41 protein-coding genes, 1 tRNA gene and 1 pseudogene (2 of these 43 running past the window's edge) are annotated in these 57671 nt (G+C 59.1%); 23 read left to right on the plus strand and 20 right to left on the minus strand.

Going from position 1 to position 57671, the window contains the following annotated elements:
• The 4 genes from QEH54_RS10305 to QEH54_RS10320 all read left to right on the plus strand — a co-directional run.
• A protein-coding gene (locus tag QEH54_RS10305) for an ABC transporter permease (RefSeq protein ID WP_309018589.1) crosses the window boundary here: on the plus strand, positions 1-969 show its end. It extends 1434 nt beyond the left edge of the window; 969 of the gene's 2403 nt are visible here — the last part of the coding sequence; the start codon falls outside the window, past its left edge; its stop codon occupies positions 967-969.
• 87 nt (positions 970-1056) lie between these two features.
• The gene (locus tag QEH54_RS10310) at positions 1057-1629 is read left to right on the plus strand and encodes an RNA polymerase sigma factor (protein WP_309018590.1); all 573 of its coding nucleotides are present in this window, start codon (positions 1057-1059) and stop codon (positions 1627-1629) included.
• Positions 1626-2402: a hypothetical protein gene (locus QEH54_RS10315; protein WP_309018591.1), complete on the plus strand. Its 777-nt coding sequence runs from the start codon at positions 1626-1628 to the stop codon at positions 2400-2402. Before QEH54_RS10310 ends, QEH54_RS10315 begins: the two co-directional genes overlap by 4 nt.
• Positions 2403-2415: 13 nt before the next feature.
• Positions 2416-3177 carry a DUF4097 family beta strand repeat-containing protein gene (locus QEH54_RS10320; protein WP_309018592.1) on the plus strand — a complete coding sequence of 254 codons (762 nt, stop codon included), beginning with the start codon at positions 2416-2418 and terminating at the stop codon, positions 3175-3177.
• A 75-nt stretch (positions 3178-3252) separates the two neighbouring features.
• Here the strand turns inward: QEH54_RS10320 and QEH54_RS10325 are convergent, their stop codons facing one another.
• The 4 genes from QEH54_RS10325 to QEH54_RS10340 all read right to left on the minus strand — a co-directional run bounded on the left by QEH54_RS10325 (position 3253) and on the right by QEH54_RS10340 (position 6313).
• Complete coding sequence (locus QEH54_RS10325) at positions 3253-4008, minus strand: LytTR family DNA-binding domain-containing protein (protein WP_309018593.1); 756 nt, start codon at positions 4006-4008, stop codon at positions 3253-3255.
• Positions 4009-4099: 91 nt separating this feature from the next.
• The gene (locus QEH54_RS10330) at positions 4100-5170 is read right to left on the minus strand and encodes a histidine kinase (protein ID WP_309018594.1); all 1071 of its coding nucleotides are present in this window, start codon (positions 5168-5170) and stop codon (positions 4100-4102) included.
• A gap of 22 nt (positions 5171-5192) precedes the next feature.
• Positions 5193-5363, minus strand: a complete 171-nt coding sequence (locus tag QEH54_RS10335) for a hypothetical protein (protein WP_309018595.1) — start codon at positions 5361-5363, stop codon at positions 5193-5195.
• A 95-nt stretch (positions 5364-5458) separates the two neighbouring features.
• Positions 5459-6313 carry an alpha/beta hydrolase gene (locus QEH54_RS10340; protein ID WP_309018596.1) on the minus strand — a complete coding sequence of 285 codons (855 nt, stop codon included), beginning with the start codon at positions 6311-6313 and terminating at the stop codon, positions 5459-5461.
• A 179-nt stretch (positions 6314-6492) separates the two neighbouring features.
• Here QEH54_RS10340 and QEH54_RS10345 point away from each other — a divergent pair, with 179 nt between their 5' ends.
• Entirely contained in the window at positions 6493-7125 is a 633-nt protein-coding gene (locus QEH54_RS10345) for a LysE family translocator (protein WP_309018597.1), read from the plus strand.
• Between the two features lie 38 nt (positions 7126-7163).
• Here the strand turns inward: QEH54_RS10345 and QEH54_RS10350 are convergent, their stop codons facing one another.
• Together QEH54_RS10350 and QEH54_RS10355 are read right to left on the minus strand one after the other, a co-directional pair.
• Entirely contained in the window at positions 7164-8813 is a 1650-nt protein-coding gene (locus tag QEH54_RS10350) for a methyl-accepting chemotaxis protein (RefSeq protein WP_309018598.1), read from the minus strand.
• Between the two features lie 182 nt (positions 8814-8995).
• Positions 8996-9529: a hypothetical protein gene (locus tag QEH54_RS10355; RefSeq protein ID WP_309018599.1), complete on the minus strand. Its 534-nt coding sequence runs from the start codon at positions 9527-9529 to the stop codon at positions 8996-8998.
• Positions 9530-9735: 206 nt separating this feature from the next.
• On the opposite strand from QEH54_RS10355, the gene QEH54_RS10360 reads away from it, so the two are divergent.
• Positions 9736-9939, plus strand: coding sequence for a hypothetical protein (locus QEH54_RS10360; RefSeq protein WP_309018600.1), 204 nt, complete (start codon positions 9736-9738; stop codon positions 9937-9939).
• Positions 9940-10057: 118 nt separating this feature from the next.
• Here the strand turns inward: QEH54_RS10360 and hrpA are convergent, their stop codons facing one another.
• The 3 genes from hrpA to QEH54_RS10375 form a co-directional block, all read right to left on the minus strand.
• Positions 10058-14179 carry an ATP-dependent RNA helicase HrpA gene (gene hrpA, locus QEH54_RS10365; RefSeq protein ID WP_309018601.1) on the minus strand — a complete coding sequence of 1374 codons (4122 nt, stop codon included), beginning with the start codon at positions 14177-14179 and terminating at the stop codon, positions 10058-10060.
• A 72-nt stretch (positions 14180-14251) separates the two neighbouring features.
• Complete coding sequence (locus QEH54_RS10370) at positions 14252-14701, minus strand: hypothetical protein (RefSeq protein WP_309018602.1); 450 nt, start codon at positions 14699-14701, stop codon at positions 14252-14254.
• A gap of 30 nt (positions 14702-14731) precedes the next feature.
• Positions 14732-16048, minus strand: coding sequence for a permease (locus QEH54_RS10375; protein WP_309018603.1), 1317 nt, complete (start codon positions 16046-16048; stop codon positions 14732-14734).
• 111 nt (positions 16049-16159) lie between these two features.
• Here QEH54_RS10375 and QEH54_RS10380 point away from each other — a divergent pair, with 111 nt between their 5' ends.
• Entirely contained in the window at positions 16160-17497 is a 1338-nt protein-coding gene (locus QEH54_RS10380) for an MFS transporter (RefSeq protein ID WP_309018604.1), read from the plus strand.
• On the opposite strand, the gene QEH54_RS10385 is transcribed toward QEH54_RS10380, so the two are convergent.
• Positions 17498-19207 (minus strand): ATP-binding protein, encoded by a 1710-nt coding sequence (locus QEH54_RS10385; RefSeq protein WP_309018605.1) that lies wholly within the window; start codon positions 19205-19207, stop codon positions 17498-17500.
• A gap of 1122 nt (positions 19208-20329) precedes the next feature.
• Here QEH54_RS10385 and QEH54_RS10390 point away from each other — a divergent pair.
• From QEH54_RS10390 to QEH54_RS10410, 5 genes are all read left to right on the plus strand, one after another.
• Positions 20330-21229, plus strand: a complete 900-nt coding sequence (locus tag QEH54_RS10390; protein WP_309018606.1) for a hypothetical protein — start codon at positions 20330-20332, stop codon at positions 21227-21229.
• Positions 21230-21301: 72 nt separating this feature from the next.
• Positions 21302-21595 carry a hypothetical protein gene (locus QEH54_RS10395; RefSeq protein ID WP_309018607.1) on the plus strand — a complete coding sequence of 98 codons (294 nt, stop codon included), beginning with the start codon at positions 21302-21304 and terminating at the stop codon, positions 21593-21595.
• A 294-nt stretch (positions 21596-21889) separates the two neighbouring features.
• On the plus strand, positions 21890-23956 hold the full coding sequence (locus QEH54_RS10400; RefSeq protein ID WP_309018608.1) for an ATP-binding protein: 2067 nt from the start codon (positions 21890-21892) through the stop codon (positions 23954-23956).
• A 31-nt stretch (positions 23957-23987) separates the two neighbouring features.
• Positions 23988-24278, plus strand: a complete 291-nt coding sequence (locus QEH54_RS10405) for a YhbY family RNA-binding protein (RefSeq protein WP_309018609.1) — start codon at positions 23988-23990, stop codon at positions 24276-24278.
• Between the two features lie 145 nt (positions 24279-24423).
• Complete coding sequence (locus tag QEH54_RS10410; protein ID WP_309018610.1) at positions 24424-25074, plus strand: hypothetical protein; 651 nt, start codon at positions 24424-24426, stop codon at positions 25072-25074.
• Here the strand turns inward: QEH54_RS10410 and QEH54_RS10415 are convergent.
• The 4 genes from QEH54_RS10415 to udk are packed head-to-tail and all read right to left on the minus strand — an operon-like array spanning position 25052 to position 29330.
• Positions 25052-26782: a SpoIIE family protein phosphatase gene (locus QEH54_RS10415; RefSeq protein WP_309018611.1), complete on the minus strand. Its 1731-nt coding sequence runs from the start codon at positions 26780-26782 to the stop codon at positions 25052-25054. The two genes, QEH54_RS10410 and QEH54_RS10415, sit on opposite strands and share 23 nt — an antisense overlap.
• Positions 26779-27960 (minus strand): hypothetical protein, encoded by a 1182-nt coding sequence (locus tag QEH54_RS10420; protein ID WP_309018612.1) that lies wholly within the window; start codon positions 27958-27960, stop codon positions 26779-26781. The genes QEH54_RS10415 and QEH54_RS10420 overlap by 4 nt, the downstream gene beginning before the upstream one ends.
• A gap of 16 nt (positions 27961-27976) precedes the next feature.
• Positions 27977-28714 carry a sugar transferase gene (locus QEH54_RS10425; protein ID WP_309018613.1) on the minus strand — a complete coding sequence of 246 codons (738 nt, stop codon included), beginning with the start codon at positions 28712-28714 and terminating at the stop codon, positions 27977-27979.
• Complete coding sequence (gene udk / locus QEH54_RS10430) at positions 28686-29330, minus strand: uridine kinase (protein ID WP_309018614.1); 645 nt, start codon at positions 29328-29330, stop codon at positions 28686-28688. The genes QEH54_RS10425 and udk overlap by 29 nt, the downstream gene beginning before the upstream one ends.
• Positions 29331-29464: 134 nt before the next feature.
• Here udk and QEH54_RS10435 point away from each other — a divergent pair, with 134 nt between their 5' ends.
• The 4 genes from QEH54_RS10435 to QEH54_RS10450 all read left to right on the plus strand — a co-directional run bounded on the left by QEH54_RS10435 (position 29465) and on the right by QEH54_RS10450 (position 35472).
• Positions 29465-29779 (plus strand): STAS domain-containing protein, encoded by a 315-nt coding sequence (locus tag QEH54_RS10435; protein WP_309018615.1) that lies wholly within the window; start codon positions 29465-29467, stop codon positions 29777-29779.
• Between the two features lie 156 nt (positions 29780-29935).
• Entirely contained in the window at positions 29936-31243 is a 1308-nt protein-coding gene (locus QEH54_RS10440; protein WP_309018616.1) for an MATE family efflux transporter, read from the plus strand.
• 239 nt (positions 31244-31482) lie between these two features.
• Entirely contained in the window at positions 31483-34935 is a 3453-nt protein-coding gene (locus QEH54_RS10445; RefSeq protein ID WP_309018617.1) for an ATP-binding protein, read from the plus strand.
• A gap of 33 nt (positions 34936-34968) precedes the next feature.
• The gene (locus QEH54_RS10450) at positions 34969-35472 is read left to right on the plus strand and encodes a peroxiredoxin (protein WP_309018618.1); all 504 of its coding nucleotides are present in this window, start codon (positions 34969-34971) and stop codon (positions 35470-35472) included.
• Here QEH54_RS10450 and QEH54_RS10455 read toward each other — a convergent pair.
• Positions 35469-36620, minus strand: coding sequence for a glycosyltransferase family 1 protein (locus QEH54_RS10455; protein ID WP_309018619.1), 1152 nt, complete (start codon positions 36618-36620; stop codon positions 35469-35471). The genes QEH54_RS10450 and QEH54_RS10455 overlap by 4 nt on opposite strands.
• 143 nt (positions 36621-36763) lie before the next feature.
• Between QEH54_RS10455 and QEH54_RS10460 the strand changes: the two are divergent.
• Positions 36764-37393 (plus strand): annotated as a pseudogene (locus QEH54_RS10460) (PepSY domain-containing protein); the annotation flags it as partial.
• Positions 37394-37397: 4 nt separating this feature from the next.
• On the opposite strand, the gene QEH54_RS10465 reads toward QEH54_RS10460, so the two are convergent.
• The 3 genes from QEH54_RS10465 to QEH54_RS10475 all read right to left on the minus strand — a co-directional run bounded on the left by QEH54_RS10465 (position 37398) and on the right by QEH54_RS10475 (position 48503).
• On the minus strand, positions 37398-39512 hold the full coding sequence (locus tag QEH54_RS10465; RefSeq protein ID WP_309018620.1) for a glycoside hydrolase family 97 protein: 2115 nt from the start codon (positions 39510-39512) through the stop codon (positions 37398-37400).
• A gap of 194 nt (positions 39513-39706) precedes the next feature.
• Entirely contained in the window at positions 39707-47995 is an 8289-nt protein-coding gene (locus tag QEH54_RS10470; protein WP_309018621.1) for a hypothetical protein, read from the minus strand.
• 423 nt (positions 47996-48418) lie between these two features.
• A tRNA-Leu gene (locus tag QEH54_RS10475) sits at positions 48419-48503 on the minus strand.
• Between the two features lie 376 nt (positions 48504-48879).
• On the opposite strand from QEH54_RS10475, the gene QEH54_RS10480 reads away from it, so the two are divergent.
• From QEH54_RS10480 to QEH54_RS10490, 3 genes are all read left to right on the plus strand, one after another.
• A complete protein-coding gene (locus QEH54_RS10480; protein ID WP_309018622.1) occupies positions 48880-49113 on the plus strand; it encodes a FeoA family protein in 234 nt (77 codons plus the stop codon).
• A gap of 29 nt (positions 49114-49142) precedes the next feature.
• Complete coding sequence (feoB, locus tag QEH54_RS10485) at positions 49143-51365, plus strand: ferrous iron transport protein B (RefSeq protein ID WP_309018623.1); 2223 nt, start codon at positions 49143-49145, stop codon at positions 51363-51365.
• 102 nt (positions 51366-51467) lie between these two features.
• Positions 51468-52475 (plus strand): crosslink repair DNA glycosylase YcaQ family protein, encoded by a 1008-nt coding sequence (locus QEH54_RS10490; protein ID WP_309018624.1) that lies wholly within the window; start codon positions 51468-51470, stop codon positions 52473-52475.
• Between the two features lie 65 nt (positions 52476-52540).
• Here QEH54_RS10490 and QEH54_RS10495 read toward each other — a convergent pair whose 3' ends face one another.
• The gene (locus tag QEH54_RS10495; protein ID WP_309018625.1) at positions 52541-53620 is read right to left on the minus strand and encodes a DUF481 domain-containing protein; all 1080 of its coding nucleotides are present in this window, start codon (positions 53618-53620) and stop codon (positions 52541-52543) included.
• 255 nt (positions 53621-53875) lie between these two features.
• Between QEH54_RS10495 and cysE the strand changes: the two genes are divergently transcribed.
• The 3 genes from cysE to QEH54_RS10510 all read left to right on the plus strand — a co-directional run bounded on the left by cysE (position 53876) and on the right by QEH54_RS10510 (position 56642).
• A complete protein-coding gene (gene cysE / locus QEH54_RS10500; protein ID WP_309018626.1) occupies positions 53876-54691 on the plus strand; it encodes a serine O-acetyltransferase in 816 nt (271 codons plus the stop codon).
• A 73-nt stretch (positions 54692-54764) separates the two neighbouring features.
• Entirely contained in the window at positions 54765-55862 is a 1098-nt protein-coding gene (gene aroC / locus QEH54_RS10505; RefSeq protein WP_309018627.1) for a chorismate synthase, read from the plus strand.
• Between the two features lie 45 nt (positions 55863-55907).
• Positions 55908-56642, plus strand: a complete 735-nt coding sequence (locus QEH54_RS10510) for a hypothetical protein (RefSeq protein WP_309018628.1) — start codon at positions 55908-55910, stop codon at positions 56640-56642.
• Here the strand turns inward: QEH54_RS10510 and coaBC are convergent.
• Positions 56639-57671, minus strand: partial view of a bifunctional phosphopantothenoylcysteine decarboxylase/phosphopantothenate--cysteine ligase CoaBC gene (coaBC, locus tag QEH54_RS10515; RefSeq protein ID WP_309018629.1) — the 3' portion only. It continues 158 nt past the right edge of the window; 1033 of the gene's 1191 nt are visible here — the last part of the coding sequence; the start codon falls outside the window, past its right edge — the gene reads right to left on this strand; it ends in the stop codon at positions 56639-56641. The genes QEH54_RS10510 and coaBC overlap by 4 nt on opposite strands.

A 57671-nucleotide genomic window follows, 5' to 3' on the forward strand; every position in this document is an offset into this window, starting at 1 on the left:
CGACTCAAGGCGATCCCGGGAGTCAGTTTCGCGGGCATCACTTCCAAACTGCCGCTCGAGGGTGGAAGCAATACCAACGGTTTGGTCAACGACGAGGTCTATGACCCGAGCCAGCAGCGCCTGCTCATCGAACGCTCGTCGGTTTCCTTGGACTATTTCGACGCCATGGGACTCACGTTGCTGCAAGGGCGCAAGCTGTCGCCGCAGGACGAGATGGCAGAAGACGGCAGTCTCGGGGTGGTGGTCAACCGAGCGTTTGTGGAGAAGGCTTGGCCGGACAAGAACCCGCTGGGAGAACTGATTCGGGCGAACCAGGAAGGGGACCCGTGGTACCGCGCGACGGTAGTCGGGGTGGTCGAGGACGTGCGACAGTGGAGCGCCTCGGAGGAGGTCCAGCCTGAGATGTACACTACGCCGAAAGGGCACTGGGGGCGGCGCATCTATTTGGTGGTACGTTCCAGCAAGGAGGCAGGTGCTTTGGCAGGGCAGGTGAGGGAAGCGATCGCGGAGCTGGATTCGGAACTGGCCTTGGAGGACGTTCGCACCATGGAGCAAGTGGTTTTGGATCGGACCGCTGGCGAGCGGGTGATGGCGGAAATGATTGGGGTGTTCATGGGAATCGCTCTTGGCTTGGCGGCAGTGGGCTTGTACGGGACGCTGTCCTACCACATCTTGTTGCGGACGCGTGAAATCGGGGTGCGGCGGGCTTTGGGAGCGTTGGAGGCTGACATCTCGCGACTCGTCTTTCGTCAAGGCGCGGTCTGGGTCGGCATCGGTCTGGTCATCGGATTGGGAGCCATCTACGCTTTGATGAGGGTGTTGGAGTCTCTCGTTTACGGGATGGATGGCTTGTCGATCGCCACGCTCTCAGGCTCGGCCGGCGTGATCGCCGTGGCGGCCCTGGTGGCTTGCTGGATGCCCTCGAGAAAGGCGACCCGTCTGGATCCATTGCACGCCCTTCGAAGCTAGAGGGTCTTCGGAAATCTTTTTTCATGGAATTGCGTAACGCTCCGTAGCGCTGTCAGTATCCTTAAGCTGAACCGAGAGAAAAAGGGCGTGACGAGCGATGACGACAACGAGCTGATGGGAAGGGCCCGAAAGGGGGATCTGGATGGGATCGGAATCCTTTTCGAGCGCTATCACGGATCGCTGGTGGGCTTTTTTCGACGAGTCGATGGGCGGGGGAAAATCGGGGAGGATCTGGCCCAGGAAACCTTTTGGCGGATCGTGCGTTATCGCAAATCGTTTGATGGTCGCCGCCCCTTTCGGGCTTGGATGTTTCAGATCGCGAGGAATGTGATGAACGACCATTTGAGAAAGAGCATGCGGGCGGGCAAGGTGATGGATCCGCGGGTCGAGCTGAACGAAGAGCTAGCGGCTCAGCCTGATAGCGATGTGAGCGCCGAAGTGGAACGCGGCGAGCGGAAGGAGCTTTTGCGCGAAGCGCTTTCGCGACTGCCGTTGGAGAAGCGGGAGCTGATCGTGCTCTGTCGTTTCGAGGAGCTGCCCTATGCGGAGATCGCTCCGATGTTCGGTTGTTCGGTGGGGGCTTTGAAGGTTCGCCTGTTTCGGGCCCTGAAGGAGCTGAAGGAGGTTTTCATACAACTGGGAGGAGAAAAGACAGCATGAAGAAGAGAGATATCGAGTCGTTTATGGATCGCCTCAAGGAGGGCGAACCTGCGCCCGACCATGCGGCTGACTGGTCTGAGACAGAGCGCGAGATCGCGCAGGTCTGGAACGACCTGGGAGAGCTCGAAGCGTCCGAGGTCGAGGACAGGCGAGCCGTATCCGAATTTCAACACAGTCTGAACGCTTACCGGCAGGGCTTCGCGGAAGCGTCGAAGCGAAAGGAAGGCGAGCCTGGCGCGCCGCAAGCGAAGAGGGAGAGTGGCAGCCCATTGCTGGCTGTCTTTCGCTACGGGCTGGTGGCGGGTGTCGCGGCGGTTCTGACCTTGAGCCTTTTCATGGCCTACACCATGAGCGAGCGAAACGAGGAGCTGGAGGAGCGACTCGCCTCGACGCAGGAGACGCTGGCTATGGCCTTGCTCGAGCAACCGTCAGCTCCCAAGCGCCTAGCGGGATTGGAAACCGCATCCAAGGTTTCGCATCCAAGCTCTCGCCTGCGCGATATGGTGGTCCGTACCTTCGACGCGGATACGAACCTGAACGTGAGACTCGCTGCGGTTTCCGCCTTGAAGGCGCTTCCGCGCGACGAAGCCCTATCCATCCTGCTCGAACGCATGGAGCATGAAGCCTCCCCGCTGGTGCAAATGGAGATCCTGCGACAGGTGCTGGAGCTGGTCGACGAACATGCGGAATCGGCGCTCGTGGAACGTATCAACGAAATGCCCTTGGAGCCGCGCGTGCGATCAGCTCTGAGCAAGGGCGACGACCGAATCTAAGGGAGGACGAGGCATGAAGAATTCGGCACGGATATGGCTAGCGCTTCTGGCGATCGGAATTGTCACAAAAAGTGGATACGCGCAGCAGCTCGAGATACCGATCGAGTCCAGAGAGACGGAGGTGGAGGTCACCCAAGGCGTCGAGCTACTGGTCGCGGTTTATTCCATCGACATTGACGTGGAGGTCTTTGGAGAAAGCAGAAGCTCGGTCAGGCTGGAGTTCGATGGATTTGAGCAAGACGAAACGGGTTTTCTGGGGCCTCGCGTCTACTTGCACGAGGAATCGGGAAACATGTCGATCAAGCTCGGCCCGATGGTCGAGGGGAAACGGATCCGAGTGACGATGCCGTTTGGGATGTCGACCCGAGTGAACGGGCAGGACAGCAGCGTGCGCATCGAGTCCGTTCAAGGCGAGATCGACGTTTCCACTGTGGACGGTGACATTGACTTGCTCGATGTTTCAGGGGGTATCGTAGCCCACACGGTAGATGGCGAGATACGTATCGAGTTGAATGATACGGAACTCAAGAGTCCGGTTTCGCTCGCGACGGTGGATGGCGACATCGAGGTACTTGCCCGCGAGGGCCTATCGGCCAACGTGAACGTCTCCACCATAGATGGAACGTTCAGGACAGAGATACCGATAACCTCGCGTCAGCGAGGCGAGCGATTCGTCTGGGGAGGCGTGAACCTGAAGGGGACCTATGGAGCGGGCGGAGCGGAGCTTTTTCTCAAGACGATCGACGGGGATATCGAAGTGAAGCTTCGAAAGTAGGGATGTCAGAGTCAGTGTGGCCGTGGAGCTGCGAAACGCGTTGCATGCCGGCGTCTGACGAAACGAATGCGGCCTCTAGAAACTCATCAGCTCCTTGAAGCGGCTTGCTTGGCGACGGGAGACTTCGATTTCCTCCCCGGCGCTCAGGGTGATCTTGAGGCCCCCGGAAAACCAGGGTTCGACCGACTTGATCGCCTTCAGGTTGATGATCTGCTGGCGGTTCGCTCTGAAGAAGCTGCTCGGGTCGAGACGGGATTCCAGGTAGTTGAGCGTTTTGGGGATCATGGGGCTGCGCGAGTCGAAATGGATTTTCGAATAGCTGCCTTCGACTTCCATTAGCCGAATATCCGCCAGCCGAACGAACCAGCAGTTGTCGCCGTCCTTCACGAACACTTGGGCGTTCAGGTCCATGCGATTTTTGGGAACCGTTTCCGAGCTGCCGTCGGGGCGGCTCGAAAGCGTGTCGGATCCTTTGCGCTTGCGCAGCGAGGTGGAAGCCTTCTCGATCGCGGCGCCCAGGCGGTCGATCTGGATCGGCTTTTGCAGGTAGTCCAGAGCGTTGTAGTCGAAGGCCTTGAGGGCGTACTGGTCGTAGGCGGTGGTGAAGATGACCTCCGGCGTCTGGTCGAGTTGCTCGAGCAGCTCGAATCCATCCTTGCCAGGCATCTGGATATCGAGAAAGAGCAGATCCGGTTCGCTGCTTTCGATCAGAGCCAGCGCCTCGTCCGCGTCGGCGGCTTCGCCGATCAGCTCGATTTCGGGAAAGCCTTTGAGCAAGTGCTTGAGTTCTTGGCGGGCGAGGCGGGAGTCTTCGACGATAAGGGAGCGCATGGAGAACTAAGGGGGCTGCAGGGTGAGGTATGGAGGATGGAAGCAGGATGATCGGAGCTAGGGAGCGAGCGACTCTATCGGCGGGGAGACGCTATCCTTTTGGAAGAGGTTTCTGTAGTGAAATACTGGCGACGACCTCTTGGGTGTTGGCGTTTTCCAGCGTGAAGCGAACGCTCGAACCGAAGATCAAGCAGAGTCGATCCCTGAGGTTCTTTACTCCGATCCCGGAGTTCGGTCCTGTGGGAGCGGCGAGCTGCCCGGAGTTTCGAACTTCGATTTCGATGCTCGAGCCCTGGGCGCGTACCCCGATATCGAGTCGGCCGCCGTGGGGACGTTTCGACAAGCTGTGTTTGATGGCGTTTTCCGCGAGCAGCTGGATGCTCATTGGCGGCAGGGAAACCGCATCGGCATCGGTTTCGCAGGTAATGGAATACTGGAGACGGTCTTCCATATGGATCGATTCCAGAGCGAGGTAGTCTTTCACGACCGACAGCTCGGTGGAGAGCGGGACCGTTTCCTGTTGGTTGTTTTGCAGCGAGCAGCGAAGCAGGTCCGAAAGTCGAGTGATGGCGTCGCGAGCCTTGTCGGCATCCTCCAGGACGAGCGCTCGGATGTTGTTCAGGCAATTGAAGATGAAGTGCGGATTGATCTGGGCTTTCAGAGCGATCAGCTCCGCGTCCTTGGCCGAGGCTTGCAGCTGCCATTTTTCGATTTCCTCTCTCTTGTAGTCGCGGAAGAAGTGGATGCAGACGTAGATCAGGGTCCAGATGACCAGCCAGATCTCGATTTGGAAGATGTTGATCCCAAGGTAGAATAAGCTGTAGTCCTCCAGCGCGAATAGGCGTAGTCCCCACATGACCACGGCGGACATGGTGAGCTGACTGAAGGTGGCGAGGGCGAGAGTGGAGCCAAACAGGAGCAAGGCCAGCTTCGGGTAGCTCAGGCGTATCCAGTTTTTCCTTTTGATAAGAGCGCGCAGGAAATGGGTGAGAACGAGCATCTGGGCTGTGGCGATGACCGAGACCGCGACCAGTTTCCACAGGCTTGCCCGAGTGTCGTTGAAACTGGCGATGCTCGCGAAGTTCACCAGTCCGAAAAGCGTCCAGCCCGAGATCTGCAGGATCCAGTAGGCGCGGTCGTTGGCTTTGGGAGCGTCGGGCATGGGAAGGGCGGGCGTCGTTGGGCTAGAGGCAATTGCTGGAGCTTCTAGAATTGCGAAAGCTGCCGATGGCAAGCAAGAGCCAAACGATGAGCGGCGGAACGAAGCCCTCCAGCGACTTTCCCAGCAAGGATGCGACGGGCATGAGGATCGCGAGGGTAGCGAGGGAGGCGACGAGCGTTCGGATGTTTTTCATATGATGCGATAGGGTCTGCAGGGAGACGAGCCGCCTCTCTTGGAAACGCGGCTCGTCGGAAAGGTATCGGAACGACCAGCTGTCTTCAGAGCGCTCTATTGCTGCAGCAGGGCGTCCAGTTGCGCGTAGAAAAGCTCGGGGTCGTCCCACATGAGGAAATGCTTTCCCGTTTCGCTCATGTGCAGTTCGTAGTTTTCCAGGTCCTCGTATTGATTGTCGAAGATGGCGGCGGTGGATTCCTTGGTGGAGCCGAATTGCTGGTAGGCGAACCAGGCTCCGAGCACCACCGTGCGCGCGGAAATCTTGGATACGTCGGGCCGCAAGTCGGTGGTGTTCATCTCATACATCGCTTGAGCGACTATCGAGGGATCGCTCGCTAGGCTGATGTCGAGGGCGCGTTCTATATTGCTAGGATCGGTGATCATCGCGCGCAGCATTTGGCGGGCGCTCTCGCGGTTCTGGCCCTGTTGGGAAACCTGTTCTCGAGTCGCTTGGGCCGCCTGCTTGACGGTTTCCACGGTAGCGGCCGGATTCATTGCGGCGGGCAAGAAGGGAAGGCTGTCGACGATAAGCAAGCGGGAAACCGTATCCGGATAGTGGATAGCGTGGTTGAGCGCGATGAAACCGCCCAGGCTATGGCCTACGATCACGGGATCGTGCAGCTGGTTCTCCTGGATGTAGGCGTGCAGCTCGTGAGTGACCGTATCGATCAAACGCTCGTGCCTTTCGGTGGACGCTCGTTTTCCGAAGCCCTTGATGCTAAGGGCGTGGATTTGGTTTTTTGATTTGTAGCGGTCGACGGTTTCTTGCCAGACGGACTGGTCGCAGGACAGGCCGGGGATGAGGATGATGGGAGCTCCTTCGCCGTAAGCCTCAGCGTGAAAGCTTTCGGCGGCTTGGGCGGATGCGAAAAGGAGCGTGGAGAGGGCGACTAGGGATTTCAGTTTCATTGGTGCTTTTTCGGTTGTGGATTTCTTGTTTTGGGTTTCGGGCAGCACTTTGGAAGGCGTCGGAGGGCGAGGCAGGGGCATTTGTGGGAGCGGTCGAAGCGGTGGGCTGAGCGGTCGCGTAGCCGTTTCGGCGATTTTCTGCTGGTGAATTGGCGACGGTGCGGTCCTTTTTACCGGAGATGTTCGATCTCTCTCAACTAGGCGCATTCGTACTGGCAACGCTGGCCTTGATCGCGATTCCCGGACCGGCGGTGATGTTTCTGGTGACTCGAAGCATCGCGCAGGGGAAATGGATAGGGCTGAAAAGCGCGGCCGGAGTGGCCTGCGGAAACTACGGACATGCGTTGCTGGCGGCGTTTGGAGCGTCCGCCTTGTTCGTTTCCTCGCCCGTCGCTTTTTCGATCCTGAAATACCTTGGTGGAGCTTATCTGGTGTATCTGGGAGTGAGGACCTGGCTGGAAAGCGGGAAGGTGAGAGGCGAGGCCGATGGCATCGACGAGCGCAGGCTTCGGCGTGAGGGGCTTCGCTCCAGTTTCGCTCAAGGCGCCCTGGTCGGGATACTGAACCCGAAGGTCGCGGTTTTTCTGCTCGCGTTTCTGCCGCAGTTCGCGGATCCGGACAGAGGGAGGCTATGGCTCCAGCTATGGGCGCTTGGCAGTCTCTTCACCCTGATCGGCTGGTTGGGAGATAGCTGCTGGGCCTTGCTTGGCGGTGTGATTGGCGAACGTATTCAAAGCAAGGGTACGGGAAGGCGGTTCGCTCAGGTAGCCGCGGTGGTCTACGTGGTGATCGGCGTGCTCGTGGTTCTGTAGCTGCAAGGCGAGCGCTGGCGCCCGCGTTTTCCCGTTTGCTAGAAATCGGCCCAATCGAGTTCGGACGTACTGCTCGTGACGCGATTTGCCGTGGCCCGGGAGGGCTTCGGGGAGGAGCGGTGGGCCGGGCTGGGCTTTCTCGCGGCGCGGGCGCCAGCGTTCGCCTTCACGCCGATCAATCCGCTGAGGTTTGCTATGACCGTCTGCATCTGAGCGGTTTGGGCGTCAAGCTCGTGGTTCGCCGAGGCGACTTCTTCCGCGTTTGAGGCGGTGAGCTTTACCACTTGGTCGATTTGCTGGGCGTTGGAATTGAGGTTCTCGATGAGCGCGGATTGCTCAGTGCTGACCCGAGCGATGGCGGAGATGAGCTCGACGCAGCGCTGGATCTCCTGGGAAACCTTTTCGAATTGTAGTTTGCTTGCGGATACGAGATTTCCGCCGTTCTCGATGTTGGCGTTCGACTTGTCGATGAGGGCTCTGGTGCTGTCTGCCGCTTGGCCGCAACGCATGGCGAGGGTGCGCACCTCGTCGGCGACGATGGCGAATCCCGCTCCCGCTTCGCCTGCTCGGGCCGCTTCCACCGCAGCGTTGAGGGCGAGCAGGTTGGTCTGGAAGGCGATATCGGTGATGGTATCGATGATCTTGGACATTTCCTCCGCGGAGGTCTTTATTTCCTCGAAGGAAGAAAGGAGCTCCGCCATGGAACGATCCGTCTCGGTCACGTTGCGATGGGTGTTGTCCATGCTGGTGTCCGCTTCCTGGGCGTTTTTCGTATTGCCGCGAATGCGTTCGTTGAGGTCCTTGGTGGTGTTGACGATGCTGTCGAGGATCTGAGCCTCGTTCACCGTGCCTTCCGCGAGGTTGTTGGAGCTGCGGGAGAGCATGCTGGTGGACTGATGGATCTCCGTCGCGCCTGTGAAAAGATTGTCGATCATGGTCTTCAGCGGCGCCACAAGGCGGAAGCGCACGAAGGCGATGAGCGTGGCCATGGTGATGAGGTAGACCGTCGCGGCCTCTAGGATGCGCAGGATGATCACGGTCTTGTTTTGCTCGGCCAGAGCCTGGGTGAGGCCTTGGGAGAAGTTGGCGATCATGGCTTCGTTTTCCTTGCGGAAGTCTATGAGGTCCTGGTCGATCTGGGCGAGGGCCGCATCGAGGCTGAGCGTTTCGTAGTAGAGGGTGATGGAGCCGAGCGAGGAACCGTCCTTTTCCACTGGCGTTTTCAGGACTCGGCTCTGGCTGGGCAGGGAGTCGAGGTTTTCCAGCTTAACGATATTTCCGGATCCGTCTTTTCTGACAGCTGCGAAAAGGGCGTCGGCGCTGTCGACGATGGCGATGGCCCGATAGTCTTCCTTGGAAACCATGGTGGAAATGACTTCGTAGGCGGTGTCGACATCGAAGTTCCATAGCGGGATGACGCATGCCCGTTGCAGGTTTTTCAGATCGTGGTCGATCGAGCCCTGGTAGGCGGCTCGTTCCTGGGCCTTGCGTTGATTGAACTCCTTTTCCTTGGTCGAGAGCAGGGTTTTGAATTCGGAGGTCGACCTCTCCACGCTGTTTTCCATTTCGACCGAGATCTTGGTTTTGAAATAGATGGCGAAAGCCAGGGTGCCGATGGAGAGGGACGAGAGCAGGACGATGGTGATGGTGCCGACGAGTCGGGGTACGATGTTTTTGGAGACTGTCATAATGGGGGAGGGGCGTCCCATTGTTCTTCGGATGCAGGCCCGCTTCCCATCAGTCCAAGGAGAATCAGGCAGGTTTTTTCACAGTTTGCTAACGCTCTGTCAGAGAAACTCCCTCGCGCTTTCTCAGGGAGGAAGGGAACCGGTTTAGGATGAACCCGCGACCGGTCCCCGAAAAGCTTGGGTTAGAGTTCGAGTGAGATCATCTGGCAGCTCTGGTAGCGCCCCATGGCCCGTTTCACTAGAGGGAAGACCTGGGCTGCGGCGATGGCCAGAGCGATTTCGATCACCGCTGCTTCGCCAAGGTCGAAGACCAGCTCCTTTCGCAAGTCCGCTAGCTCGGGCTCGTTTGCCAGAACGGCTCGGGTGAACCGCTGCACGGCGAGATTCATCCCAGTCAACGGCTTCCCCTGCAGGGCCACGCTTTCGATCAACTCCTTGCGCACGCCATCGTGCTTGGCGTAGGTGACGGCGAGCTGAAGGCAAGGCCCGCAGTCGGCAATCCGGTAAGCGCTCAGCTTGGCCACGTAGTAGGCTTCCAGCGGGGCGTGCTTGCGATGCCCTGCCATGGGCAGGAAACCGTTGAAGACTTCCAACGCTTCAGGGGCGTGCGTCAGCATTTCCTTCAGGTAGGTCGCGTCGTAGCCGGTTCCTTGCTCGAAGGCCTCGATGTCCGCGAGCTGTTTCGATTGCTGTGGATCAATGGTGTTTTGTGTCATCGATCCCTTTGACGAAATGCCCGGCTCGGTTGTGACAGAAGGTTGATCGGTTAAGCCTCAACCCCTCGCAAGGTAGGCCTGGGCGCAAACTCGTCCGAGGCCCGCTTTCTTCGACTGCCCCTTGCGTCGCCTGGTTCGCCGATGCCCAAATGAGAAACTGTTCTTCGCCACGTTGCGAAGAACAGTTGCGGAAACGGATCTTCTAGATGGCAGCTTTGCTGCAGCGGGCAGCGGAGTTGGGGAAGCAGAGGGGACGAGGAGCGTTCGGCTTGCGCATGCCGAAAATCGACGGCTTCGAAACGATTCGTCAGCTCAATGATCTCGATCCTCGCATGAGCTTCGCAGTCGTGACTGGCCACGTCGATCAAGCGTATCGGGAAATCGGTGACAATCTGGCCCCATGCCGGTGAGGATCATCGAAAAGGCTTTTGATATGCAGGAGCTGTACGATTCGATCTACGAGCTGGTGGCGCCTTGGAATCGTATCCATGGGGATTGACGCCGCGTTTCCGCAGCGCCGTTTTCGAGCTACCCGAAAAGCTTCTTGAGGGAATCGAGGTCCGCCTGGGTCGGACGATCGGTTGGAGGAGATTTCGATGAGGAGCCTCGCGGGCTCTGGCCGCCTCGTCCGGGCGTTGGGCGCTTTTCGGTATCCTTGTCCGTCGCGAGGACGTCGTGGGAAGAGGCTCGGTCGAAGGCTTGGTCGAGTTTCTTTGGAGAGACTGGATAGGCGGTGCCGAGGTGTTGCGCGAAGACTGAGACAGCGAATTCCTCGATCATCCAGCGAAGCTCGGATCTGGTCTTGGCATCCATGTCGCTCGCCTGCTGCCTCAGGCGCGTTCGGTAGCGCTCCACTTGCGTTTGGCGCTGTGCATCGCGAGCGGGATCCTTGCCCTGGGTTTCGAAGCGCCGCTGGATGCACTCGAGGTAGACCGGAAGCCGCGCCAGGACATGGTGCGGTGTGTGGCGCAGAAAGTCTGGAGGAAGCAGGCGTTCGATATCGTGAGAGAACTGCTTGAACAGTTCGGCTTGAACCACGAGGCCTTGTCGCTTTTCCAGAAGCGTTTTCAGTTGGTCGACGACTCGGTAGAGAATGCCCTTCGATCGATCGTGAGCGGCATCGCGAGCAGCCAGCAGCGCTTCCGGATCTAGTGTAGTTAGATCGTGGGTACGAAGGGCCAGTCTGATGTGCTCGAAGACGTCCTCCTGAAGTTCGGCTATGGGGCGGAAGGCGACGCCGGCGGGACCGACGCGTTTCACTTCCTTTAGGTCGCTCCTGATCCATGCCAGCTCCCGTCGGAGTTCGTGTTCGAGAAATGCGGCGATGCCCCGCTGGTTCGACATCGCGGCATCATCGGGCGAAGGGAAAAGGTACAGACTGACGCTCGACTGATCGGCGGAGACGCGCAGGGCGGGGTACGCATAGAGCGGAAGCCCGTTGATCGAGCCAATGCGAATGCGGAGTTCTGGCAGGTTGGGCGATTTCGCGTCGACCCCGCTAAGCGACAGGGCCTTGCGGAGGTCCGCTATCGATTCGATCGGTCGCTCGAAGCGGTCGCGGGCTTGCCGCCAGAGGGCGTCGGCTTTCCCCTTGGGCTCCTTGCTTAGCAGCTGTTCGGTTTCCGAAAGCTGTTTTTGGATGGAGGCCACGTCTCGGCCTTGCGCGATGGCGTTTCCCTTTTTGTCGAAGACCTCCACCCGAGCTCGCAGGTGATCGGGGATCGCGGAGTCGTCCCAATCGGATTCGTAGGTTTCGATCGAATACGTTTTCAGCAAATGCGCCTTGAGAGATTCGACAAGCGTTTGGTGGGTGGGGCGCAGCTCTTGTGAGATGGTCCGGGCCCTCTCGGCTAGAGGCTGCAGACGCTGGCGGATCTGCTTGGGCAAGGCCTTGAGCAAGGCCAGCGTTTTGGCTTCGAGATGCCCGGGGACCAGCCAGTCGAGCAAGGCATCGCTGAGCTCTTTGGTCTTGTGGTAGGGCAGCCTGAGAGTGACGCCGTCCTTCTGGTGCCCGTGTTTGTACTGGTACTCGATGGGCAGGGCGGCGTTTCCGAGCTCCACGCTCTCTGGAAAAAGGGACAGGTCCACGGCAGCCTCCTCGGTTGCGGTGAGATCCGACTCCTTCATGTAGAGAGAACTTTGAACCGCGGATGAGCGCGGATGGGCGGGGATGTTTTCGGATGCGGGATCGGGTCGATGGGACGCGCGTGCTGGTACGTCCCTCGCCACCTTTAGCAAGCGGTTGAGGTCGTGGATGGAGGCGATGCTTTGCAGGCGATCGCGGTAGAAGCGAAAGGCCGCCTCTTCGACTCCCATCCAATGGGCGACGGAGATGACAGTCTGGGCGTTTTGGATACGGCGTAAGAGACGTCGGTTCTCTTCGAGAAAGTTCCAATTTGCGGGAGCCTCGAATTCCTCGTTGAGCAAGGCTTCACGAATGAAGATTTCAGTCGCTTTATGTGCGTCGACTTTGAGATAGCTGACATTCTTGTTCTGTATCTCCAATCCGTGGATACGTAGAGATTCGCGAGCGATGACGCGTCCTTCTTGTGGGAGGAATTGTGGGTCGCTGTAGTGGCGGCTGAGAATGTGCTGGCCCACGTCGACGATCCAGCGCGGATCGATGGAGGCGACGGTGCGGGCGTAGAGGCGATTGGTTTCGACGATCTCGCCCGCCATGATCCACTCGGGGCTCTTCTTCCGCGGACCGGCTTCGGTGCCGACGGCTTTGCGTTTCCCCTTTTTGTCGAAGGGTTGTTTGATGAAGAGGCCTGAACCAGGAAAGATCAGCGGTTTGCGGTTTCCGCTGCAGCGGTAGAGGTTCTGCTCCTGGCGTTGGCCCACGTTGGCGAGCAGCCCGGTTAACAGGCAAGCGTGGATGGCGTGGTAGCGAGCGCTGTCACGCTCGAGCGTGTCGGTAGTTGAGCTTTGGTTACGTTGTTTCTCTGGCGGGTCCTTTGGAAGCGAGCGATCGAGCTGATCGTAGATGTCGCGCCACTCGCGCATTCGAAGGTAGTTGAGAAAGTGGGACTTGCAGAACTTGCGCAGCTTGCCTTGAGAAAGGCGATCGAACTCGTCGTGCAGCGCCTCCCAGATGTTCAGCAAAGTGAGGAAATCGGAGTGCGGGTGATCGAATCGAGAGTGGGCTTGCCGAGCGGCCGCTTCTTTGCCCAGCGGGCGTTCCCTCGGGTCCTGAATGGAGAGAGCGGAAGCGATCACCAGGACCTCGTGGGTGACGCCGTGGCGTTGAGCTTCGAGCAGCATACGCCCGACGGTCGGGTCGATGGGCAGCTTGCAGAGCTGCCGCCCCAGCGGAGAGAGCTCGAAACGGGGGGCCTGCTCGATTTGGGAATCCGGGCTCGGGGGTTCCGGCTGTTTCGAGGAACTGCGGATGGCTCCGAGTTCCTGGAGCAAGCCGTATCCTGCGGTGATGGCGGCAGGGGTGGGCGGATCGATGAACGGAAAGTCCTCCACACGGCCCAGTCGGGAAGCCAGCATGCGAAGGATGACGTCGGCGAGGTTTGCTCGCTGAATTTCAGGAATTGAATAGACTGGGCGAGATTCGAAGTCCTTTTCTGAATACAGACGGATGCAGATGCCATCGGCGACGCGCCCGCAGCGGCCTTTTCGCTGATTGGCGGAGCTTTGGGAAACCTTGACGATAGGGAGCCGCTTGGTGCGTCCGCGCGGATTGTAGCGAGAGATCCGAGCGAGGCCGGTGTCGATGACGAATCGAATGCCCGGGATGGTGAGTGAGGTCTCCGCGATATTTGTGGCCAGCACCAGCTTTCGTTTGGAGGCAGGAAGGAAGATGCGTTGCTGGTCCTTGTTGGACAGTCGACCAAAACAAGGAACGATCTCCATGCGGCGGCCGAATCGTCCCTCCAGAAGCTCCATGGCCTCGCGAATGTCCTTTTCCGTAGGAAGAAACGCGAGTATGTCGCCCACGCCGAACTCGTCCTGTATCCGTTGTACGGATTCGCTAATTCCTTCGAGGTAGGTGAAGTCGCCAGCGTCTTCGAGCAGTTCGTCGAGCGGGGCGTAGACTACGTCGACCGGGTACATGCGGCCTGACACCTCGATGATGGGGGCTCCACCGAAGGCCTGGGAAAACTTCTCCGTGTCGATGGTCGCTGAGGTGATGATGACCTTGAGTTCCGGGCGCTTTTCGCGAAGCCGGTTGAGGTAGCCAAGCAGGAAGTCGATGTTGAGGGAGCGTTCGTGAGCTTCGTCGATAATGACCGCGTCGTACTCCCGCATGAGCGGATCGTTTTGTATTTCGGAGAGCAGCATGCCGTCGGTCATGAACTTGACGCGAGTGCGCTTGCTGGTTTGATCGGTGAATCGGATCTTAGCGCCCACCTCTCGACCGAAGTCCACCTTGAGCTCGTCCGCCACTCGTTGCGCGACCGACAATGCGGCGACGCGCCTCGGCTGTGTGCAGGCGATCTTGCCTTTTTTGCCCAATCCGGCGGCAAGGCACATCTTGGGGATCTGAGTCGTCTTTCCGGAGCCGGTTTCACCCGCTAGCACGATGACGGGATGTCGTCGGATTGCGGATACGATTTCATCCTTCCTCTTGCAGATCGGAAGATCGGGCGGGAAATCGATGTCGGCGAATGGATCGGGTCTATGCGGTGCTTGGCCCACGGGAAGGGAGAAGGATCTCTGGTCGGCTAGGTCGTGTGGATATGGGAGATAACAGGGACGAAGCGCGAAAGGTTAGGAGGCAGGAGGCGGCAGCGTTTTAGGAAAGGCGCTGGATTGAAAAAGCGGTTCGCTTCGCTCCGGGGCGAGTAGGATGGTTTTCAATCCAGAGTAGGGGCTCTCCTTGCGGTCCATAAAATGCACGGTGTTTCGGGAGAGCTCGGAGCGGAAAAAACGTTTGGCGGCTCGCTGAATCGCAGCGGTCTGGAGGGCGCTGTCCGGGAGCTCGACCAGGATGAGAGCCGCTTGACCTTGGGCGTATGCCATGGTGAGGAGTCGCTGGGCTTCAGGGAGCTCGCTCTCTTCGCGAACGATGAGGATCAGGGAGCTCGCCGAATCGAGCTTGTCCCGCAGGGTCGTTTCCTGCCCCGCTAGCGAGAGGAGCGGAGTGGCGGTGGCGACAGGGCATAGCGTCGCGAAGCAAGCTGCGACCACCGGTGCGAGGCGACGTCGAAATGTATTCAAAAAATGGTGTTTCTGAGGGAAGTTCACCAGCTATGCTTCTTTGGATCCCTTGTATTCGAATCCCAATGACTCCACCATGGCGCGCGTCGCTGACTCGTCGAAGCGCTCCGCTCGTATGATCGCGGTTTCGCTTTGTCGGTCGACCGAGACCACTTTCGGGGCGAAAGCCAACTCGCTCAGCCCGCTGCGAATGGAGCTTTCGCAGTGGCTGCAGTTCATGCCGGCGATCTTCAGCGAAACGGTTTTGAGATCGCTCGCCACGGAAGGCGAGCGAGCGGGTTGCTGCGCTTTTTTCGATTTGAGAAGTGGCAGCGCCTTCGGGTAGAGCAGCAGGGCAAGCAGCGCTGCCCCGCCAAGGTGTTTCCAAAGCGGAAGCTCCTCCATGTGGTGCGACATGCCGGCCACGCCCAAGGTCCCCGTGTCGAGCAGCGCGTGGTAGACGGCCGCAGCAATCCAGGTGGTGAGCACCACCCCGAGCACGTAGAAGACGGTGGAGCGGCCGCCGAGGATTTTTCGCATGGCAAGGATGGTGGTGACATTGGTCGCGGGTCCGGCGATGAGCAGCACCAAGGCGGCGCTGATCGGCAGTCCGCTGTGCACCAGGGCGAGGGCGAGCGGGATGGATCCGGTGGAGCAAATGTAGAAGGGCACCGAGATGACGGTAGCCAACAGGATGGCGGAGAAGACGCCTCCGGGAATGTCCGAAAGCAGATCGGCCGGGGCGAAGGCGGCGATGAGACCGGCCAGCAGGAAGCCGACGAGCAAGGCGTTGGCGAGGTCTCCCGGCATGGTTACGAACCCGTAGCGCAGGGACTGTTTCACGGTAGGCGTCTCGGGCTGGGGCGCCGTTTGAGCGACTGCTCCCATGCCGGAGGCGACGGGGGAGCTCGAAGTCAGTTTCTGAAAGGCGGGCTTTTTCGGCGGGGAGTCGGCGTTTTTATCGAAGAGTTGAACTGAGAGGCCGACCAGGATGCCGGAGGCGAATGCTACGATGATCTTGTAGACTGCGAAGACCGGTCCCAGCAAGCCGTAGGTGGCCAGGAAGCTGTCCACTCCGGTTTGTGGAGTGGAGGTGAGGAAGGAAACCGCAGCCCCGTTGCTGGCACCTTTGTTGCGCAGGCTCATGGTGACCGGGATGACGCCGCAGGAGCACAGCGGCATCGGCACGCCCACCACGCTGCCCCAGACGATGGAGCTGAGTTTCGGCTTTCCCATCAAGCCCTCCACCCAGCTTCGGCGCAGCACGCGATGCAGCAAGGCGGAGATCGCGAGCCCGAGGATGAGGTAGGGCCCCATCTCGGCGATCATCAGCCAAGTCTGAATGAAGAACTGGTTTAGGGCGTTCATAGGAAACTGGAAATAGGGGGCGTCGGTTTGCGATTCGAGAAAAGAATTCAGGTGGCGCTCGGCAAGCTTGGTTCTTGATACGCGTCGCGGCGGGTGGTCTGTTCACGACCGATGAAGCTCTGGAACCCGAAAACGCCTTTCAGTCCCTCCGAGGCGCCGCTGCACTACGGATGGGCGATCGCCGTGGTGGGCACGCTCGGCATGCTCGCCAGCGTGCCCGGCCAGACCATTGGAGTGAACGTTTTCAGCGAGCGTCTGATTGGGGCTCTCGAGCTGAGCCGCATCAACGTCAGCGCCGCCTATTTCGCCGGAACGGCGCTGAGCGGATTCATCCTGCCGTACGCCGGGACGCTGTTCGACCGCTTCGGAGCGCGCCGCTTGATCGCGCTGGCCAGCGTGGGCCTGGCCGCGTCGCTGGTTTTCATGAGCTTCGTTGATCACCTTGCGGGCGCGGTGGAGCGACTCGTTTCGGTTGAAAGTCTGGGGTTCGCCATCCGGGTCGCCACGCTCACGGTGGGTTTCTTTCTCATCCGATTTTGGGGCCAAGGGGTGGTGATGATGACCTCTCGAAACATGATTGGAAAGTGGTGGGTAGCCCATCGCGGAAAGGTGTTTTCCATCGGCGGCATCGCGGTGGCGGTGTGTTTTTCGCTCACTCCTCAAGCCTTCGACTGGCTCATCGAGCGTGTCGGCTGGCGGGAAGCCTGGTGGCTGATGGCGCTTGGGCTCGCGCCGTTCTTCTGCTCGTTCGCCTGGCTGCTGTACCGCGACAATCCTCAGGAGTGCGGACTCGAGCCGGATGCTGGACTGGCGGTCGACGAGGCGAAGTCGCAGGATCCCGAGTTTCGCATCGTGAAGGAATTCCAGCGGACGGAGGCCTTGAAAACCTATTCATTCTGGGCCTTCAGTTTGGTTTTCGCCCTGCAAGCCTGCTATTTCACCGCCTTCTCCTTCCACGTCATCGACGTGGCGGCGGACGTGGGCATGAGCAAGGGTGGCATGCTGGCGCTTTTTTTCCCGTCGGCGGTGCTCAATGGGGCGGTCAGTCTGTTCGTGGGCTGGGCCTGCGATCGCTGGCGGCTGAAGTACCTGCTGGCCTTCATGGCTTCGGGAAACCTCGTGGCGGCGTTGGGCTTGGGGCTTGCTCATCCGGTGATAATGCCAGCCTGCGTGGTGATCGGCTTCGGGATTAGCGGTGGCTGCTTCGGGGCTTTGAGCGGCGTGTTCATGCCGCGCTTTTTCGGTCTCAAGCATTTGGGGGCGATCAGCGGATTTTTCGCCTCGCTCATCGTGCTTGGCAGCGCAGTGGGGCCCTTGGCCTTCAGTCTGGCCCGCAGCTTTCTCGGCAGCTACGCCTTCGCTCACTGGGTGGCGGGAGGCCTTTCGCTCTCGCTGATGGTGGGAGCCAGGTGGGCCAACAATCCGCAGCGGGGGCTGGCGAAATCCTGATCAGGCCCGTTCGGCGCCGCGCGAGGCGAGGTTGACCGGGAGGCGGGCTCGGGCGATCAGCCCTTTGGGCTGGGTCGGGGTGAGGTCTAGCTGGCCGCCTTTGAGAGCGAGCTTGGTGCGAATGCGGAAAAGTCCGATCTGGTTGAGCGGAGTGGAGATGGAAATGAGGTTTTTCTCCAGCCCGACTCCGTCGTCCTCCACCTGCAGCACCCAGTCGTCTTCGTCTCGGAAAATGGCGATGATGCACTCGGAGGCGCGGGCGTGCTTGACCACGTTGGTCAGCAACTCCTTCAGGATCTCGTACAGCAGCTCGCGCTCGCGTTCGGTCTCGATGGCTCCATCGTTGTCGATGCTGAGATTGACCCTCAGCTTGTGACCGTTCTGGGTGATGCTGACCAGGCGCTTGGCGGCTCCGACGAAGCCTTCGGTGTCAGGATTTGGCTCCGAGTAGTCGGCCTGGCTGCTGGAGGAGAAGTCGAAGGGGAAGGTGTTGGCGGACTGGTCCTGCTTTTGGCGCGTGATGGACTTGAGCACGCTTCGGAAGGCGCTTTGCTTGTCGAGGCCGAGCGAGGCGTTGTCCGAGCTGTGCTCTTTTTCCGAGGCGGTGGCGGAGGCTCCGCTGGCCGAGGAGACGCTTTCCTGAACCTCGTCCGAGATCGCAGGTTCGGCGGGTTTGGAGAAACTCGCTTTGCCAGGGGGCGCTGCCTGCTGAAGCGATTTCGTGGTCGAAGTCGACTGTGGCTCGGCCCCTTCGATGAGGTTTAGCCGGTCCAGCAGCAGCTGCAGTTCGTTGCCCGCCGCGGCAATCGCTTCGTCGCGCAGGGCCAGGGCTTTTTGGATGGCGGCGTTGGCGGACTCGATGCGGTTTTGCAGATCCTCTGGAGATTGGGAGGCTTTGCGGAGGTAGCCAAAGAGCTTGGGGTGGGTGCTCGGTCCGCCCGGCTGGTAGCGGGCGCTGATTTCGAAGCGGTCGACGGAGCCGTCGTTTCGGGCGATGCGAAGGTTGGTGCGCAGGCTTCCTCGGGTCTCGATGCTGAGATCGATGGTGCGTTTGAAGCGGTCCTGATCGTCGGGGTGGGAGAATTCCAGTATGTCGTCGAGGTAGCAAGGGCGCCTGCCGTAGGCTGGCAGGCGAAGCTGCTTCTGGGCGTTTTCGCTTAGCTCGATGCGGCCGGTTTCCACGTCGAGCGACCAGGAGCCCAATTCGCCAGCCTCGATAGCGAGATCGCGTTCCTGAGCCAGGCGCGCTCGCTCCTTGGCGCTGCGCTTTCGCTCGGTCACGCTCTGCACCAGGTTGCTGATCAGGGTGGGCGAGAGGTCCTCGATGCGGCAGGTGGCGTCGATGCCCGCCGGAATCCGGAAGTCGTTTCCGGCCAGCAGTCGGCTGGTGGCGAGGGCTATGAGCGACAGGTGCGGGTCGGATTCGCGCACCAGATCGATGGCGCCTTGCTTGTCCTGAAAGTCGTCTAGGCGCAGAAAAACCACGTCGAATCCGCATACCTGCAGCAGGTGATTGGCGTCGTCGATGTGGGCGCAGTGCTGAAGCTTGTAGCGCTGGAGGCTGGAGCGTCTGAGATCCGCCCTGAGGGCAGCAGCGTCGTCGTCGTCGCGACAGATGGAGAGAAGAAAAAGCGTCTCTGCGGTCGAGGAGTCCTCAGAGGTGGTGGAAGAAGCGGAGGGATTGGTTTGGTGGTCGTCGGGTTGCGACATGAAACTACGATACGGTCGCTAGCGCGTTGGCTAGCTCGTAGACGCTGCGTTTGCGTGGTTCCTTTATGATTCGGGTGCTCTAGTGGATCGGAAGATGCTGATGGATGGACGCTCGGATTGGTTAAGGAGGAGGTGGTCGATGGCTGCTTGCTAGTCAGCTCGCTTGAGCTCTAGGGAAGTCGATCTCTAGTGGGAAGCGAGTCGGGACGACCTTTCGAGAAAAAGGTGTGGGCGTCGCCCGGCGAACTGCAACAAACTGAAAAGTTATTCACAAGTTGTTTACAGTGTTAAGGTCAACAACCTTCTTCGAAAGTGGCGTCTTTTCTTCGGATTTCGAGTCATTCTGTATCCATTTTTTGCTGGCGCCGCGATTTTGGGGAGAATCCGCTTCGGGCCTAGGATTGAGACGGTTTCTATATTAACCACAAAAAGGGCGCCCGAACCATATTGTTCGAGCGCCTTTTGTAGTTAACCAACCAACTAAGATTCTTTGGAAAGGGGAGTCAGGAAAGGAGGGCTGGGTTTTTTTTGGCGATGTCTTCTTATTCGGCATCGGAGGCGTGTTTCATTAAGTCAAAATACCTTCAATACAGGTTTTTGATAATCTGAGACGAGCGATGCCGGCGGGTTGGGGAAGCGGGAGTGTAGGTCTTTCCCAAATACGATGAAAGCCGACCCTGGAGAGGGTCGGCCTACTAACATCAACAATAGGAAAACAGATTGGAAAAAATCTAAGATGTGTATTTCGAAAGCGTTGTATCCATGTTCGTTTACTTTCGATTTACAAAAGCGAGCATCGGGTTTTCCGGTCGAATCTCAAGCCTTTTAGGATCCTAGAGTGGGTTGAGAGAATCCCTTAGGCTGCGTACGCGGCGGGGCGCTCGCTTTGAGCGTGAGACGGTTTCGGAGATTGGTCATCAGGAGGACGCGCCGCGGCGCAATTGCCCACGCGGCGCCGTTCGTACTCCAATTGGCGAGCTTCGTCGTCGACGGTCCGATCCGGGGGAAGCTTGGGCAGATTTCCGTTTCTGGATGCGGACGCTGCTTGCGATCAGGATATTTATTTGAAGAAGGGCCGATAGTCTGTTGCTGATGGAGCCGCCTTACATGCAGTCCGTTTCGATGAAAGCGCGAATCGTTAACGTCATAATCTTTTTTTGCGTCTTCCTTTGTCTGCGGATCGCGGCGCAGGAGGAGCCGAGCAGTTCCGCTGAGCAGTCCGCTTTGGAGCGGGTGGAGCAGGAGCGCGAGGAATCGCAAGCTCGTGCGGAAAACGGAGGGCGCCGCTCGACCGTCAGCGTACCGGTTCGCCGCCGATCCACGCTAGGGACCGCCGACCCGATTTTTCGAAACGGGGTGCCGTACTACGACGAGTGGACCATCCGGGCCGGCGCCCAGCTGTTGCGGCTGCCTGCGTATCCCGGCTGGCAGGGCGTGAAGCCCAGTTCGGAGTTTTATCAGCTCAATGCGAACGCCGGAGAGCCTGGCTACCACTTGGCGTCGGTGTTGACCAACGCCCGCTACGTGCGGGAGACGCGGTCGCGCTACGTGAACTTCTTTTCGCTGATTTGGGTGCCGCAGGAGCATGCTTTCACGGTGATGACCTCCGCCACTTTCGACAGTTTTGCTCAGACGCTGCACGAGCGGCTGGTCTCCGAGCGGGCCGATTCGGTGACGCGAGAGGCATTTTTGGATTTCGAGAACTACCTGAGTTTCAAGATGGGGGAGGACGAGTCGGTGGAGGAGTTTGTCGACGGCTACCTCATTCGCTCGATCTACGAGAGCGATATGGTGACCTACTTCGCCAATTCGGAATTCGTTTTCCAGACCAGGAAGACCGAAATCCGCCAGCCGATGATCATGACCATCACCTACGCGCTGGTGGATGGTAAGCTTCTGCGCATCGACATCAAGCGCCTGTTCACCTCGGACGAGGACATGACTCGGATTTTGGGCTTCACGCGACAGTTCGTCGACGACATGCGGGCGGTCAACGCGCTCGGCGGGCGCAAGTTTCGCTAGGTTGCGGCCGAGGGGCGGCATGCCGTTTCTTTTTCGATTGCAAGGCCGCGAAGGCGGGCTAGCGGTGTGGGTATGAGCCTGAATCGCTACGAGCGCATGCTAAACGACTACATCGAAGCGAACCCTGAGGAGAAGCGCTTTTGGCTGGCTCGCGTGAAGGAGACGGCCGATGCTCCAGGTCGTCGCGAAGAGGCGGTGATGCAGCTCAACGCCATGCTGTGGGACTATTTCGAGGAGCGGGCGCGGCATGAGACGCCCTTCAGCTCGGTGGCCCACTACGAAGGTTCGGAGAAGATCAGCATGCTCAATCTTTCCGAGTATCTCCTGCGCATGTGGGCTCCGCCCAAGCCGAAGAAGCGGGCTTAGCCTGGAGTCTGTAGGGATCGTTCGCGAGCTCGTAGGGCGATGCTCGGCCCTTGGTTTCCCGCGGATCGGCCGTCGGAGCTGAAAGGGCAGTTTTCGGCAGGGAATGCAGCGTTTGCGGTTTTGAGAGTTGAAGCGCCTCTGAAACGCGAAGCGTGAAAAACCGTTTACCGGCCCCGTTGGGTCGGATCGGGAAAGTTTAAAATTTGTGGTAAATTGACGGCTAATTCGAGCAAGCGTTTGTGACTTCCGCCGTATCTGAACATTGTTATCCTATTTTCCCCGCTCCTCACGTAAGTGAATCCGAGACAAAGAAACCGAAAAGAGTCCGCCACGCCGATTGCTTCGCAATGGGCTCGATTTCGATTGGACGGACGATTGCTCGAGTGTTCCGACTGGCTGAGGTCGCGTTGGAGCGAGGGCGGGTTGTTGGAGATCGCCCAGCACGCCCGCGACTTCTTCTATCTCGGCGAGATGGACAGCGAAGCCTTCTACACTTCGTGGGTGAATTCGGTCAGAGGCGAGACTCGCGAGAGCACGCTTCGTCTGATCGGAAGGGAACGCGCCCGTTTCGTCTGCACCTTTGAGCCGGAGTGGAGCGAGAAGGAGAAGGTGGAAGGCGTGAAGGTGACCTTCAAGGAGCTCTCCAGTGGCGATCGCGCGGGCGGTACCAATCTGGAGGGACTTTACAAGTCGGCCTTCAGTTCGCTCTCGACCCCGCTCGCCATCACCGACGCGTCCGGTCGCGTGAAGGAGGCCAACCACGCCTTTCTCACCTTGATCAATCGCAATCTCGACGAGGCGGCTGGCGAAGTGCTCTTCGATCTGTTTGTAGCCCAACGAGGGGGGAACGACCGAAGCTTGTTCGAGAGCAATCTGGAGAATCGCTGCGACTTCCACCAAACCCTTCGCCTGCCGCGCAAATACGGCTCGGCCTTGCTCATCAAGCTAAACGCCAGCCTGATGGACGGCGACAGCGATAGTCTTTTCGTGTTTTCGGCCAACGTCATGGAGAACGCCTCCTCAGGCCTGAAGGAGGATCTCGATGCCTTGGCGAGCATACGAACGCTTCTGGAGCAGTCGGAGCGGAGAGCCCCCGAGTTGGGCGGGACTCTGGAGGCTCTGCGCGAGCAGGTGGACGCTCTCAAGGCGGAGAGCGACGCCAAGTCGGAGTTTCTGGCCAGCATGTCGCATGAGATTCGCACCCCCATGAACGCGGTGATCGGGTTCTGCGATCTTCTATTGAACACTCGCCTGGACGACGAGCAGGGCGAATACGTGGAGGCCATCTATCAGAGCGGCCAGCTACTCATCCAGCTGATCGGGCAGGTGCTCGACTACTCCAAGATCGCCTCCGGACATTTGCAGATGGAGTCGGAGTCGCTCTCCCTCGAGCAGATCCTGATGGAGGTGCAAGCCATCATGGGCACTCGACTGCGCTCCAAGAATATCGTTTTCCTTCTCGATCGAGACGGCCTGTCTCAGCCAAACGTTTTGGGCGATGCCACGCGGCTGAAGCAGATCCTCATCAATTTGCTCGGAAACGCCTACAAGTTCACCCGCAAGGGAGAGATTCGACTGGTAGCCGAATCCGACGACAGCCCCTTGCGCGATCATGTTTGCATCCGGGTGAGGGTGGAGGACACCGGCATTGGAATCGACCCGACGCGTCTCGATTCGCTCTTCAACCCCTTCGCGCAAGCCAACAGCAGAATTGCGAGAGACTACGGAGGCACGGGATTGGGACTGGCGATCTGCAAACGACTTTGCCAAGCGATGTACGGTGACATTTGGGTGGAGAGCACATCGAAAGCCCATGGCTCCGTTTTCGCATTTGAAATTCATCTCCCCTTGGCTAGTATGAGTCGAAAGCCAGGCGAGGCATCCAACACTATGAAGCAAAGCACCCTCTCAGAAAAGACTGACAGCCCCAAGGCGCAGTCGCAGGCCTCGGAAAAGCGCTCGCAGGACAAGGATCCGCTGCGCGTGCTGGTTGTGGACGACAATCCGAACAACCTGCTGATCACCTCCAAGCTCTCGCAGCATCTCGGCTACGACTCCCAGACCGTGAGCAACGGCGTAGACGCTATCGAGAAGCTGAAGGCGGAGGATTTCGACATCGTGCTGATGGACGTGCGTATGGCTCCGATCAACGGGATGGAAACGACCCGCAAGATCCGCGACGGCGAGGCGGGGGAGCATTCCAAGGGCTCCTACATCATCGCCTTGACCGCTCACGCACTGCAGGGCGACAAGGAGAAATGCTTGGCCTCGGGCATGAACGACTACCTGTCCAAGCCCTTGACCTTGGAAAAGCTGGACGAGTCGCTCTCCAAGGCTCGCGAGGCCCTATCTCTCGATTGACAAGCGGGCGAGGCGCTCGCAAGAGAGTCGCATGCCCACTCTCTCCAGCAAGGAAAAGGCCGCTTTGCGCGGCGTCGCCCAGCAGCTCCGACCAGCGGTCCATATCGGCAAGAACGGACTTGCGGCCTCGGCGGTGCAGGAGCTTCGTAAGGCCTTCGAACGCGAGGAGCTGATAAAGGTGGCCTTCAAGGCGCACCGCGACGAGTTGCCGCAGTTGATCGAACGGGTCGAGCAGCTCACCGAGAGCCAGTGCGTCGGGGGCGTGGGCAAGCGTCGCAGCTTCTACCGCCCGCAGCCGACTCAGTCGCAAATGGAGGGCTGAGACGCTCCGCCAGGCCGCGTAGAAAGTCTGTAAAAACCAGTTCCGCAGCAGGCGGAAATTTGACTCGGATCGCCCTAGGCAGCAGGTTTGGAGCCTCCGTTTGACGCGGAGAACGACTTGCCAGCTTTCACAGCCCACATCGCTCATGAAGATTCTTTTCACCGGTTTCGCTCCGGAATCAGAAACTGCTAACCCAATGAGTTGGAAGTGGATCGAGCATGCCTCGCAGCATGTTTCGCACGACCACTTCGCCCAGGCGCTGCAGGTGCCCTTCTCGTGGGACGATTGCTTCGAGACCCTGCGCCCGACGCTCAACCAAGGCTGGGACGCGGTGGTCTGTCTCGGATCGCGCCCGATCGAAAGCCTAGCTATCGAACGACTCGCTCTCAACGAGACCGACGCCGCCTGCAAGGACTGTCTGGGACGCCGCCCTCGCAGCAAGGTCATCGATCCCGATGGGGAGGCTGGCTACTGGACGGGGTTGCCCTACCGCGAGCTCGGTCTGACCCTCAGCGCCGACCGTCTCCCTTCCAAACCCTCCCACAGCGCCGGGGGCGGCCTGAGCAACTTTCTTTTCTACAAGTTGATGAACTGGATCGCTCTCAGCCGCCGATCGCTGGTGGGCGGACTCATCCACGTGCCTGAGCAGGAAACGGCCGTCCCGGTCAGCGAAGAGGCCCAAAAGACGTTCGTTCGGAGCGTGTTCACCGCGTTGACTCGGTCTGCCGAGCGAAGCGACAGCCTGATGGTTGACCTGGATAGGATGCGCTCGCTCAGAGGATCTCCAGCGCCATAAGCGTCTGGTCGTCCTGAGCGGTGAGGCCTTTCGAGAAGCGGTTCACGAACTCGAAGGCCCGGTCGGGCACGTCGTCCAGACCGCGCTCCCAGAACTGGGGCACCGCTTTGGCGAGACGATCGATGCCGAGCATGTCGCCTTTCGGATTCATAGCCTCGTAGAAACCGTCGGTGAGGAAGAGCACCCGCGAGCCTTCCTGCATGGGTATGAGGCGCTCTTCGTAGATATCGTTGGGATCGATGCCGAGCGGCATGCCTTCGGATTGCAAGGGCTCGGTTTGGCGCGTCTCCGGATTGAGCAGCAGAGCAGGGCAATGCCCGGCGCTGGCCAGCTTGAGCACCTTTTTGTCATAGGTGAGAAATGCGGCCTGTGCGGTGATGAACATGTTGAGGTGCCCGAGCTCCTCGTGGATCTGCTTGTTGATTTTGGAAAGCAGCCATCCCGGTGTCTCCGCCAGATTCAGTCTCGAACGGATGGCGGTGCGGAAAATCGTGGCCAGAAGAGCCGCCGGCACGCCCTTGCCCATCACGTCCGCGATCACGATCAGCAGACCGACATCACGAATCTCGATGGCGTCCACGTAGTCGCCGCCCACGGCCATGGCAGCGACGCACTTTCCCGTCGAGCGGCAGTATTTGTTCTTTGGATACTCGGCAGGAAGAAGCGATTTCTGGATCTCTGAAGCGATCTCGAGCTGCATCTGCGAGCGCTCCTGTTCTTCGCGGTGGCGGAAGGTCTTGGCGCTGGTGTAGGCCAGGCCGAGAAACTGGGCGAAAATGCGCATCAGCGGCAGGATCTTTTCGAAAAAGAGCTCTTTTTCCTGCTCGGTCGAGTGCAGGGAAAAGACGCCGAGGCAGTCGCGCTGGTAGAGTATGGGCAAGACGATAGCGCATCCATGGTCTTGATACAGCGGATCGGTCTGGTCGAGCAGCGAGCAATCCTCCACGAGATGCTCCTGCTCGGTGGCGATCACGGTATTGCAGGCGCAGGCCCGATCGCTGGGGATGATGGCTTCGCGAATCGACAGGGCGTCGCCGTCGTGGAAGACGTTTTCCAGACCGCCCTCCGGGGCGTGCGTCCACACATTGGCTTGAGTGATCTTTATCATGCCGCCGAGCCGCTCGATCCCTTTGTCGATGATGGCTTCGATGGCGGGACGACTCGTCATGTCCTCGGAAAAGCCGGCGATGATGTCGCGCTCCGCGAAGGCCATGTTCAGGTCGTGGGTCAAGGTCTGGAGCATGGTGTACATGTCTTCCATCTGCCCGATCACATCGGCAGGCGGGTGGGCGCGGATAAGGATGCTGACCTTCTGCCCGTAGTCCGTTTTCTGTCGCGTATGGGATTCGGCGATCGAATCGATGATGAAGCAGCCGCGTCCCGACTCCGCCATGGGGTCTTCGGGAAGGTCCGGCCCTTTGGGGGCGTCGAAGTATTCGCCCGGGTCCTCGACATCGATGCTGAGAAAGGTCCCTTCCCAGCGCCAGTCCACCTTTACGATCTTTTTCGGATCTTCCCGGCAGCCGTGCTCTACGGCGTTGTTCAAGCATTCGCAAAAGGCCAGGTCGATCTGCGGCCATAGGGTTTCGTCGATGCCTTGCCTTTGGCAGAACGACTTGAGCAAAGCGGAAACCTCCGCGACCGCGTCGAGCGTGGCGGAGAATTCGCAATGACCAGATTCGTAGTGGCTGATCGGCTCGAAACTCATTGCAGGGGCTTGAAGGCGAGCTTCAGGATGCGCGAGCGGATCTGTTTGCCAATGCTTTTGTCGCTGCTGAACGCCTGATAGGACGCGTGTATCCACTCTGTGGGTTCAAAGGGGCTGTGGCAGTCGTGCACGTCGGAGAGAGCGATGACGCCAGGTGGCGTTTTGATGAGTCGCCGAGCGACGTCCTTGTCCGCGGTTTCTGGACTCCAGTCCATCGGGCGGGGCAGGATGCCAACCAGTCGCATGCGCCCTTTGACCACTTCCTTCAGCCAGTGCAGGCGGCGCAGGATGAGGCGGCCTTTCTTGCCGGTTTTCAGCTTGATGGCTCCGCCGCGGCCGTCGTGGGCTTCCAATTCGCTCCAGTCGATGGAGGAGAGGGCGGCGATGGGGGAGAGCAGGCAGAAGAGGGCGAGGGCGATGGCGCGTTCGCTCCATTTTGTGCTGGCGAGATCCTCGCCGATGTCGGAGAGGATGAAGGAGTCGGTGATGGTGACGCGACAGCCGTGTTTGCTGTCGAGCAGCAGACTGCCGTCGACCGCCACGCCTTTGAGCGAGGTGTTGCAGCCCACCATGGTGCCGGGCAGGACGATGGAATCCTCCACGATGGCGTTGTCGTCGATGATCGAGTTTTCGCCGATGCAGGCATAGGGCCCGATCTGGACGCGTTCGCCAATTTGAGTTTTGGCCTGTATCCAAAAAGGTGGTACGAGTTTGGCGGAAGGATGAATCTTCGTATGTGGACCTACCCAGCCTCCGGAGGGATGTTTCACTTCGATCTTCAGCGTGTGGTCTTGCAGGCTGTCGAGCCAGTCCCGGTTGAGGCGCAGCCAATGCTGAAGCAGCCCCGCTTCTCCTTCGATGGGTTCGGGCAAGCGGTTGGCCTGCGGAATGCCGACCACCGGCATGGCGTCCTCTGGGGCTTCGTCGTCCGAACGAATGGGTACGACGCTGGTATGGCGCGACCAGAAGGCGCCGTCGTTGAGGTAGGTACGTAGCTCCGCTGGACGGTCCGAAGTGTAGATGGTGATGTGGTCGATCTCTTCGTGCACGGCCTGGTCCATCCAATAGGCGATGAGTGGCTGGTTGCCCACAGGCCACAGAGCGAAGGGGCGCTCGGATTGCCAGAGCGTGTCGAACTCGCTCCAGTCGGGGAGCAGAAGCTGCCAAGTCTTTTTCATCGTGAGCGTGGGAAGTCTAGTAGGCTCCTTTTCCGAGCAGGACGGCGGGGATGGTTAGGAAGAGCAGTTTCAGGTCGAGCCAGACGCTTTCGGATCGAATGTATTCAACATCCAAGCGCACCTGACCTTCGAAATTGATGTCCGCTCGGCCGGCGACTTGCCAGAAGCAGGTCAGGCCGGGTTTGGCCAGCAAGCGCTTGCGGTCCTCCACGCTGTACATGACCACCTCGCGCGGCACGCAGGGACGCGGACCGACGATGGACATTTCCCCTTTGAACACGTTCCAGAACTGGGGCAGTTCGTCGACGGAGTACTTGCGGATGAACCGGCCGATACGGGTGATGCGCGGATCGCGCTTCATCTTGAAGGTCACGTTGTTGCCCTTGTGCTCGTTCTGCTCCAGCAGCTGATCCTTGAGCTTGTCGGCGTTGACCACCATGGAGCGAAACTTCCACATGTAGAAGCGTTGGCCGCGATAGCCGATGCGCTCCTGCTTGAAGAAGATGGGTCCGCGATCCTCGAGCTTGATCAGGAGAGCCGTGGCGGCGTAGACGGGCGAAAGCAGCAGCAGGGCGCAGCCCGAAGCGACGATGTCGATGACGCGTTTCAGCCCGAGCGAAGCGGCCAGAACGGAATTCCAAACCAGGCGTTTGCTGCGCATGCGAAAGCGCAGTCGGGCCTTTCCGGAGGCGGTGCCCGCTTTGGTCCAGTAGTCTACGAGGTCTTTATCTTGTTGGTGTAGGTCGGGTTGCATTTCTAGCCAATCGAATCTGTAAATCGGCCAGAAATTTCGGGACAAAAGCCTTATCTGCTAAACTTTCCCAGACGTATGAGGTGAATTCCCTCTGCGGCAGCACGAAGCGGTCGAAGCTGGGGATGGCGTTTCGCTCCCAGAACTGCAGGATGCGCTCGAGCTCGTAGCCGCGTTCTTCCAGATCGCGTCGGATTCGACGGATCAGCCGCACGTCTGCCGGGGTGTCCACGAAGACGCTGAGCTGGTAGAGGTCCCTGAGTTCCTCGAGGTGCAGGGCGAAGAGCCCTTCGATGACTACGATCGGAGTCGGGAGCAGGGCGCGGGTGGTCGCTTTTCGAGAGAAGCTTGAAAACGCGTACTGCGGCGCGGCCACGGTCTCGCCCCTGAGCAGGGCTTTGAGGTGGCGCTGAAGCAGGTCGAGCTCCAAGGCCTCCGGAGCGTCGAAATCGGTCCGCGCCGCCTCTTTCGGATCGAGGTGGCTCAGGTCGCGGTAGTACCAGTCGAGCTCGATGTGCGTGACCTGCTTCTCGCCGAAACGGGTGCGAATGGCCCGCGCCAGCCAGCTTTTGCCGGAGCCGCTGCCGCCTGTGATGCCGACGAGAATGGGGGGAATCATGAGGAATAAGGTAAATGATTTAGGGGCCTGGGCTCAAGCGCGGGCTCGTGGGGCCGTTTTAACAACCGAGGTGTCGCTTCCCGCGTCTCCTCGACGATCCAGCCAAATCCATTCCACATTTCATTCCCACCAACATGAGTTTAGTAATCGAAGGACAGACAGTAGAAGGTACCTTGAGAGCGGAGGTCGGCGTGAGCCGTCTCGACGCATCCTCCGCCCGCGATTTCAAGAAGCAGATCGACGCGCTTTGGTCCGACGCGGTGACTGGAGTGGAGTTCGACTTTTCGCGAGTGGACTTTTTGGACAGCTCGGGAGTCGGCGCCTTGCTCGGCGTTTACAAGAAGCTGCCATCGGGCTCCGCCTCCGTCCGCCTGCTCAACGTGAAGGCCCCAGTGCAGTCGGTCATCGAACTGCTGCGCCTGCATCGCATCTTCGAAATCGCCAGCTAGCTCGTACGGAGCTGCTGCTCGTCTTCGCCGCGCCGGGCATCCGGCGACGCTACGCTAAACCTCGTCCCCAGCTGATCGCCGGGCTTGTCATGTATTGGGCGAGTCCTTCTATTCGCCCGGATGCAATCGGAGGAGTCAGGGAGTTGGGCAGATCACTTGAAGGCGACGCTTCGCCTGGCGTGGCCGATCGTGGCGGGAAATCTCGGGCAAATCCTTATCGGCGTGGTGGATACGCTGATGATTGGTCGGCTGGGGGTGGTGCCTTTGGGAGCGGCGTCCTTCGTGAACAACATTTTCGTGGTGCCGTTGGTCACGCTGATGGGGCTTCTGGTATCGGTCACGGTCCTGGTGGCCCAAGCCAAGGGAGCGGCTGATCCGCGAAGGGTGGGGCGCCTGCTCAAGCACGGGCTGGCTCTCGCCCTGGCGCTTTCTACGGTGGCGATCGCCCTGCTGCTGGTGAACGCCTCCTTTCTGGATCGCTACGGTCAGGAGGCCGAAGTGGTGCAGGCGGCAGGCGGATACTACTGGCTGATCTCCTGCTCGTTGTTTCCGGCCCTGTTCTACCATTGCCTCAAGAGCGGCAGCGAGGGCATGGGCTGGTCCAATCCCCCCATGCTGGTGCTGTTCGGGGGAATCGGTCTGAACGTCGTGTTGAACTGGATCTTGATCTTCGGCGAACTGGGCGCTCCGGCTCTCGGACTGGAAGGGGCGGGCTGGGCCACCCTGGTTTCCCGCATCGCCATGGCGGGCGGGATGATGGCGTTCGTGATGCGAGCCAAGCGCTTTCGTCCCTACCTGCCGCGTCGTTGGTTTCGAAACTACGAGCTCGGGGAGTGGAAGCCCTTGCTGCGCATCGGCGTGCCGACGGCCATGCAGCACCTTTTCGAAGTGGGAGCCTTCGGAGGCGCGGGCATCATCGTGGGCTGGCTGGGAGCTGAGGCTTTGGCGGCGCACCAGGTCGCCATGTCCTGCGCCGCTCTGGCCTTCATGATCCCTTTGGGCATTTCAATCGCTTGCGGGATCCGCGTGGGCGAAGCCTTTGGTGCGGGACGCCCGCAGGCCATCCGGCGGATCTACCTCTCCGGACTGCTATTCACCTTTTTTCAGACTCTGGTTTCGGCTTCGGTCTTCCTGCTTCTCGGGGAATGGATCGCCGGCTTCTTCGTGGAGAATCCGTCCGTGGTGGCCCTGGCAGGGCGGATTTTCGTGGTGGTCGGCCTCTTTCAAATCTTCGACGGCGCTCAGGTGACCTGTCTCGGAGCCCTGCGCGGGATGTCGGACGTGAACCTCCCGGTGGCGATCACCTTTGTCGCCTATTGGCTATTGGCTCTGCCCTCGGGCTACGGTTTCGGGTTCGCGCTCGGCTTTGGGGCTCCCGGGGTCTGGATGGGGCTAGCGCTCGGGCTTCTGGTGGCCGCCTTGGCGCTCATGCTGAGGCTTCGTCTGATCCTGCCGCGCTCCTAGTTGGGGACCATTGAGGAGGTTTCCTCATGCGGTATGCGGGATTCACACGGCAAAGTTAGGTTTTGAAGGTTAAGAAAGCCGGTTCGGATCCGATCCTAATCAGGCAACGCCCAGCGCTATACTCTTATAATGCACTCATTTAGTTCAATTCCCACCATGAAGGCCGACCTGAGCCAGTCGCTTCGCCCTATCGCGACAAGTGGGGGGGGATTGCCATGCCCTTGTTCCCTCCTCGAGCCATGAATCCCACTGTCCTCTTCGAAAACGCGTTTGCGAAGTCGCCGCAGGCTCAGCTGATCGTCACGGCTGGGAAAGTCTTCGCTGCGAACCGAGCTGCAGGAAACCTGCTGCTGGGAAATCCGGATATCAGCTCCTTGGTCGACTCGCCTGTGGAGACCTATTTCCTGGAGTCTGAAAAAGCGCTTTCGATCGACAGTGGCTCTTGCCTGTTGCCGCTGTGCAGCTCGGCTGAAATGACGCCGGTAGCATGCAACGTAGTGGTCACCCGCCTGAGCGCCATCAGCAGCCTATGGGCCTTGGAGCCGATGTGGGAGGATCAGCTGCGGCCGAACTGCGGCGAATCGACATTGCTCAACGCCCTCGATACGACCTCCGAAGCGGTCATCTGCATAGGCGGCAGCCGCGCCTCGAGAACCCAGCGTTCGCACGTGGTGAAATACCTGAACAAGGGAGCGGAAGCGTATTTCGACCTGCAAGGCGGTCCGGTGGTAGGCCGCCGCCTGCGCAACGTGTTTCGTCTCCACGACGCCCTGAAAATCGAAGCTCGCTTGGAGGAGGCGGTCAGCGGAAAGAGGATCTCGTTTCAGGCCAACGTGCTCTCTCCGGAAGGCTCGGAAACCTGTTTGGCGGTGACGATCAACGCTCAGAGCGAGGAGGAAATCGTGATCAGCCTTCGCGACGTCACCGAAGAGCGCCGCGTCCAGAATCGTCTGGAAAAAAGCAGCAACGATCTGGACCGCCTCAGCGAGCAGATCCCGGGCGTATACTTTCATTTGAAGATCGACGACAACGGCGAGCCTCGCTTCCCCTACATTAGCGAAAAGGTGAAGGCCCTGCTGGGAGTGGAAGCTTCCGAGGTGATGGCCAACGCTTCGATCGCAATGGGGTGCGTCTGTATCGAAGATTTGGAGCGCGTCTACGAATCGATCGCCATCTCCTGCCAAAACCTTACGCCTCTCTATATCGAGTATCGCGTGGTCGTGCCCAGTGGTCGCAAGAAGTGGGTATCCATAAAAGCGATACCAGAAAAGCGTGTGGACGAAGAGGTGGTTCTGTATGGGATCTTCGAAGACGTTACTCTGCGCAAGGAATCCGAAGAGCGCTTGCGCATGGTATCCGCTGCGGTGGAGGCGTCTAGCGACTTCGTGCTGATGGTCAACAATCAGGGGCGAGCTCTCTATCGCAACAACTCTTTCGCCAACATCGTTGGCTACGAGACCATCGACCAGCTCAACGATGCTGGCGGAGCCAAAACGCTGTTCAGCGAGAAGCACGTCTTCGACAAGATCTTTCAGGAGACCTTGGAATACGGGCACTGGCAGGGCGACGTGCAGGTGATGACCGAGTCGAACCGCATGCTCGACATCTACTTCCGTTCGGTATCGGTGATGGATGAAAAAGGCCGCGTGACCGCCTTGGTGATCACAGGTACGGACGTGACGCACAACAAGCGTCGGCAGAACCTTCTCAAGCGCTACAACTCGGTGCTCAAGGCCCAGAGCGAAGCGGCGACCGACGGCATCCTGGTGGTCAACGAGCGCGGGATCGTATCCAATTTCAACAAACGCTTCTGCGGCATTTGGGAGCTGCCGACCAGCTTGATGGACGTCGGAAAGCCGGAAAAGATCTGGCGGGTCGCCTCCGCCCAGATGAAGGACTCGGAAGCGTTCTTCAAGCGCTCGATGGAGATTTCGATCAACGATTCCGAAACCTTCAAGGATACTTTGGAGTTCGCGGACGGGCGCATCTTCGAGCGCACCTCGATCCCGATTTCGTCCCCCATGGGCGAATCCTACGGTCGCGTCTGGTTCTTCCACGAAGTCACCGAGCAGAAGCGCTCCGAGGAGCGCTTGCTGGCCACCATGCGCGAAGCCGAGGAGGCGAACAAGGCCAAGAGCTATTTCCTCGCGAACATGTCGCACGAGATTCGTACCCCGATGAACGGCATCATCGGGATGACCGGCTTGCTGATGGAAACGGAGCTCGAGCGCGAGCAGCAGGACTATGTGGATACCATTCGCGCCAGCAGCGAGGCCTTGCTGGTGGTGATCAACGATATCCTGGATTTTTCCAAGATCGAATCCGGAAAGCTGGAGATCGAAAACATCATGTTCGATCTTCGGGATTGCCTCGAGGAGGCGATCGACACCTTGGCGATTCAAGCAGCCGAAAAGGGGCTGGATATTTCCTATGTATTCGGAAAGGAAATACCGCAGTCTCTGCTAGGCGATCCAACCCGTCTGCGCCAGATCATCGTGAACTTGGTCGGAAACGCGGTCAAGTTCACCGCCAAGGGAGGCGTGGTCGTGAAGGTGGACCCCTTCCACATCAAGGACGACGACGTGATTCTCCACTTCCAGATCAAGGACACGGGCATCGGCATCCCGGCGGACCGCATCGATCGTCTGTTTGGTTCCTTCAGCCAGGTCGATGCTTCGACTACTCGCAAGTACGGAGGCACCGGGCTGGGATTGGCGATCAGCAAGAATCTGGCCGAGCTGATGGGTGGATCCATGTGGGTGGAGAGCGTCGAAGGCAAGGGCTCGACCTTTCATTTCACGGTCTCCTTCAACCGGGCCGCGTTCGCTTTCGATCTGACAAGCTCCAGCGTGGCCAACCAGTTCGAAGGCAAGAAAGCCCTCGTGGTCGATAGTCACGACTTCAGTCGCGAAGGGCTCGTCAGCCAATTGAAGGCCCTGAAGGTCGAAACCATCGAAGGCCGCCATTTCGACGAGATCGCGAGCTGCTTCCTCGATGAGCCGGACCTGAACATGGTGTTCGTGGATTACGGGATCGACGGGATCTCGCCGGACCAGATCAAAAAGTCGGTCAGAGAGGCGGCGGGCGACGAACTGTTTCCAGTCCTCTTCACCGGGAGGCTCGGCGGCGTGCAGTTGGGGGAAGTGGCGGATGAGAAGACGCTCACCCTTATCAAGCCCTACAAGCTCGAGAACCTGAGAAACCGTTTGCTGGAAGCGACCGGGAGGACCGTGCAAAGGGTCCGCCGCGTGACCAGCGATTCCTCTCAGATGGGCGACCAGATGCCCTTGCGCATTCTTCTGGCGGAAGACAATGCGGTGAATCAGAAGGTCGCGATGCGACTGTTCAAGAAGATGGGCTACGAGATCGCCATGGCTTCGAATGGTTTGGAAGCGGTCAATATGATCGCTGACAACGAATACGACCTGGTCTTCATGGATATTCAAATGCCCGAGATGGATGGCCTCGAAGCGACGGAGGAAATCATCAAACGCTGGGGAGACAATCGTCCGCGTATCATAGCCTTGACCGCCAATGCTATGCGCGAAGACCGCGAAAAGTGCTACGGCATCGGCATGGACGGCTACTTGACCAAGCCTTTCAAGCGTGACGACCTTAAGGATACCATCACCAAGACTTACGTGCGCTTGCAGGAGGAGAAGGCGGACAAGTCCCCGAGCTCGGAAGCCTAAATCCATCCTCCTAGCCGCCGCTCGGCATAAAGGGTGGACTCGGCCGCTGCCCTCGCTTTGGCTGGAGGCATGTTCGGCAAGTCGACACGTTTGCGGATAGGCGACGCATTGCCGCCGCTTGATGGGATTGTAGAAGTGGAGGGGCGAGGCGCGGTCTCGCTGAAGGAGTACCTAGGCTCGGGACTTGGCTTCGTCTTTTTCTTTCCCCGCTCGGACACTCCTGGTTGCTCCGCTCAGGCGTGCAGCTTGCGCGATGCGTATTCGGAGCTCGAAGACAGAGGGGTGAAGGTTTTGGGGGTCAGCGGCGACAAGGTCGTGCGGCAGCAACGCTTCAAGGATAAGCGTAAACTTCCGTATCCACTGTTTTCGGACGACGAGGGAAAAGTGGCCAAGGCTTTCGGCGTGCCGTCGTTCTTGGGCATCGTAAAACGACAGGCGTTTCTCTTTCGCGAGGGAGAACTCGTTTGGAAGGATGAGAGCGCGTCCACGCGAGATCAGGCTGAGGACGTGCTGAAGGCTCTCGAGTCCCTCGGCTAGCGACGCGCTTTCGCTGCCTCGATGTGGTGGAGCAGGATGGCCTCGAAGCGATCGATCGCCGGCTGCCAATCGAAGTGGGGAGCGTAAGCGACCGCGGCCGTTCCCAGTCGTTGGCGCAGGGACAGGTCGCCCGCCAGTCGCAAGCTGTTAGCGAGAAATTCGGATTCGTCTCCCAGCGGCGCCAGCAGCCCGTTTTTATTGTGTTCGATGTGCAAGGCGGCAGCAGCGTAGTCGTATGCCAATACAGCATTTCCGCAGGCCATGGCTTCAGTGGTCACATTTCCATAGGTTTCAGTGGTGCTTGGGTACAGAAAGGCGTCGGCAGAAGCGTAGTGACGCGCCAGCAAGGCGCGGTTTTCCAAAGGTATAGGACCTGTGAATACAGCATAGGGAAACGATTTTCGTAGCTGCGGCTCCAGCGGCCCGCCGCCTACGATGACGAATCGGGCATTGCCGTGGCGTTGGCGAATGGCGTCGTAGCACTTCTTCAGCAACTGATAGTTCTTTTCGCTAGCCAAGCGACTGACGTGTATAAATACCGGATCGCCCGATTTGGCGCCCCACGACTGCCTAAGCTGTTCGTCGCGAGCGGCGGGATTGAAGGTAGTGAGGTGTACCCCGCGTCCGAATACATCCATGTTCCTAAACCCCTCTCGACCGAGCTGGTCCGCCAGCTCTCGGGTCGGGGCCATGGTGCAGCGGGTCTGGTTGTGTATCCAGCGTAGAAACGCGAGCACGAGGCTGGTGAAGAACTTGGCGTTGTAGTGCTCGCTGTAGCTATGGAAATTGGTATGAAACGTTGATGTAGTGGGCGTTAGGATACGTTTAGCTGCCAAGATGGCCGACAGTCCCAGCGGCCCCTCCGTAGCGATATGCACGACGTCCGGCTGCCAACGTCGCCACTGATAGATCAGTCGATTCCTGCAGGGGATGCCGAAGCGCAGGTCCGGGTAGCGAGGAATGGGCGCCCCGGGCACGGTGACGGTGCTCTGGTCTGCAAGGGCGTAGGGTTCCTCGGCTGACTGACTGGGGCGAACCACTTGCACCTGGTGTCCCTTTTCCCGCATGCCCGTCACCAGTTGACTCAGGGTCATGGCCACGCCGTTAATTTCGGGAGGGTAGGTTTCGGTTACGAGGGAGAGCTTCACGAGATTCGGTATTTGGTTTTTTCTGACCGGCGCGTCTTGAGCTTGAAACACGGCCTAGACGCGGGACCTAGCGATGGAAATCTGAAAGTTGTAACGTTCGCGTGACAGCTAATCATGGGCAGTAGAGGGCGCTTCTAGTTTTCAGCGGTAGCAGCCTTTGGGTTGCATGGACCAAGAGCAATCTTTTGACAGTCAAAACGTCCTCCGCTTTTCATCACCGGATCGTCCTGCAAGAGCTGAACGCCGGAACTTGGAAGGCTCGGCATTTCCAGACTATGAGAAACAAGATGCGAATCTACCACCGGTACCTCGGATTCTTTCTATCCGGTGTCATGGCAATCTACGCCTTGAGCGGCGTCATTATGATCTTCCGCAACACGGATTTCATGAAAGTGGAAAAGCAGGTCGAGGTAGCTCTGGAGCCCGGACTTGGCACGGAAGCCCTCGGCCAAGCTTTGCCCATGAGGGGCTTTCGAGCGGAGTCGGAATCGGAGGGCGAGATCGTCTTTCGCGATGGGCGCTACGACAAGCTCTCCGGCGAGGCCAGCTACACGAAGAAGGAGCTGCCGCTGCTGCTGAAGAAATTCGAGCAGATGCACAAGGCCACCTCCGATCGCCCGCTGTTCTACCTCAACGTCTTTTTCGGCCTATCGCTGCTGTTTTTCGTCGTGTCTTCGTTTCTGATGTTCCTGCCTCGGTCGAAGGTCTTTCGCAACGGCATGTACTTCGCGGCCGCGGGACTGGCCCTGGCGGTTGTCGTGGTCTACGTCTAGATGGTCAACGATCCGCGACGATGCTGATGGCGAAGCCCCCACCTGAGGCCACGCTGAGCTGCAGAGTGGACTGGGAGCTTACAGGGATGGTCTCGATTTCGTATGCCTGCGGATTGTCGAGGTAGTGGGCGTCCGCTGCGTCGCGATAGAGAGTGGCGGTGTAGCGTTCGCCTGTATCCAAAAAATCAAGTTTCAGGGAAACGGAGCGTTGCTCGGATCCATTCACGCTGCCGAGGTACCAGTCTTTCGAGCCTTTTTCCTGACGAGCGGTGGTGACGAAGCGACCCGGCTCCGCTTCGAGGTAAACCGATTTCTCCCATTCCAAGGGAACGTCCTTGATGAACTGGAAGGCGTCGAGAAACCGATCGTAGTTTTCCGGAAGGTCCGCTGCCATGTGTAGTGGACTGTAGAATACGACGTAGAGGGCGAGCTGGTTGGCGATGGTGCTGTTTACGTGAGACTGGTTTTCCGGATTCAGCTTGCTCATATCCATTTCGAAGATGCCGGGGGTGTAGTCCATGGGACCTCCGATCAGGCGGGTGAAGGGGAGCACGGTGACGTGGTTGACCTTCGAGCCGCCGAAGGCTTGGTACTCGGTGCCGCGAGCGGACTCGTTGCCGACCAAGTTCGGATAGGTGCGGGCGATTCCGGTCGGGCGAACCGCTTCGTGAGCGTTTACCATGATCTCATATTCGGCCGCTTTCTCGAGGGCGTACTGGTAGTGGTTCACCAGCCATTGACTGTAGTGATATTCGCCCTTGGGCAGAATGTTTCCCACGTAGCCGCTTTTGACTGAATTGTAGCCATGCTGCTTCATGAAGGCGTAGGCGGCGTCCATGTGCCGCTCGTAGTTGCGCACGGAGCTCGAAGTCTCGTGATGCATGATCAGCTCCACGTCACGCTGGCGAGCGTAGTCGCTTAGCTCTGCGACGTCGAAATCTGGATACGGAGTCACGAAATCGAAAACGTAGTCCTTCTCGTGCCCGAACCAGTCTTCCCAACCCACGTTCCAACCCTCCACCAGAACGCCGTCGAACCCGTGCTTCGCCGCGAAGTCGATGTAGGTCTTCACGTGTTCGGTATTGGCTGCATGGCGTTCGCTGCGGGGGAGCTGGGTATAGTCGGTTTCGCCGAGCTTGATGGGGACGGCCGCGTCGGTGTAGGCCCAGGAGCTTTTGCCGGTGATCATCTCCCACCACACTCCGATGTATTTCATGGGTCTGATCCAGGAGGTGTCCTCGATCTTGCAGGGCTCGTTGAGGTTGTAGGTCAGGCGCGAGGCCAGGATGTCGCGGGCGTCGTCGCTGGCGATGATCGTGCGCCAAGGCGTTTGGGCGGGGGCTTGCAGGTAGGCTTTGTCGCCGACTGCGTTGGGGGTGAGCCATGACTCGAAGACGAGCGTCTCCGGATTGAGGTTCAGGTGCATGGCCGGGTAGTCGATCAAGGCGGCTTCGTGCAAATTGATGTAGAGCCCGGAGTCGGTCTTGAGCATGAGAGCGGTTTGCACGCCTGTTTTCGAGAAGGCGGTCTGCGAGGCGTTTTCAGTGTAGGCGGAGTCGAAGAGCTCTGCGATCGCGGAGAGGCGGGATTCGGTGTAGTCGTACTCTTGGGTATCGTAGTCTCCTGGTATCCAGAAAGCGGTATGGTCGCCGGTCATGGCAAACTCGCTCAACTCGTCGGTCACCACGAAGTGGCGAAGATTTGATTGTTCGGGAAACTCGTAGCGAAAGCCGAGCCCGTCGTCGGAGAGCCGAAAGCGCAGGTCGAGCTCGATGCCAGATCCCTCCTGACGCAGGCGCACTAGCCGCTCGCGGTAGTGGTTGCGGATCTCCGTTTCCTCGCCCCAGACGGTTTGCCAAGTCTCGTCGAACTCATTCTCGATCACTTCCACGATTTGAAACCCGCTGTTCAAGGCGTGTTGCTCTCCCTCGATGCGAAGCTCAAAGCCAAGTCGACTCTGGTCGACAACTGGTTCTCCCTTGTATCCAAGTTTATAGGTCAGAACGCCCTCGGAATCAGTCTGGTATTCCAAGAGGAACGCTCCGTCGGGTGACTGGAGCGAGGCGGCCGAGGCGGAAGCGGCGATGAAACAAAGCAGAGTGAGCAAAGGGGTCTTCATATACCAGACCATGCAAGACCATCCCTGCCGGCTCTCAACGACACGAATACGGAGAAAGCTCCAATGACTAGGACAAAACTTAAGCGCTCTGCGGCTCAGGTAGCGAAAGTCGTCTTGGGGACAAGCCGACCCACCGAATCGCTTGGTGTAGCGGTATGCGGTGGGGAGTTTTTCAGCGTTGTGCGATGCGAGGGCTACCAGTCGTAGCGGAAGGTGAGGGTGGTCTTATTCGCGTCCAACTCCGATGCGAAGGTGCCGCTGTGCGAGAGCTCCAGTAGAAGCTTTTGGGATACGCGGGCGAGCAAGGAGATCTCGCTTCGCAGCTGATCTTCGGGCAGGGGAAGCTCTTTGCTGGTGAAGGAGGCATCCGAGAGGCCGTGGAAACGGGAAATACCGGGGGCGTTGGATTGATCGAATTCGTGATCCCAGAAGACGCCTAGGCTGGCTGAGAAGCGTCGATCGGAATTCTCTTCCTCGGAAAGTCCAAGGCGCAGGCCGAGAGCGGACTTGAGGGACTGGTAGCTGCTGGAGTCGAAAAGCAGGCCGAGCTCTTGGGCTCCCGTTTCCTCGAAGGCTTTGCGTGAGAGCTTGGTGTACTGGAGGTTAGCGATGCCCGTTGCGGCCAGCTTGCCAAAGGTCAGCTGTTTGTAGGCGCGGGCTGCGGCCATGGCGCTGCGTCCGTTGGTGAAGCCGAAGGCGTCGAGGGTCTGCGATGTGGTCGCTATCTGCCGGGCGGTCTTGTAGCGATCGACGGAGATGCCGAAGCTAGCTGCGAAGCCGGCGCCTTGATCGTTTTTATGAGCGAAGTAGATGGCGGTATCGAGGCTGGTACGACCGTTGTCGCCTGCCGAGCTTGGAGCTACGGAGTCGAGGCGCGAGGCGCCGACCGCGAAGCCGGAGCTCGTTTGCTCATTGGCGAATCCGAAAGTGGTCATCGCGCCCTCGGAGCTGTAGCGGTAGCCAGAAGTTTCTCCCACTGTTTCGACGGTGCCACGTTCATCGTAGACTGAGCTAGCGCTGGACCATTCTCCGGTGGTTGATGGACTGCGGAGAGCGTTTTCAAACACGTTGTGCATAAACGCCTGACGAGCGCGAACCGTTGGTAGGTTTAATCTGGATACAGTCTGGTTGCTCAGCTGGCTAAAGTAGGGCAGGGCTTCGCTGGGGGAGCTCCAGGTCAGGTCGTCAATGAAGGTGTGGAGCGTTTCGCTGACGTTTCCTTGATCCGCGTAGGAAGCGAGGCGGTCCACTGCCTGGGCGATGCCTTTTTCCTGCTCGCTCATGCTCGGCAGCACGAAGCTATCTCTGAGCAGAAGCGCTTCGACAGCTCCGTCATGATAGATCGGGCTGAAGCTCATGAAGTATGGGGTCTGGCCATTGACGGAGTCGAAGCTGCCGCTGGTACCCTCGGTAGCGGTGAGGAATTCGAAACGATCGCCGATAGCGACGTCGCCGCGTTGGAAGTCGGGCACGATCTCGAGAGCGCCGCCCAGGGTAGCTTGGCCGATGACGCTGAGGCGATCGGTTTCCGAGCCGATGACCTCCAGCTCGAAGGATCCACCGGCGCTCTGCTGGTAGTCTCCTTCGATGGTCAGGTGGCCGATGGAGTTGCCCGGAGCGACGTTGCCGGAGACGTTGGTCACCTTGCCGAAGACGAATCCGTTGCCTTGCAGCTTGGCGCCTTCGGTGACTTGCACGTCGGCGTGAAGGACTCTGTTCACAGCTAGCGAGCCCTTGTTCACCGAGACGGAATCGAGGCTGACCCTGCCGGCGAAAGTGACCTGACCGTCTCCCGCGGTGACGAGGTTTTCGAAGCTGGTAAGCTTGTCGAAGTCGATGGTGACGGTGGTGCCTTCCGCGTTTTCGGTTTTCACGGTGTCGGTGCCTTCGCCTCCGTTGACGCTGCTCTTGAAAACCGCGTTTGGTCCCCAAACGAGAGTATCGTTTCCTTTGCCCAGCGTCACACTGCCGTCGATGGTGCCATTGTTCACGAGGGTGTCGTCATCGGACTTTCCGTGAAAGCTTGATTGGGCATGATCAACAAATGTTTCAGCTCCAGCGTCTAGGTTCACGAAGCCGGTGATGGTGCCGTTGTTTACGAGCGTGTCGTTGTCGCTACCCGAGAAGAAATTGCTTTGCGAGCCGGTGGCAATGATGGCCCCCGAGCCTAGGCTGACGCTGCCGTTTATCCGGCCGTTGTTGACCAGGGAATCTTCATCGTTTTTCGCCGCGATATCGCTTTGGCTCATATCAGCTCGGAAGTCTCGAGCGCCTAGGCGTACATCGCCCGTAACGGTGCCATTGTTGACGAAGGAGTCCTTGTCCGTTCCGCCGTCCAGAACGGTCGCTTGCATGCCGTTGACGAATACCTGCCTATCGCCCAGATCGACGTTGCCGTTGATCACGCCATCATTGGTGAAGCTATCGTCGTTTTTGCCAAAGTTACCTACCCGAGTTTGGAAGAGTTCGTAGCGATTCGCATCGGCTCCGGAATAGATGCTTCCTGTGATTGTTCCCGTGTTTGTGATGACGTCGCTGTCGTCTCCAAGGTAGAATCCTCTTTGACGAGCGGAAAGGTGTTGATTTGGCCCATCCAAAATAACCGAGCCGGCGATGTCCCCTGAGTTGACGAGTTCGTCGGCGCCGAGCCCAAGATCGACCTGTCCGTTCATGGTCTTCGAGTTGGTAAACTTATCGTTTTGAGCGCCGAGATTCACATTTCCGGCGATTGTGTTGGAGTTGAGAAGCTCATCGTTCGCATCCCCTAGTTCCAAGTTGCCGGTCACGATTCCGCGATTGACGACGGTGTCGTTTCCGTTGCCCGTGTCTACGTTTCCGGTCAAGGCGCTGCTGTTGGTCAGGGTGTCGTCGCCGTCGCCCGCGGAAACCGAACCGGTCAGGGTGCCGCTATTGGTGAACGTGTCGGCGCCGTTGCCGAGCTCGATCGAACCGGCGAGAGAGCCGGAGTTTTGCAGGGTGTCATTGCCATCGCCGAGGCTGAAGGGAGCGACCACCAGAAAGCCGGACATGTTTCCGCTGTTGATCAGCGTATCGTCGCCCGAGCCTAGGTTCATACCGATGGAAGTGGTGTAGACGGTGCCCTTGTTTTCTACTTTGTTCGCCGCTGCGTCGCCGTAGAAGTTGGTCACGAGGTTCTTCTCGATGATCAGACTACTCGTGCCGGTCAGGTAAGCTCCGTATCCATAAGCGTGATCGCCGGAGAGGCTCCAGTTGGCCTCGGATTGGAGTCCGTTTACCTCCAGCTTTTCGTAGCCAAGGTAGTCGCCTTGGGCGAGGGTGCCGAGCCCTTGCAGCTCCAGGGTATCGATGCCGTCCTCGGAATCAAGATTGGCTTCGACCTGCTGGCCCGCGAGGTAGGAGCTGCTAGTGATTTGCAAACGGTCGTCCCCAGAGCCGAGTATCACATCTCCGGATACGGTGCCGATCTCGCTGGCGTGTAGGGTGTCGTTTCCTGCTCCGAAGTCGACATCGCCGCTGACGGTGCCGCCGGCGTTTTGCAGGGTGTCGCTCCCGTCGCCGAAGATTAGGTCTCCGGTCAAGGTCGCGTCCGTATTTACGAAAGTATCGTTTCCAGCCAGGAGATCGACCTGGCCGAGCAGGGTGCCGCTGTTTATGAGTTTGTCCGCTTGGGCGGTTCCGGTCACATCGGCGCTGAGGTTGCCGGCGTTGGTGAGGATGGCAGATTCTCCCAGGCTCACTCCGGCCGAGTAGCTTTGGGCTCCCTTGAGGGTCCAGGCTGGGCCGTGCGCTTCGAGGGTTTCGAAATCGGAGACCGTATTGGCCTCCAAGGTGCCCGAGTTCGTCAAACGAAGCGTGTCCTGTCCTGCTCCTCCTGAGATAGTGGAAGAGACCTTCAGAGGGCTGGCGTCCAAGATCAGATGATCATCTCCCGCTCCGAGAGATACGGAGCCCGTGATCTCGCCCAGCATGCTGACGGACACTTGTTCTTGGCCGTCTCCAAAGTCGAGGTCCCCGATGATCTTTCCATTCGAATTGTCCAAGGAGTCGGAGCCGGTATTCAGGTTTACATTACCCGTGATGGTGCCGCTGTTTATCAAGGTGTCCGCTCCATCCTTGAGATCGATGTCACCTTCGATGGTGGCCTTGTTGGTCAGTTTGTTTGCGTTCTCGTCACCCAGCGTTGTTGCGGTGATCGCGCTTTCGTTTACCAGCTCTCCTGATCCGATGAGGCGAATGTTGTCGTAGGCCTGGGTTCCTCTGAGGATCCATTCGCCGCCTGAGAGGCCGAGGGATTCCATGTCCGACTCGAGAGAGCCGCTGAAGGTACCGTTGCCCGAAAGTTCAACCATATCGTCGCCTTCGCCTCCGTTTACCTTGATCAGGCTGAAGATGCTGCCATCAAAATCAGCGTTCTCCACCTGAAGGAGGAGCTTGTCGTTGCCCGCTCCCAGATCGATGGCGCCTTCGACCAAACCGATTTTCATGATGTCGAGCACATCGTCTCCCTCTTCGAAATACAGGGCGCCTTTTATGGTGCCGCTCGTATTGTCGAGCGAGTCGACTCCGTCGCCGAAGTAGACGTCTCCCTCGTAGGTCGTGGAGTTGGTGAAGGTGTCGTCGCCGCTTCCTAAGGAGAGTTTGCCGGTGATGGTTCCCAAGGTGGAGCTATCAACCAGATCGGCTCCCGCCCCGAAATTCACATCGCCGACGATAGTCCCTTCGGCGTTTTGCAGAACGTCCGCTCCATCGCCGAAGTCCACATCGAAAGTGGCAGTGCCCGCGTTGGTGAGCGTATCATTTCCTGCTCCGAAGAAAACGCCACCGGAGATGGTTCCGCCATCAGCGGCGGTGATAGAGTCGTCGCCCTCGCCGAAGTCGACCAGACCTTCTATAGTTCCGTTTGTAATATCCAAAGTATCACTACCAGATCCAAACGTTACGTCACCCTCGATAGTGCCTGGGGTGACCAGCCAGTCGTCGCCTGATCCTAGATCGAGGCCTCCAGAGAGTGTACCCAAATTCCAAACACCATCGTTTCCATCGCCGAGCGAGACAGCGCCCGTGATGGTGCCGTTCACCGCATTGGACAAGAGGTTTATGTTTTCGTCTCCGGTGATGGCTGCTGTCAGCTGGCCCCAGTTGGCCACCTGTCCGCTTTGCTTGATTTCCAGTCCTTGCTCGAAGGACTGAGCTCCGATGAGGGTCCATATGGACTCCGTAACCTCGACCTTCTCGAAGCCCTGCATCAGGTTCATGGCCAAGATGGAGTTGACGCTTCCACCGAGGGAGAGGGTATCAGCGCCTCCTTCGTTTTGGGAACCTCCTTGTACTTGTGCCGCATTGGCGAGCGAGGATCCAGTGAGGTAGAAAAAGTCGTCGCCCGCTCCGAGGGTTACGGTGCCGCTGATGGTGCCGAGCTTCTCGCCGTACAGGGAATCGTCGCCCGCTCCCATGTCTACATTGCCAGTTATGTTGCCGCCGGTGTTGTCGAACAAGTCCGAGCCGTCGCCCATATCGATATTCCCGATGATTTCACCGGCGTTGAGCAAGCTGTCGTTTCCGCCAGCGAGAGAAATCGAACCGGTCAGGCGAGAGCCAGTTTCGGTGACGAAACCATTCGCCTCATCGTCACCAGTGACTGCTGCGTTCAGGATCGCTTGGTTGATCAGCTTGGCGCCTTCGCCTTCGAGCTGGATGCCTTCGGAGTAGCTTTGCTCTCCTGTGTGGGCCCAGATGGAGCCACCATTTGCGGTGGCGGAAACAGTCAGTTTCTCGAAGCCAGTGAACGAGCCATCGTAGGAGTAGGTCCCGTCCTGTTTCACGCCTTGGAGCTTCAGTGTATCGATGCCTTCACTACCACTTACGGAGCCGTCTACGCTCGCAGCGCCAGAAAGGAGGAAGGTATCGTCGCCTGTTCCGAAATCGATGTCGCCAGTGATTTTCCCATCGTAGAGACCGAGCTCGTTCGCTGTATCGTCTCCAGTGATGTCAGAACTAAGCTCGGAGTAGGCCACGTTGAGCAGGGAGTCGTCGCCCACTAGCTGGGTACCGTGGCTGAAAGAGAGGTTGGTCAAGAGATTCCATTCTCCTTTGACCTCCAAGGCTTCGAAACCTGTTGGGGTAGGACCGCTGGTGAAGAAGAACTTGCCCAGCGAGCCTTTGCCTCTCAGCTCTAGGGTATCGATCCCTTCGCCGCCATCGATGGCGCTTTGCTCGAAGCTTCCGCCTTCCGGCTTGGAGCCATAGGCGGTGGAAGAGGGGCGCTCGTCGCTATGATCCATGATCAGGCGATCGTCTCCCTCGGCGAGGGAGATTGCTCCAGTGATGGTTCCGGAGTTGTGCAGCAAGTCATTTCCGAGACCGAGGTCGATCGCTCCCTCGATAGCGCCCGAGTTGATCACGATGTCATCGAGATCGCTGCCCGTGACAGCGAGTCCCTCGCTTTGGCTGATGCGCGAGTTCTCGTCGACGGTCAGGGTTCCGGCTCCTCCGAAAGCAAGTGCGGAGTCGGTGAGCTCCGCGTTTTCCAAAGCCAGCGTGCCGGCGTTGATGGTCGCGTTTTCGAAAGACGCCTTGCCGGTGTAGGTGAACGAGCCCTCGCCGTTCTTGCTCAAGGTCTCGATGTTCTGCAGGTCGCCATCGATGAAGGTGGATCCAGTAGCGTTGACTACCAGGTTGTCCTGGCCCGAGCCCAGGTCGATCTTGCCCGTGTCGGGATCGATGGTGATGGAGCCGGAGTCGTTCAGAGTGATGGTATTGTTTCCTTCACCGGCGGAAATGCTTTTCACAGTGAGCTGAGCGCTGTTGGTGAGACCGCAATCGCCGTCGATGGTGACCTCTGAGCCGATGGTGACATCTGTACCCATAATGTCGCTACAGCTGCCGTTGACTGTTTCGAAGTTGAGGAACTTTGCCCCGTCGAAGGTATGGGTGCCGAAAAGGTTCAGGGTGTCGCCCAGGGTCTCGCCGCCCGAGCCGCCATCCACCAGACCGCTGAATACACCGGTGGCCTCGAAGTTCACGGTATCGTCGCCCGCTCCCAGATCGACGTCGCCGATGACGGTGCCGAAGTTGATCAGCACGTCGTTTCCTTCTCCGGTGGAGATGGTCCCATCGATCTGAGCCCCGAACTGGACGGTGATAGAGTTGTTGCCGCCCCCGAGATTCACGGCTCCGGTGATGCGGCCTGCGTTGATCAAGGTATCGTTGCCGCTACCTGTATTCAGATTGCTAGAGAGGGAGACCGCTTCTTCGGAGTCGACGCGGCCGATGATTCCCGTTTCGGTGTTTGTGATGCTGTGGTTGCCGTCGCCCAAGCTCACGTTTCCTTCGAGTTTGCCAGAGTTGGTCAAGGTGACATCGGCAGAAGTGAAGGACATGAACGAGGGATCCACCAGTATCGCGTCGTCCGCGGTGATGGTGCCGGAGTTGGTGATCGCTGTCGATGGAGTATCTACCTGTATCAGCGCTCCGACCGAGTTTCCTGTCCCATCGCTGTTCGTTGCGGAGACGGTCCCGCTATTGTCGAAGTCGCCAGCGCTTTCGATCGATACCCCGATCACGGAGTAGGGCTGGGAAGTGTTACCCGTCACGGTTACTTGCCCAGTATTGATTACTTGGGTACGTGTGTCTCCCTGCTCGACGCCGAACACGTTTATGCCGCGAGTTAGGGCGTTGGCGGGAATCTCGATCGGCGGGCCGAAGGGATCCATAAAGTCCGGCATGCTCGAAGCTACGCCGGGACCGCCAGTGACAGTGATTTCGCCAGAGTTGGTGACGGAGGAGGTGGATATCACATTTATGCCTTCGGCTAAAGCGCCTCCGGCATTGTTCACCACGATGCTGCCGCTGTTGTCGATAGTAGCGCTGCCGACGATGCTAACGATGCCGGTAGCTCCCCGGTTGTCTGTGCCTTCTAGAGTGATTCCTATGGAACCGGTGTTTGTGATGGTCGCGTCTGTACCGAGAATATCGATACCGCTGACGAACTCCGGATCAGGCAGATTGGTGCCTAGGACCTGGATCGCCCCATTGTTTTCGACCGTCCCGTTATCTCCGAAAATGACGACGCCTGCGGCTCCCAGTGTCGGAGTGATCACCACTTGAGCGTCCGCGCTGACATCGGTCTGGCCGCTTTCGATCACCAGCGTCCCATTGGCTCCCAGAGCGATACCGTCGCCATCGTTTTCCACCGTGGCGTCGGCCGCGACGGTTATGCTTTGTCCATCATTGTCTCGACCGTCGTAGCCGGAGCTCTCGGTGCCGGTAATGATCACGGCGCTCGAATCGCCAGTGACATCAGCTCGAAGCGGGGGGCTAAAGGAGGCCGTGGCGACGATGGCTAGGGCTGTCGAGAGAGCAAGAGTATGGGGCTTGAGTCCGCCAGTTTTCGCTAGGCGGGATGCGGACTGTTCTCGCTCGGCGAGAAGCGGGTTGGCAGGAGTGGAGTTCGGACGAGATGGGACGGGTGGTGGTGTGGGCGAAGCGGTGCGCGAATTCATAGAGACGTTGGAGAGGCGTGCTGAGTTAAGTAGTTCACTGGCCGGTGGCTACAGCTCGATAAGCAACGGCGCACGCCTTTATAAGTTTAGCGAATTCTCCTTACGTCCTCTGATCTAGAATGCGTCGAATCGTGACCCCTGTCTGCGGAGCGATTTGGCGTTTTGAGACGCTCGCCCGGGGGCAAAAAAGCCGCGGTCAAAGACAGTGGATGATTGCGGAAGGCGGCTGCGCGAGGTGTTCAGGTGGGTCGGCTCGTCCATGAGGGCAGCGCTGCGTCTTGATGGGCGTTTATCGAACGTCTCGGGACGAGCCGTTCCACCTCAAAGGTCGCTTCGTCGAACCTCGGGAGTTTCTCGTCCTCTCGTGGCGGCTTCAGTTTGGCGGACGAGCTGCTTTGCAAGTTTGAGCGATTTCGCCAACATTGGTGCCCAGAAGAGGACTCGAACCTCCACGCCTCGCGGCACATGAACCTGAATCATGCGTGTCTACCAATTCCACCACCTGGGCATCAGGTTAAGGAAGGGCGAAACAAAAAGTGAAAACCAGCGGCCGCGCAAGCGGTTTTTTGAAAAGAAGAAGCAGGCGCCGATTTCCCAGGGGATTCGGGCGCGTATCGTGCTTGTGCCAGGCTACTTGGCTCCGGTCATCGGTTTCGACTTCTTGACCGTTCCGCAGCCGCAGGCGCCTCCTCCGCACGGGGAGTCGCCGCCCTTTTTGCTCAATTTTGCGAGGTAGCGTTTCGCCAGAAATCCGCTCGCGATCAAAAATAAACACAAAACTATCACTATTTCCACGTAATCACTCATTTGGGAAAAAATCCAAGTTGACTTCGAGTAATCTATACTGAAACTCGATCTCAACAAGAACGAAAAAGGTAAGGGAGATGAAATTAAAGACTCTAAACGATCTGACCCAGGGGCAAAGCGCCCGCATCAGCTGTTACATGCCGCGCTATTCGGCCGCACGTCGCTTGATGGAGCTCGGCCTGATGCCAGGTGTGACGGTTCGCTTCGTGAAGACTGCTCCTTTGGGGGATCCCATCGCTCTGGAAGTGGAGGGTCGGCATTTCAGTCTTCGCCGCCAGGATGCGGCCCAGATTTCGGTGCAGTCCATCTAGGGCCTGCCTAACCTGATTCGTACGAACTGGTGGCGGTAGAGAAATTCCCTTCCTTGAGTGGAGTCGCCCGCGTGGCCCTGCTCGGCAATCCCAACACGGGCAAGAGCACTCTTTTCAATTGCCTCACCGGCCTGAATCAGAAGGTCGGCAACTATCCGGGGGTCACCGTCCAGAAGAAGACCGGCAAGATGCTGATCGGCCGCAACGTGGCGGAGATCATCGATTTGCCGGGCACCTACAGCCTCGCGGCGGACTCGCCGGACGAGCGCGTGGTGGTCGACGCCCTGCTGGGCGAATTGGAGACGGTGGAGCGTCCTGACCTGGTATTGTGCATCGTCGACGCCACCAATCTGCAGCGCAATCTCTACCTTGCCTACCAAACCGCCCAGTTGGGCATTCCCATGGTGGTGGCGCTCAACCACTGGGATTCCGCTCGCAAGCGAAACATCAAGATCGATGTGGAGCGCCTGAGCGAAGAATTGGGTGTCCCTGTGGTGCCAGTGTCCGCGGCTCGAGCCGAGGGGGTGACCGAGTTGAAGCGCGTGATCGCGGAGAGCGTGCAATCTCGCCCTATGATGAAGGCGGTGGAATGGCCGCGCTCGGTGAAGAAAGCCCTGGAGGCGGCCCGGGCGGAGCTGCCTGAATCCATCCGCGACTCGATTTCCGATGCGGTGGTGCATCGCAGCGTGTTTGACGAGGATCGCGGCTTCTTTCTGCGGGCGGGGGCCAGCGAGGCTCAGGCCAGCGCCGCTTTGGAAGCGGGCAAGCAAAGCCTCTTCAAGGGCGGGCTCAACCCCGGCAACGCGGAAACGGTGCTGCTCTACCACCACATCAAGCAGCGCATCGAGCCCTGCGTGACGGTCGACCCGAGTCGCAGCGGCAGTGGCAGCGAGTCGATCGATTCCATTCTGACCCACAAGGTCTGGGGACTGGCGGCGTTTCTCGGCCTGATGTATGTCGTATTCCAAAGCGTCTACAGCTGGGCGGGACCGTTCATGGATCTGATCGATGGAGCTAAAGGCTTCTTGCAGGATCAGGTCTCGTCGTGGCTAGAGGGAACCCCCATGCTGCAGAGTCTGGCGACCGATGGCGTGGTGGAGGGAGTCGGCGCGGTGTTGATCTTTCTGCCGCAGATCATGATCCTTTTCTTCTTCATCGCATTGTTGGAAGATACTGGGTACATGGCCCGAGCGGCGTTTCTCATGGACAAGCTCTTCAGCTGGTGCGGCCTGTCCGGCAAGAGCTTCGTGCCGCTGCTTTCCAGCTACGCCTGCGCCATCCCCGGGGTGATGGCCACGCGCACCATTCAGGACCCGCGCGCTCGCGTCATCACCATCCTGTTGGCTCCGTTCATGAGCTGCTCGGCTCGTCTGCCCGTTTACGTGCTTCTTATCGGAGCCTTTATCGAGCCGCGCTATGGGGCGGCGGTGGCGGGAGCGAGCTTGTTTGCGATGCATTTCGTCGGATTGGTAGTCGCGATGCCATTTGTGTATGTGGCGAACAAATACGTTTTGAAAATCCCTCCGCAGCCCTTCGTCCTGGAGATGCCTCCGTATCAGATCCCGAAGGTGCGCGACGTGCTGATGCGCATGTACAATCAAGGCAAGGAGTTTCTCACCAACGCGGGCACGGTGATCTTCGCCATCACCATCGTGATATGGGCTTTGCTGTACTTCCCACGCTCGGAATCGGTGGCTGAGGAGACGACCCAAGCGTTCGTTTCCGAAGTGGCTTCGAACCGCTCGCTGAGCCAAGAGGCAGCTGTGGCTTTGATCGAAGAGGAAGAGGCGCTGGCGCAGCGGCTGGATAAGCGGATCGCTTCGGCCTACATCGAGCAGAGCTACATGGGCCGCGTGGGCAAGACCCTGCAGCCGGTGTTCGAGTCGGCGGGGTTCGATTGGAAGATCACGGTAGGCGTGGTCGCCAGTTTCCCCGCTCGCGAGGTCATCATCTCCACCTTGGGCATCATTTACAGTCTGGGCGGCGACGCCGACGAGGAGAGCAAGGACTTGCGCGATACCATGGCGGCGCAGACCTGGCAGTCAGGCGAGAAAGCGGGACAGCCGATTTTCACCATTCCGGTGGTCAGCGCCATCATGGTGTTTTTCGCGCTTTGTCAGCAGTGCGGCGCCACGGTGGCCATCATTACGCAAGAGACAAGCTGGCGCCACGGGCTTTTCTCCTTCGTTTTCATGACTTCGCTCGCTTGGCTGATGGCTACTTTGGTCTATCAAATCGGGAGTCGGATCTGACCGTTGACGGAGGCCATGGCGGTGGAGCGGTTGGATCGAATCTCCATGCGACGGAGGCTGGTTTCGAATGGGTTTCCTCGGTTCGAAACGCTCGAAAGCGCGATGCAAGGGCTGCGTTTCGTGCAGGCGGATCCCATCCGCTCGCCGGCGCGGGCCCAGGATCTCATTTTGCGGCAACGCGTTCGCGGATACCTCGCGGGCCAGCTTGAGGCCGAGTATGCGAGCCTGGCGTTGGAGGAAGGCTACCTGTTCGCCTACGGCTTCATGCGTCCGGATCTGTGGCGATCGATGCTCCCGGTCTCCAGTCGCCCGCTCGCGGCGGAGGAGCGAGCGGTGCTGGATTGCATCGTTCAGCGCGGACCGACGCATCCCAGAGATTTGGATACGAGCTTCGGCAAGCGTTCGGTCGTCAACGCTTGGGGCGGCAAGTCGCTGGCATCCAAGCGCATCTTGGAAAGACTTCACGACGAAGGCCTGCTGAGGGTTTGCCGAAGGGAAAAGGGAATACGGGTCTACGAGCAGGCAATCTCGGCAGGCGCGCCTGAGCGATCAAAGGCGGATCGCTTCGGCGAACTCTTGATGACCGCTTTGCGGATTTTCGGACCAGTTCGAGAGTCGTTTCTGCTCTCCGAACTGTCCGCCCACAACGGGCTTGTACCTGTGAGACGAGATCGGCTGGCTTTGGTGGAGGCTTTGGTCGCGGGCGGGCGTTGTTCCCGAGTCTCGGTTGACGATGTCGTGTACCTTTGGATACCGGAGAATTGGCCGGAGGGGAGCGTGGAAAAAACGCTGCGCATCCTCGCTCCCTTCGATCCGGTGGTGCGAGATCGGCAGCGCTTCGAACACCTTTGGGGCTGGAGCTATCGATTCGAAGCTTATGTGCCGGCGGCGAAACGCAAGCTCGGGTACTATGCCATGCCCCTTTGCTGGGGCGATCGCATGATTGGCTGGGCGAACGCGAAGGTTTTGGACGAGGCCCTGACTGTAGAATTTGGATACAGCTCCCAAGCCCCTAAGGAAAAGGCGTTTCGCAAGATGGCCGAGCAGGAGGTGGAGTCGCTCGCAACGTTTCTGGGGCTTGACAGCGGGGCGTGGCGCCTGCGGATCTAGACACGAAGAAGCCGCGACCGGAAGAGGCCGCGGCTTGAGGAAGTGGAATAAGCTTCAGAGTCGAGCTAGAGCCATTTCAGAACCATGCGAACGTAGTAGGTCGTATCCAGTTCTTCCTTGTCGCTTTCATCGGCTTCGCTGTCGTAGCGATTCATCAAGCCGATGCGCACGCTCCAATCCTGACTTTTGAGCGGCAGCTCGATATTGCTGTCCTGCACCAGGCGGAAGTTTCCGAAGTCGTCGAGCGTCGGGGTGTAGACGAGTCGATTGTTGAGCACGCCCCATTTGAAGATTTCCTTGTGACGTAGTCCGAAGTCCAAGCTGGCCGAACTGTCGGCGGGACGGAGTTCCGTGACCAGAGGATCCTCGCTGATCACGATGTCGTCATAGGACTCGTAGAGATAACCGATACCTGCTCGGGTGTTGAGGTAGCGAGTTTCGGTGTCGAAGAAAGTGTATCCGAAACCGCCTGACACGTTGAAGTACTGTTCGATGTCCTTGATGGCGTCGTAGCCGAACGCGGTGCGCACGTACCAGTTCACATGTGGGCGGAACTTGTTGGAGTAGTCGATCCCGCCGAAGGCTTGGTCGGCGCTCTTTTCGTCGTCGGTCTCGGTGTAGAGGATCGAGCCGGAGAGCTCGAGCTTGTCGTGCTTGCCTTCCAGGGTGGCGAGCAATGCGGTGGCCAGACCGGTGCTGGTCTTGTTGCCCGATTTGCCGGTCAGGTCGAATGCGGCTTCGTAGGCCCATTTGCGGTCCAAGTCCGCCAAGGCCTTCTGCTGGCGAACCTGGGTGGGACTGTCGGCGCCCGGCAGCCAGCTTTCGGTGACGCTTGCCACGTTGGTGGAGACGGTTCCGGTATCCGAAGCGACGGTGAGGTCGCCGGCTGCGCCGGAAACCGGACCGAGCACGGTGGTGCCGTTTTCCAGCGTCATGTAGACGGGTTCGTCGGTGCTGATGGACTCGACCTGAGACTGATCGATGACGATCTCGCCGGCGAAATCCGTAACCATGGTGATCTTGCCACCATCGATTCCTTCGATCGTACCGTTGATGGAGGAGCCATTTTTGGTAACGACGACGTCAGCTTCGGCGATGCAAGAAAGGAGCGCGGCGCCGGAGATAATTACGTGAGTAAGTTTCATCTGTCTGTTTTGTTTGATTGAGCGGGACCGGTTATCAAATGGAAAACGACGAAAAAGCGAGCGATCAGAGCCATTTCTGACCGGTTTGGGCGCGTTTCGCGCGTTTCCGTGGAATCCCTTTCCGGTGAGTACGGAGATCCCCTCAATTTCAATGCGTTTTGTAGGTCGGTTTGATCTCAGTCCAGCCAGTTTTTCGTTTGTAGGGCTGAAATCCGAGGCCTAGGCTGCTCGTTCTTTTTAGAATCCCGTGCCGCTATGACTGAACATCTCGAATCAATTTGGAGTTCCCTAAGAGAGGAGGCTGACGAGGCGTCGAACAACGAGCGCCTGCTGGTCGCCTACTTGCAAGAGACGATTCTTGGGCAGAGGTCGTTTGAAGCGGCTTTGAGCTACACGCTCGCTTCCAAGCTGAAGGACGAGATCCTGCCAAGCATCACGCTGCGGGATCTTTTTTTGGAGATCCTCGAATCCGAGGAACGGCTCCGCGAAGTGATCCGGGTGGATCTGCATGCGGTGCGCGAGCGCGACCCTGCCGCGGCCGGATACCTTTCGCCATTTTTGTTCTTCAAGGGATTCAGCGCCCTCTCGGCCTATCGCTTCGCGAACCATCTCTGGTACGACAATCGTCGGCCGCTGGCTCTGTATCTGCAGAGCCTGATCTCGCGCACCTTCGGGGTGGACATCCATCCCGCCGCCACGGTGGGCAGCGGCATCCTGATTGACCATGCGACCGGGGTGGTGATCGGGGAAACCGCGGTGGTGGGGGACAACGTCTCGCTGCTGCACAACGTGACTCTGGGCGGCACCGGCAAGGACCGCGGGGACCGCCACCCGAAAGTGGGAAACGGGGTGCTCATCGCGGCCGGGGCCAAGGTGCTGGGCAACATTCGCATCGGGGAAGGGGCCAAGATCGGGGCGGGCAGCGTGGTGCTGCGCGACGTGAAGCCGCACAGCACCGTGGTTGGCGTGCCGGCCAAGGTGGTGGGGGCCTGCCACGAAAGCGCTCCAGCCCTCGGGATGAATCAGCAGATCGACCAGGACGAAGTGGTTGGCTTCGATCCAGGCATCTGAGGGCCCCGAGCAATCGTTTCCGAGAGAAGCTTCGCGACTTGATTCGGACGAGGCGCTGCCTACAGTCGCGCCCATGCCCAACGTTTTCGGCAAGCTTTTCACTATCAGCACCTGGGGCGAGAGCCACGGTGGCGGCGTCGGCGTCGTGATCGACGGCTGTCCGCCCAATCTACCGCTCAGCGCGGAGGACATCCAGCCGGAGCTGGCCCGCCGCCGCCCCGGACAGAGCGAGATCACCACTCCGCGCAAGGAGATGGACGAAGTGCAGATCCTCTCAGGCGTCTATGAGGGAAAGACCACCGGCACCCCGATCTCCATGCTGGTCTTCAACAAGGACGCCCGTCCCGGCGCTTACTCCGAGATGAAGGAGAAGTTTCGCCCATCCCACGCCGACTACACCTACCAGAGCAAGTACGGGCATCGCAATCCGGAGGGAGGAGGCCGCTCCTCCGCTCGCGAGACCATCGGTCGCGTGGCGGCGGGCGCCGTGGCCAAGAAGATCCTCCAGATGGCTGGCACGAAGGTCGAAACCTTGGCCTACGTCTCCCGCATTCACGATATCGCCATGCCTGGGGAGACTGCCGTTTCGGCAGAGGCCATCGAGGCCAACATCGTGCGCTGTCCGCATGCCGAGACGGCCGAGGCCATGATCGAGCGCATCAAGGAGGCTCGTTCCCAAGGCGATTCGGTCGGTGGAGTGGTGGAATGCCGCATCCGCAACCTGCCGGTGGGGTTGGGCGAGCCAGTTTTCGACCGCTTCGAGGCGGACCTGGGCAAGGCCATGCTTTCGCTGCCGGCGACCAAGGGCTTCGAAGTCGGGAGCGGTTTCGAAGGCACGCTGCTCAAAGGCTCGGAACACAACGATCTGTTTGAAAACCGAGAGGGCGTCGTTCGTACTAAAACCAATCTCTCAGGCGGCGTGCAGGGAGGCATCACCAACGGCGAAGACGTGGTGTTCCGCGTGGCGTTCAAGCCCACCGCGACCATCCTGCAGAAGCAGGCTACGGTCGACCTCCAGGGCAAGGAGACCACGCTGATGGGACGTGGTCGTCATGACCCGTGCGTGGTCCCGAGAGCGGTTCCGATCGTGGAAGCGATGGCGAATCTGGTCATCGTCGACCACCTGATGCGGCAGCACGCCCAGAATCGACTTTTCAGCTTCGAAGCCTAGGCTTTCGTTTTTTCTCAATCGATCTCGCCCCAACCCAACGCAGTCATGTCTACACCGCTCGTTTACCTGATTCTTGGTTCCAAAGGTTCCGGACAGTTCAACATCGTATCCGACCTGATCGAATTCGGCACGGACAAGGACGAGACCTCGCTCGTGTATTGCTCTGAAAACGACAGAGGCGATGCGGACCAGGACTTTTCCGTGCGTTCGCGCGAGGCGAGTCTCGGCCAGTACCTTTGGAAGGACGGCGCTTTGTCGCTCCAGATCCCAGGAGACGCCAGTGTGGCCTTCGTGGTGGCGGATGGGGTGAGCGATCCGGCGGACTTCGTGGAAGCGTTTCACGCCTGGCTGCCGGGCAGCGGCTGCGACCTCGGGCGAGTGATAACGGTGCTGAACTGCGAGCTGGCGATCGCTCAGCATGTCGCGTTCACTTGGTTCGACTGTTGTATCCACTTTTCGGATGTAGTGCTTCTCGGCATGCGGGAGAACGTGACCAACAAGCAGATGAAGGCGTTTCTCGATCACTATGAGCAGGAGTGCTTCCCCTGTTTGTTTGAATACGTGAAAAAGGGTCGTGTGCCAAACCCGGCGCTATTGCTGGAAACGCAGCCTCGGCGCATTTCGAGAATCTTCGATGAGCCGGAAGTCTTCGAGGATGACGAGGAGGAGGATATCGAAGAGGAGGACGTGGCCGGCGATCCCTCGCGCGATCACTATCTCAAGCGAATCTCAGGCGGGCGGCGCGAGCATGTGCTGCCGCATATTGCGGAGTACCTCTAGAGTCGCTCCTGTATCCAGTTCGTGATGGCGTCTGCGACAGCGCGCTTGGAAAGGGAAGGCAGCTTCTTGCTGGTTTCCCTTTCCACGAAATGCACCTGATTTTGATCTTTTCCGAAGACCGCGCCGTCGCTCACGTCGTTGGCGACGATGAGGTCGCAGCCTTTGGAAGCGAGCTTGCTTGCCGCGTGGTCGAGTAGCTGATCGGTTTCGGCTGCGAACCCGATGACAAGCTTGGGACGTTTTGCAGGCTCGAGCGTTCCCACGGACTTTGCGATGTCGGGATTCTCTTCGAAGCTCAGCTCCAACCCGCTTTCCTTTTTGATCTTTTTGTCAGAGATATTGGATACGCGAAAATCGCATACCGCGGCGCAGCCTACGAACACGTCGGCGGGCAGGGCTTGGTGCACGGCTGCGTGCATGTTCACGGCGGATTCCACTCGCTGGATCGTGATGTTCGGGTGGCTGGGGAGGTGGGTGGAAACGTTGCCCACGACGAGCTGGACCTCCGCTCCGCTTTCGGCCAGCGACTGAGCGATGGCGATGCCTTGCTTGCCAGAGGAGAAATTGCTCAGGTAGCGCACTGAATCGATGCGCTCGATGGTGCCGCCCGCGGTGACGATGGCAGTTTTGCCCGCGAGGCGGGCCTGATTCTTGAAGCGCTCGCAGACCGCATCGAAGATGGTGGCAGCTTCCGCCATCTTGCCGATGCCGCTTTCGCCGCAGGCGAGGATGCCGACCTGGGGCGGCACGTAGGCGGCTCCGTCGGCCTGGATCTGTTTCAGGTTCCGCTGAAATGCCAGGTTCTCCCACATCTCGACGTTCATGCTCGGGGCGAGCAGCACCGGCTTGTTGCGGGCGAGCAGCACGGAGGAAGCCAGGTCGTCGGCGATGCCGTTGGCGAGTTTTGAAACGATGTTGGCGCTGGCCGGGGCGATGACGATCAGATCGGCTCGTCGGGAGAGCTCGATGTGGTTCATCTGGTAGGAGCGATCGTCCCAGAGCTGGGTGTGCACGCGCTTTCCGATGAGG

Source organism: Pelagicoccus sp. SDUM812003, from assembly GCF_031127815.1.
In the GTDB taxonomy this organism is placed as follows: Bacteria; Verrucomicrobiota; Verrucomicrobiia; order Opitutales; family Opitutaceae; genus Pelagicoccus.

Coding starts and splice junctions, on each gene's coding strand:
- QEH54_RS10315 (WP_309018591.1), top strand. CDS start 1,626: ATGAAGAAGAGAGATATCGAGTCGTTTATGGATCGCCTCAAGGAGGGC.
- QEH54_RS10320 (WP_309018592.1), top strand. CDS start 2,416: ATGAAGAATTCGGCACGGATATGGCTAGCGCTTCTGGCGATCGGAATT.
- QEH54_RS10325 (WP_309018593.1), bottom strand. CDS start 4,008: ATGCGCTCCCTTATCGTCGAAGACTCCCGCCTCGCCCGCCAAGAACTC.
- QEH54_RS10330 (WP_309018594.1), bottom strand. CDS start 5,170: ATGCCCGACGCTCCCAAAGCCAACGACCGCGCCTACTGGATCCTGCAG.
- QEH54_RS10335 (WP_309018595.1), bottom strand. CDS start 5,363: ATGAAAAACATCCGAACGCTCGTCGCCTCCCTCGCTACCCTCGCGATC.
- QEH54_RS10340 (WP_309018596.1), bottom strand. CDS start 6,313: ATGAAACTGAAATCCCTAGTCGCCCTCTCCACGCTCCTTTTCGCATCC.
- QEH54_RS10345 (WP_309018597.1), top strand. CDS start 6,493: ATGTTCGATCTCTCTCAACTAGGCGCATTCGTACTGGCAACGCTGGCC.
- QEH54_RS10350 (WP_309018598.1), bottom strand. CDS start 8,813: ATGACAGTCTCCAAAAACATCGTACCCCGACTCGTCGGCACCATCACC.
- QEH54_RS10355 (WP_309018599.1), bottom strand. CDS start 9,529: ATGACACAAAACACCATTGATCCACAGCAATCGAAACAGCTCGCGGAC.
- QEH54_RS10360 (WP_309018600.1), top strand. CDS start 9,736: ATGGCAGCTTTGCTGCAGCGGGCAGCGGAGTTGGGGAAGCAGAGGGGA.
- QEH54_RS10375 (WP_309018603.1), bottom strand. CDS start 16,048: ATGAACGCCCTAAACCAGTTCTTCATTCAGACTTGGCTGATGATCGCC.
- QEH54_RS10380 (WP_309018604.1), top strand. CDS start 16,160: ATGAAGCTCTGGAACCCGAAAACGCCTTTCAGTCCCTCCGAGGCGCCG.
- QEH54_RS10385 (WP_309018605.1), bottom strand. CDS start 19,207: ATGTCGCAACCCGACGACCACCAAACCAATCCCTCCGCTTCTTCCACC.
- QEH54_RS10390 (WP_309018606.1), top strand. CDS start 20,330: ATGAAAGCGCGAATCGTTAACGTCATAATCTTTTTTTGCGTCTTCCTT.
- QEH54_RS10395 (WP_309018607.1), top strand. CDS start 21,302: ATGAGCCTGAATCGCTACGAGCGCATGCTAAACGACTACATCGAAGCG.
- QEH54_RS10405 (WP_309018609.1), top strand. CDS start 23,988: ATGCCCACTCTCTCCAGCAAGGAAAAGGCCGCTTTGCGCGGCGTCGCC.
- QEH54_RS10410 (WP_309018610.1), top strand. CDS start 24,424: ATGAAGATTCTTTTCACCGGTTTCGCTCCGGAATCAGAAACTGCTAAC.
- QEH54_RS10415 (WP_309018611.1), bottom strand. CDS start 26,782: ATGAGTTTCGAGCCGATCAGCCACTACGAATCTGGTCATTGCGAATTC.
- QEH54_RS10420 (WP_309018612.1), bottom strand. CDS start 27,960: ATGAAAAAGACTTGGCAGCTTCTGCTCCCCGACTGGAGCGAGTTCGAC.
- QEH54_RS10425 (WP_309018613.1), bottom strand. CDS start 28,714: ATGCAACCCGACCTACACCAACAAGATAAAGACCTCGTAGACTACTGG.
- udk (WP_309018614.1), bottom strand. CDS start 29,330: ATGATTCCCCCCATTCTCGTCGGCATCACAGGCGGCAGCGGCTCCGGC.
- QEH54_RS10435 (WP_309018615.1), top strand. CDS start 29,465: ATGAGTTTAGTAATCGAAGGACAGACAGTAGAAGGTACCTTGAGAGCG.
- QEH54_RS10445 (WP_309018617.1), top strand. CDS start 31,483: ATGAATCCCACTGTCCTCTTCGAAAACGCGTTTGCGAAGTCGCCGCAG.
- QEH54_RS10465 (WP_309018620.1), bottom strand. CDS start 39,512: ATGAAGACCCCTTTGCTCACTCTGCTTTGTTTCATCGCCGCTTCCGCC.
- QEH54_RS10470 (WP_309018621.1), bottom strand. CDS start 47,995: ATGAATTCGCGCACCGCTTCGCCCACACCACCACCCGTCCCATCTCGT.
- QEH54_RS10480 (WP_309018622.1), top strand. CDS start 48,880: ATGAAATTAAAGACTCTAAACGATCTGACCCAGGGGCAAAGCGCCCGC.
- QEH54_RS10490 (WP_309018624.1), top strand. CDS start 51,468: ATGCAAGGGCTGCGTTTCGTGCAGGCGGATCCCATCCGCTCGCCGGCG.
- QEH54_RS10495 (WP_309018625.1), bottom strand. CDS start 53,620: ATGAAACTTACTCACGTAATTATCTCCGGCGCCGCGCTCCTTTCTTGC.
- cysE (WP_309018626.1), top strand. CDS start 53,876: ATGACTGAACATCTCGAATCAATTTGGAGTTCCCTAAGAGAGGAGGCT.
- aroC (WP_309018627.1), top strand. CDS start 54,765: ATGCCCAACGTTTTCGGCAAGCTTTTCACTATCAGCACCTGGGGCGAG.
- QEH54_RS10510 (WP_309018628.1), top strand. CDS start 55,908: ATGTCTACACCGCTCGTTTACCTGATTCTTGGTTCCAAAGGTTCCGGA.